This is a genomic window from Pseudomonas sp. UYIF39 (assembly GCF_029963765.1).
Taxonomy (GTDB): Bacteria; Pseudomonadota; Gammaproteobacteria; order Pseudomonadales; family Pseudomonadaceae; genus Aquipseudomonas.
This window is the reverse complement of sequence record NZ_JALBYU010000004.1, coordinates 228,813-286,483: the sequence shown is the minus strand read 5'-3', so window position 1 is coordinate 286,483 and position 57,671 is coordinate 228,813. Positions and strand designations below refer to the sequence as shown.

Genomic DNA, 57,671 nt, shown 5'->3' with positions numbered 1-57,671 from the left:
CGTCTGGACCATCGAGCATATCTTCCCCCAGGGCGAAAACATCCCCAGCTGTTGGGTACAGATGATTGCCTATGGCGATGCTAGCTTGGCCGAGCAACACCGCCAGACTTACGCCCATTGCCTGGGCAACCTTACTATTTCTGGCTACAACAGTGCACTGGGCAACAAGAGCTTTGATGAGAAGAAGAGCCGGGCTGATAGCCAAGGCCGCAAGGTGGGCTACAACAACGGCCTCTATTTGAACCAAGCGCTGGCTACTGAGAGCAGTTGGACCGTGGAGAAGCTGAAGGCGAGGACGGAGCAGCTGGTGCAAGAGGTGCTGGGGAAGTATCCGTTGGTGGTTACCGCGACATGACCCAGGCCTTTAACGAATTCCAAGGAATGCCATGAAACTGATCGATTTGCTGGCCACCGAGATCCGCGGAAGCGCAGCCTACAACACCAATGTGCAAGTCGCGCCCAGCGTGATCCTCTGGACAGACAAGCTGTGCCAGTGGGCGCCCGCACTGCCTCTATTACAGGCTGCGATGCCGGAGCTGATCGTGTTGGGTGACTATGCGCCTCAGAAAAAGACCGGGCCGGCTATTTGGATCAAGTGTGTGGTCGATGGCGTTTTACCTGAAATTGTATTGCCGTCTGATCGAACTCCGATAGTGTATTTGCCCGGCGTGGAGCGCCGCGACTTGCGCGCTATTGGTTCCTGTCCGGATGCCCTTAAGCCGCTAGCTGAGCTGCAATATCGAGGGTGTTGGTGGATTTACAGCAACTCAGGTCGAGACTGGACGGTGAATGCCTTCCTGGTTTCTATTAACGGTGGCGTAGGACTGGATGTGGCCAAAGACGAAAAAGCCCAACAGGCCATGCTGCGTGTTCTGCCTGAAATTCTTGAAAATGAGCGCGAAGAACTGAGCAACCGACGCCTAGAGGCGGCAGACTTCAATAAGCTGGTGAGCAGCGACCCGGTGCGTGATCTGCTCAGTTGGATGAATGACAGCAAGAGCTGCCGTGAGCGCTGGGATGCCTCGCGTTGGCAGGCCCTGGCCGGGATCTGTGAAACCGAGTATCACTTCAGCCCTGAACAAGACGGTGTGCTAACCGCTGCCGAGCTGCTGTGCCAGAATCAGGGTATTTGGCACAGTGTTTGGCAGCGCTACACCGAGTCTTGTCAGCATTACCCGCATTTACCGGAGTTGTTGCTGAAAGTGCAGCCGGATCTTGCTGCTGATGGCGCTAGCTATCCGGCTATCAATGCCAGTGAAGAGAAAGATCTCGAACTATCACTCCAGCAACTGTTGCGAGAAGGATGCGATAAGGCCCGGCAGAGCCTTAAGACTCTGGAGCAGCGACATGCTAAGCGGCGCAGTTGGGTATGGTCAGAGCTTGATCTGGCTCCTTTGGCCGGCGCGCTTAGGCATTTGAGCCAGGTGGCTGAAAAAACGGCCAAGGTGTTTTCAGGTTCTGATGCGGATGAAATGGCCGTGCAGTACCGGGAGCAATACTGGCAGGCAGACAATCAGGTACTCAAAGCCTTGGCTTGCCCATTACCGGCGCGCCAACAAGTGCTGGTGCAGCAAGTTCTAGCGCTGATTTACACGCCATGGCTGGATGAGGTGACACGCAATTTCCAAGGCTTGGTCCGGTCGAAGGGGTATCCGGGCAGCAACCAGGTCAATGAAGCCACAGCTGAGTATGCGGTGGCTGGCGAGGTGGTTTTCTTTGTCGACGGCCTGCGTTACGACATTGCCCAGAGACTGAATCAGGCGCTGCGGCACTTGGGTGATGTGCGGCTCTCGGCAACTTGGGCGGCCTTGCCTTCGGTAACCGCAACATCTAAAGCGGCGATTACACCGGTGCATGATCGCCTGACCGGCAGAACCACTGACCGCGACTTTGAGCCCAGCTTACTGGACAACGATACGGATTTCTCTAGCTACTACCTGAAGAAGTTTTTGCAGGAAAAAGGCTGGCAGTATTTGGAAGAGGGGGATTCGGGCGACCCGACTTCCAATGCCTGGGTACAAAGCGGCGATATCGACAAAGAAGGTCATGTAAAAGGTCTAAAGCTGGCTGCCCGGATTGATACCTTGCTGGCCGAGGTGCAGGAGCGGGTTGAGGAACTTCTGGCTGCAGGTTGGCGCAAGATCCGTATCGTCACCGACCACGGTTGGATGCTGACCCCTGCACCTATGGCCAAGGTCGAACTGGCCAAGCATTTAACTGAAACTCGCTGGGGCCGCTGTGCGGTTATCAAAGACTCTGTCGATAGTGGTTATCAGCAGGTCGGTTGGTACTGGAACAGCGCTGTCAGCATCGCCATGGCCCCAGGCGCCTGTAGCTTCAAAGCCGGACAACATTACGACCACGGTGGTCTGAGCTTGCAGGAATGTTTGACGCCGGTAATTGAAGTTCGCAGTACGCAGAGTCCCGCCACGAGCGCTACCACCTCAGCCACGCTTTCTGATCTGCGTTGGCTTGGGCTCACGTGCAAGGTCCAGGCGCAGACTGCATCCGAGTCGGTGATGGCGGTGCTCAGAACGCATGCGGCCGATGCAGGCTCTGAAATAAGTAAGCGCAAGCCCCTAAAAGATGGGAAGTGCAGCCTGATGTTGGATGACCAGTACGAGCATACGTCCGCCGTGCTGGTGCTGCTGGATGAGCAAGGCAACGTTTTAGCGAAGCTACCGACGCTAGTAGGAGGCGAATAAGTGGAATTGGATTTATTGGATAACAAAGCGGCCTCGACCTTTGAAGGCTACATCGTGCGCAAAGATCTGGTTAGGACCTTTGCCCGCCAATTCCCGGTTCCGACCTATGTTGTCGAATTTATGTTGGGCAGGTACTGCGCATCTACCGATCCTGTTGAAATTGAGGAGGGGTTGGAGATCGTCCAGCGACAGCTCTCGGATCGCACTGTGCGTGCTGGCGAGGAGGAACTGTTTAAGGCGCGCGCGTATAAAACGGGCTCGGCCAAACTGATCGATATTGTCAGCGTGCGCTTTGTTGAAAAAGAAGGTGGCTACCTTGCCTCGCTACCCAGCTTGAACCTCAGCCGAGTTCGCATCCCAGATAAAGTTGTCGACGATAACGAGCGTCTGCTGACCGGGGGCTTCTATGCTGAGGTGACGTTAACGTACGACAGCGTCATTGCGGAAGAGAAAGGCAACGCCTTCGGTATTGCCGAGTTGCGCCCCATCCAGATGTCCAATCGCAATGTGCTGGATGTAATGGCCGAGGCACGAACTCAATTCAGCAGCGAAGAGTGGCGGGATTTTCTGGTTCGCTCGATCGGTTTGGAGCCAAGTGAGCTCTCACAGCGTGCCAAGGACGCCATCCTACTCCGGATGGTTCCGTTCGTTGAACGCAACTACAACATGGTTGAGCTTGGGCCGCGTGGCACAGGTAAGAGTCACTTGTTCCAGCAAGTTTCGCCTTATTCCCACCTGATTTCCGGCGGCAAAGCCACCATCGCCAAAATGTTTGTGAACAATGCCAACGGCCAGCGCGGCTTGGTCTGTCAGTACGACGTCGTTTGCTTTGACGAGGTCAGCGGCATCTCTTTCGACACCAAGGAAGGGATAAACATTATGAAGGGCTACATGGAGTCCGGCGAGTTCAGCCGTGGCAAGGAAAGCATTCGAGCCGATGGCTCCATGGTGTTTGTCGGTAACTTCGATGTCGATGTAGAGCATCAGCAGCGCGTAGGCCATTTGTTTGGCCCGCTGCCCGCGGAAATGCGTGACGACACGGCCTGGATGGATCGCATCCATTGCTACCTGCCTGGCTGGGATGTGCCCAAAATGAATAAAAATCTGACCACCGACCATTTTGGTCTGGTCAGTGATTTTTTCTCCGAATGCATGAGCCGCTTGCGTTTTCAGAGCCGTGTGTCCGCTATGCAGAATCGCGTTCACTTAGGTGGGGCGCTGAGTGGCCGAGACACCAACGCGGTTAACAAGACCGTCTCAGGTCTGCTCAAGCTGATGTACCCGGATCAGGAAATGGCTGTCTCCGACGAAGATCTTGAGTGGGCAACCCGTCTGGGGCTGGAGGTGCGCCGACGGGTCAAAGAACAGCAAAAGCGCGTCGGTGCTGCCGAGTTCCGCAACACGCATTTTAGCTATTTCATTGGCGCCGACGGTGTGGAGAAGTTTGTTGCCACACCGGAGCTGCGCGCTAACAACGAAATTGGTGATGATCCACTGGAACCAGGCCAAATCTGGGCTATCAGCGAAGGCGGTGCCGACATTGACGATAATGCTGGTCTCTATCGCATAGAGGTGAATGAAGGCCCAGGCTCTGGTGTGCGTATTCTCAATAACCCGGCACCTGCAGCTTTCAAAGAGTCATTGCGCTATGCAGAACAGAATCTGTATTCCAGGGCAACTCAGCTCATTGGTGACCGCGACCCACGTGCCCACGAATTCTCCGTGCAACTCAGAGGCTTTGACGCCGCTAAGCGTGGTTCCAAGCTAGGCATGGCAGCGCTGATTGCCATGTGCAGCAGCCTGCTGAAAAAATCGGTAAAGGGCGGTCTGATCGTAGTCGGCGAAATCAACCTGGGTGGCTCCATCGAACCGATCAGCAGCGCTGTAAATATCGCTGAACTGGCAGTTGAAAAGGGAGCCAGTGCGCTGCTAATGCCGGTAACCGCTAGGCGCCAGCTGTACGACTTGTCTGATGACATGGCAACGAAGATCGACATCCAGTTCTACCAGGATGCACGTGATGCGTTGTTGAAGGCGATTGTTGAGTAGGTTCGGTGTCGAACAAGCCAGACATGAATCTGGGCGTATCGGCAGTCAGAGTGCATTGAATAAATGAATTGTTCCCAGGAAATTTTCCCAAGAAAAGGATTTTCACTATGAAACAAGACGAAGCCGAACAACTCCTTAAAGTCGCTATCGCCGATCAGGGCGCAAAGTTCCGGGACGGGCAATGGGAGGCCATTGACGCCTTGGTGAACCAGCGCAAGAAAATGCTGGTTGTGCAACGTACAGGATGGGGCAAAAGCTCCGTTTACTTCATCAGCACGCGCATCCTGCGCGAGCGTGGGCAGGGGCCGACGATTATCATCTCGCCCTTGCTGGCGCTGATGCGTAACCAGATAGAGGCGGCTCGCCGACTTGGCATTTGTGCGATCACCATCAACTCAACCAATCCACATGAGTGGGAGCAGGCTCGCCGAGCTGTACTCGCCAATCAGGTTGACTGCTTATTGATCTCACCGGAACGACTGGCGAACGATGGCTTTATGGAAAATATCCTGCAGCCCATCGCTGACCGTATTGGGCTGATGGTGATTGATGAGGCGCACTGTATTTCGGACTGGGGGCATGACTTCCGGCCAGACTACCGGCGCATCGTTAATATTCTGCGTTTCCTCCCAGCCAATACGCCGGTGCTGGGTACTACGGCCACAGCTAACGACCGGGTGGTTAAAGACATTCAGGCGCAGTTTGGTGATATCGCTATCGTGCGCGGTACCTTGGTGCGAGAAAGTCTAGCGCTGCAGAATCTGCGAATATCTGATAAGGCGACACGTCTGGCATGGCTGGCGGAGAATATTCCAAGGTTGCCCGGTACAGGCATTATTTATGCCCTTACTCAGCGTGATGCCGATCAGGTGGCGCGCTGGCTACGGGCCAAGGGGATTCAGGCATCGGCCTATCACAGTGATGTATCGCATCAGCAATTCGCCAACAGTGACCAGTACCGTCAGCATCTAGAGGATGCGTTGCTGGCAAACGAGATGAAGGTGTTGGTGGCTACTTCGGCGCTGGGCATGGGATATGACAAGCCGGATCTCGGTTTTGTCATCCACTACCAAGCACCAGGCTCAATCGTTGCTTACTATCAGCAGGTAGGACGTGCTGGGCGTGCTATTGATTATTCGCTGGGCCTGCTGATGTCGGGTGACGAGGATGAGAAGATTCATGATTTCTTCCGGCGTTCGGCTTTCCCTCCCTCTGGCCAAGTTCGGCACTTGCTGGCTGTACTTGCTGATTTCGATGGGCTGACGCTCCGGGAGTTGGAGGAGCACAGCAATCTCGCCAAAGGGCAGATTGAAAAAATCCTTAAAATTCTCAGCGTGGAAAACCCTGCACCGCTGATTAAGGGAGGCAGCAAATGGTACCGAACTCCAATTCATTTCGACTTGGACGAGGATCGTATTCAGCAACTCACTGAATTACGTGAGCTTGAGTGGCTGCAGGTCAAAGCCTATCTTGATGAGCCCCGTTGCCTGATGGCTTTCTTGCGCAGTGCTTTGGATGACCCTGAACACGCGGATTGCGGTAAATGTGCCAACTGTATTGGTAAAGCGTTAGTGCCCGCCGATGTGGATAGCAAACTTCTCGTGCATGAGGCTGCAAGATTTATTCGGCAAGCTGAGCTCCCCATTAAACCCAAGAAAGAAGTCGCTAAGGACGCTTTCCGTCAATATGGCTTTCCGTTCAGACTGCCGCAGGAGCTGCAGGCGAATGAGGGGCGTGTACTCTCGCAGTGGCGCGATGGTGGTTGGGGAGAGCTGGCTGCAGACGGCAAGGACAACGGACATTTCGATGAAGCATTGGTACAGGCCATGGCCGAAATGATTCGAGCTCGCTGGCGGCCGACTCCTGAGCCCGCTTGGGTGTGCTGCGTGCCCTCCCTTGGGCATCCAACCTTAGTTCCTGATTTTGCTCGCAGGCTGGCTGTTGCTCTGGGTGTCCCATTTGTCGACTGCATTAGTAAGATCAAGAAAAACGAGCCACAAAAGTGGCAGAACAATCGTTTCCATCAGTGTCGAAATCTTGATGGGGTGTTCGCAGTAAGCGAAAGCATCCCTTCCGGCCCAGTATTATTGATCGATGACATGATCGATTCGGGCTGGACTATGACGGTTATTGCTGCACTGCTTCGGCGGGTGGGCAGTGGACCGGTTTATCCGCTAGCAATCTCCTCTACGGCAAGTAAGACATGATCAATACCACGACTCAGTCCATCCTGCTGCTGACTTCCTACTTCTCGAAGTCAGTAGGCGACGCAAAGCCGCTTACCCCTACTGAGTGGGGGCGCTTTGCAGTCTGGCTCAATGAGCAGGGAAAGACCCCCGCTGATCTGGTTACGTCCGAGCCGTGCGGGGTGTTACAGGGATGGCAAGATGACAAAATCTCGCTGGAGCGAATCGAGCAGTTGCTTGGGCGTGGTCATGCGCTGGCGCTGGCGCTGGAGAAATGGAGTCGTGTGGGAATATGGGTCCTAACCCGCTCGGATGCCGACTACCCCAAACTACTTAAGCATCAGCTACGAAACAATGCGCCGCCTGTGCTGTTTGGATGCGGCAATGCGCGCTTGCTTAATCAGGGTGGCGTATCCGTAGTCGGTGCTCGTAATGCAAGCGAGGCTGATCTGGATTATGCCAAGGCATTGGGGAAACGAATTGCTGTTGCTGGGCAGTCTGTGGTCTCCGGTGGTGCTCGCGGAGTAGATGAGGCTGCGATGCTGGGCGGATTGATCCAAGAGGGCACGGTTATAGGTGTTATGGCGGATAGCTTGCTGAAAGCTGCAATGGCCAGTAAATGGAGGCAGGGGTTGATGAATAACAATCTCGTGCTGGTTTCTCCGTTCTATCCCGAGGCCGGTTTCAATGCGGGCAATGCTATGGCCCGTAACAAGTACATTTACTGTCTGAGTCGCGCTGCGGTTGTGGTTCGTTCCGATATCAAGGGCGGAACCTGGAGCGGGGCCATTGAAAATTTGAAAAAGGCTTGGGTGCCTCTTTGGGTAAAAAGAGACCAGGATACTCAGTCCGGTAATCGGATGCTCGTGACTGAAGGTGGACAATGGTTGGATGGCGAGGCTGAGCAGTTAGATGTGCAAGCTTTGTCTATGCCCCTTAATTCAACAACCCCACGGACTTTTGATAGCGAGGCTGTTTCCACGGAAGTTGAGCTATCTAGTCTGAGCCATACCAGCACAGAAACAGAGTTACAAACTTCACTAGTAACTGCCCCGTCCCGGGAAAAACCCAAAGCATCGGCTGAAAGTCCTCTTGGTCTTACCGAGTTGAGCTTTTATCAGTTTTTCCTCGAGAAGCTGAAACGCCTTGGGCGAGCAGCGACGATTGATGAGCTGGTTGCCCAATGGGAGTTGCCCAAGAAGCAGATCACAGAGTGGCTTAAGACATCAGTCGATGAGGGTGCGGTACAGAAATTAGCCAAACCGGTGCGTTACCAACATCTAAAAGTTTCGAACGCTGAGAGTCAACCTCGCGCAACTTCAGATAGTGCTTCTGCCGGTCAAATGGGGCTCGGCCTCGATTGATCGCCGAATCCCATGAGGACGTGCGTAGCGGCACTTTCCTGCAGACTAAGTTCGCTACTGATATCACCTGCATGTATACCGGCACTGCAGCAGCGGAATATAAGGACCCGAAAGGCAAAAAGAAAAGTTCAGACGCTTCAGCGTGGACAGCTTGGTAGCTGTTCACGCTGGGAGTTCACTCATTGAAGTAGTCAGCTTATATTTCTTTGCAGTCGGTTGAAGATCCAGCAAGCCAGCAGCACTGCAATCAGTAGTGGTGGAAAACGCACCATTGCTATTACTAGTAACAGCCCCACGATGCAGCCGGCCAGTATGCCGACGAACGCGAGCAGCGTTCCAAGTAGCTTTAGCATTGCCAGCATGGTGGTTTTCATAGATGCCCCCGATCAGCCATCGAAACACATCCCTCACGGCCCACCACGATGTGATCGAGCGTGCGGATGTCTATCAAGTTCAATGCGTCCTGAAGTTTGCGAGTCAGGGTCCGGTCAGCCTGGCTAGGTTCCGGATCACCTGACGGGTGGTTGTGAACCAGGATCACTGCGGCGGCGTTGAACTCCAGGCAAATCTTGACGACCTCTCTGGGGTAAACCCCTGTCGCATCCAGAGTGCCGCGAAACAGCTCCTGAAACGTCAAAATCCGGTGCTTGCTGTCCAGTAGAAGAAGAGCGAATACCTCGTGCTCATAGTCGCCCAGCAACGTCTGCAAATGGTTGAACACTGCCTTGGGAGAGGTCAGTGAGCGTCCACGGCGCAGCCGCTGACTGGCTAGTTGCTGAGCCATCAGCAGGATGTCGGCTTCGCTTACAGGTGAATCGACCAGATAGGTGCCAGTGGCTTCACCGGCTCTAAACTTGTGCAATTTCATCTTTTGCTCCATAGCCGGCTGGCCGGTTTTAGGTGTTATGGGGTTGTTGCTGGCAGTGGCTTTCAAGCTTTTCAGCCAGACTGGGTTTGCTTGATTGCTGTTGTATGGGTTTGGAAGATGGCTGCTCAGCACCGCCTTCGACTGAAAAGAACTCCTCAATCACCGCGCCGCTATCTTCTTCGCTGTCCTCGAACGCGCCTTTACTAAAACCACGGCGTGCCGCCCCATCCAGTGCGGACTGATCGAAGCCAGCGGTTTGCCGTTGTTCATCCAACTCATTAGCAACCCGCAGCGCCTCACTCATGTCGATGCCACCACGTACCGTCAGGTCAACGTAGAAGATCGGCGTGCCATGGCTCTGACGGGTGGATTTGCCACGCAGGCGCAGCTCCAACGGCAGGCAGGCCAACCGATTGCCCGAAATAGCTTGGAAGTAATGAAGCCGAGCAGCCAGGGTGCGGATGCTGTTAAAGCCGGTGGTGCGGAACACGAAGCTGCCTAGTGGATCATCATCACCAATCAGCACATTCAGCCGGCCGTAGGGCTTACAGACGCCACCCTTGGCCAATGAGCAGGCATCAGGCGATGGGCAGGGCAGTGATTGCATGCCGTCCTGAGTGACGCGCTTGCAGGTCTCGCCATTGCCCACGCACAGCTGCCTGCCAGACTGGCGATCAAACAGCGTGTAGTCGGCGCGGAAATTCAGCTCCGGTTCGTTGAACAGCAGGCGCACCGGGATGCTGCGTAGCTTGTCTTCTTGACCTTTACGCAGCTCATCGTTGAGCGGGTGCAGAAGCCAGCCGTCCTTACCTTGCACCTGTGAAGTGATGGTGAACTGGTCATCCTTCTCCGGCAGGCGTTTGCCGTTCTTTTCGATGACTTTGCCGATGGAAATACGCCCGAGTATTGGCGGGGTAATAGCCAGACCTTTGAGCATAGTGGCTCTCCTTGAAATGAAAGAAAGGCTGCCCACACAGCTACCGCCGCATGGGTGACCAAGAGGGATTTTTTGAAGTGGAATGGGTTAACTGATCAGGAAACGACGGCTGCCTTCCTTGAGCTTGGTGTAGCGAACCTGCAGATACGGCTTGTCATTGAGCAGCTGGTTAACATCGAGCACAGTGCTGTCTTTGGACTTTTTCCAGCTGATGAAACCGTGACTGAACTCGGCCCGAGTAGCCTCACCCATGGCCTGCTGCAGCATCTGCTTGAGCTGGGCTTCACGGGTTTCTTTCTCGGCAATCGACTGGCGTACCACCTTCAGTTCGGTGTAGGAAGCGGTCAATCCGGCATGATTGCTGAGGTCCAGCGTCTGACCGTTGTCCTCCGGGTACAAACAGCGCAGCGCCATTTCCGCCGAAGCAGATCCATCTGCAGGTGGTGGCGTATCCGTCTCCACGTACTGCCAGAACTTACGCTCCAGTTCGATCAGGCGAGCAATCATTTGCTCATCCCGTTCGATGCGGTGAATCTCAAGTCTCTGACCACCGAGCAGCACAGCGACATCTGCCGCCTGCTTGCCAGTGACGGCGAGCTGGTGCATCACCTGTAACTGCACATACTCCGGCACGCCCTCCTTCCAGAGACGTGCGCCGTTTATGCCGGCGGTCTTGCATTCAAGTATCTGCACATCTTCGGCACCGATCACCTCGCGGTCGATGTTGGCCAGCATCCACGACAGCTCCGGATCGGAATGCTGCAGTACAGCGTTGATACGCCGCACCTTGTTCTCCGTGCGCTTGCTGTAATGCCAGGCCACGACCGGTTCCAGCACATTGCCCCAGTACATCGGACTTTCTTCATCGTGTGGGTCGGCCTTCGGTAACGTGGTGTCGCGCCCGGTTTTCTCCATCCACAGCTCCAGCTGCGACTTGTAGGGATTTAGGCCTACCGCAGCACCGGCATCCGAGCTGCCGATACCCTGTTTACGCACCATCAGCCAATCTTCACGCGGTAATTCCTTGGTACTGATTAAACGCAGCGCCGGGCGCGGCTTGCAGGCGCGGCTTAACGAACTAGCTTTCATAGCATTCTCCTTGTGGACATAGAAACGCCCGATCAGCAACCAGGCTGATCGGGCGTTATGGGGTGGAGGAGGTAAACGGTCAGGCGACAAGTTGCAGAGCGGTGTCCAGGGCACGTTGCTTGATCTGCGCGCCTTGGCCGAACCAGGCTGAGTCCATGCGGTACTCGTCGCTGCGGGCGCGGCGCTCGTGATCGACAAACTCGGTCACGGAGTTGAGCAGGCCCCAGGCGGTGCCGCGTGCCGAGTCGAGCTGACTGCCCCGACCACGACCCTCGTACAGTTCCTGGACCTTGCGCAGGGCACGCTCGTTGGGCAGAACCTCCGGCAGAGCACCGGTCGGATTGGTTTTGCACAGCACGTTCATAAAGAAGCCCAGTGCTTCATGCCACTGCACCTTACGTTCGGCCAAGGCGCGCATGCGGTACATAAAGTCGTCCCATTGCGAGACGGCGATGCCGAGTTGTTTCTTCACCGCCTTCGGATCGAAGCGGGTGTTGTGGGGCACCTTGATCGCCCGGCTGGTACCGGCCAGGGCGATGGTCAGGGTGTTGTTGCAGACTACGCGAACAGTGGTCGGCGTTGCTGTAGTGGCCAGGGTACCGTCGCAGGAAGTTGCCAACAGCAGGTAGCCATTCACTTGGTCGTTTCCCTTGAGCGCTGCACCTTGCCCGGTACGCGCCAGCGCCCAGAACTTACGTCCACCCTTGAGCACGCCGGCTGTTTCCAACTCGTAGCCAGAGACCTCGGTCAGGTCTCGGTAGAACTCCAAAACTTCCCTTGGCTGCACGGTGTGATAGCGATTGGAGACCACCGATAGCGGTGCCTTGGTATCCGAGCGGAACAGCACCTTCTGTTCCGGGTACGAGTGAATAGAACCCAGATGACCAATCGCATCTGCCTTGAAATGCACGGGGCTTTCCTGGATTTTCCAGTCCATGCCGGCTTCGCGTTGCCAGACCTCGATGGGTTGTTTCTGAGTGAGCTGATTGCCCAGGCCATGCCATGGTGCTGCGCCAGCGTAGGCCATTGTTTCGACGAGATGAGCCATGGTTGAGATTCCTTCAGGTGCACGCCGGCATAAAGCGCTGAGCATGCGCAGTCCCGGCAATGATTGATGGGGTTAGAAGTTAGGAGGTTGTTTGGATGTAGGCAGGTTGAAGCGATGACCACAGAGCAGACAGAGGTTGTGGGCCAGGACGTGGCGGTCGAGCGATTCGCCCAGCTGCGCGCCGAGCGCACAACCACCAACCCCACCGGCCAGGCCGCCGAGGATGGCACCTGTTACTGAGCCGAGCGTGATACCGACAGGGCCGGCGAAAGATCCAATAAGCGCACCAGCCTGACCGCCAGCCAGTGCAGCACTGACGCCACGCGCAGCACCGCCCACGGTGCCGAGGGCTGCGCCGATTTTCATGGCGTGATGGAAGGAAGCGACTTTGGGGGAATGACAACGAGGGCACTGCAATGACATGGGGCGAACCTTCTTGGTGGTGATGTCATAGCAGTAATGTGTGGTTGAGATTTTTTTGAATCGAATGACTTTGACGCTAGCTAATCGCCCGAGCGTGCGGCAGGCTGCTGTCACCCATAGCGGCCTGTGACGACCGGTTGAATCCACAGCCAAAAGCAGCCTGTCAGCACATTTTCTTGACTGCCCACTTCGGCTGAAATCGGTCACCCCTACATTCAAGGAGTTGTGCAAGAATCGTCGCAAAGGGAGAGGGATCGTATGACAAAAAAACTAGTATTCAAGGGCAGTGCTGCCATCGGTAATTCCGGAATTAAAAGGCACTTCAAGAATGCGGAGCCTTGGCAACCTCTGTTCGAGCTGGTTTGGAATGGCTTCGATGCCGCTGCGAGTTTTGTATCGGTCGATGTAGCCGAGAACGAGATGCATGGCCTGGAGCGGGTTGTTGTGTTGGACGATGGTGATGGCATTGAGTTCGACGCACTGACCGACACATTCGGTAGCTTTAACGACTCGGCGAAGAGAACGAACCTCTCGCTGAAGGGCGAGCATGGCCGCGGACGCCTCGCGTTCCATATGATTTGCCGCAACGCATCATGGTTCACTAGATGCAACGGCGTCGACGCAGTTATCTACGTTGCCGAGCCGACCATCAAAGACTTCGAAGGTCGGCTTCTGGAGGGGGCTGAGCAGAACGCGGATCTGTTGAGACAGGGAAAAGGCACTCTAGTAGAGCTCACGGACTTCACGGGCGCTCTACCAGAGTTGGACGCGCTACGCGAAAAGTTCTCCGTGGAGTTCGGTTGGTACCTTGCCGTACATCCCGAGAAACAAGTAGTGCTAAACGGCGTCACTATTCAGATTCCGGAGCATGAAGCCTTCCAGAAAGAGATCGCGACCGACGACGCTATCTTCCAGGCTCAGGTGATTCGCTGGGAGCAACGGCCCACCTCGGAGAAATCGTACCTATACCTGCTCAATTCTAGCGGCGCGCCAGTCTACAAGGTGTTGAGCTCGCTTAACCAGAAGCCTAACTTCTTCACCAGCGTGTGCGTAACGTCGGCATGGGCTGATACCTTCTCGAGCGAGCAAGATCTGCTGAATCCAGGGGCACATACACTTGCATCGCCAACCTGGAAGAAGTTCAAGTCCGAGTTGGACCGCCTGAGCCAATCCATCTATGACAAATTCCTACGCATGCGAGCCGAAGAGGTGGTGCAGGGCTATGAGGATGAAGGCTACTTCCCGAGCTATGTTGGACTGGATGACGCGGAGAAGGCATGGCGACATCAGCATACTCGCGGCTTGGTGCGGAACCTCTACATTGCCGAGCCTCGTGTGTTCAGCAACGCCAACAAGAAGCAGGCAAAGCTCATTATTCGCCTGTTGGACCGGCTCGCTGTTTCAAACGAGAACGACGCGCTGTTTGAGGTGCTAGAAGGTGCGCTCGACCTCGATGCGAAGTCGATGCAAGTCCTCGCGAAGCAGCTGCATCGTACGACCTTAGAGAGCATCGTCGCGAGCATCGAGGTGCTGCAGCGACGAGCCACTGCGGTGCAGCAGCTGCGACACGTCATGAATGAGCACTACCGCGAAGTTCGTGAGACTCCTGATCTGCAGAAGGTCATCGAGAACAATACATGGTTGTTCGGAGCACGCTACGAGACTATTGGTGCGGAAGAAGACACCTTTGCAAAGGTTGCTCGTCGAATGCGCGACGAGGTCATGGCTCGAACCTCCCTGAGCATGGATGACGTAGACGATGAGGAAGACCTGCCGGGGGCAAGGCGGCAAGCAGACCTCTTTCTGGCACGTAAGTTTCCCTCTACTGATTCCCTGGGGAATAAGGTCTACAGATGTATCGTGGTGGAGATAAAGCGACCGGCGATTTCCCTGAACAAGAAGCACCTTCGACAGCTGGAAGACTATGCAGACATCATCAAGCGTCAGCCGGAGTTCAAGTCAGAAAAAATGCATTTCGAGCTAATCTTACTCGGGCGCCAAATATCGTCAGCCGACACCATCATTCCTAGTCGCTTGAACAACCTGATTGCACGTAGCGATCCCGGGTTAGTGGCAGACGACCCACGCATGAAGCTATACGTCATGAACTGGTACACGTTGCTCGATGGGTTTGAGTTGACGCACGGCTTCATGCTCGAGAACCTCAAGCTCAAACGAGATGACTACACCGCAGCGTCCAAGGATGACCTAGTTGCGGAGTTGCAAGCAGAACACTGAAAAAAGAGCGCCACACCGAACGAGCGTGACGAGATGGGAAGGTAAGCGTCTGCTTCTGGCCGGGAGTACCTGTGGCCTCTGACAGAAAACGGCCAGTAGCGATCCCTCACGACAGCCTGATATTGCTCGCAAGAAGCCATGCCCTGTTGAGGCGTATTCATCTGGACAGCCTAGTGGCACTGGGCTATCTTCCCAGCCTGAAGGACTCCACGTTTCAGCCCTTGCCGTAGGGAAACGGACATGATCGATGAGCTTCAAGCCAGCAAATCCTGCTATTTTTATCGCCAAAAAGCTCCGATCACAACGGTCGCGATCACGACTTTGTTCCGGGCGGTCAGAGGGGCCCAGATATCCCCCTCGAACAACCTTTTCTCTTTTATACGGCAGTCCCATGGGGTGTCAATCTGGTCTGCTCTGTGCTTTCAATTCGACAAGACACCAGCTTTTCTGCCTGGCACTGACGATGTCATCGACCGGGTAACCGGATATTTGCTGATAGTCGAGCACCGTGATTATGTCGCCATTTTTAAATCTCAGATCGACGTTCCTGCTGATTTCTCCAAGCGGCACCTGCAGCGCATCGGCGCGCAGGATGTCGACCGTGGACTGACCAGCAAGGACTCGATATTCGCCCGAGTTCGGCTGAGGCATATGACGCTGTCCCGCTTTGCTTTGCGCAGCAAGACACTTGAGGGTGAGAACCTACACAACAACGTGGGCATGGCATCCTCGGCTCGATTTGCCCCACTGGGTTACAGCTTCACTGAGGCGGACGAACACTTTTCAACGACGCCGCGAACTGGACGGATTTCGCTTCGTGCGGATCGTGCTGGATATCTGGAGCTGGTTGATTATGCCTGCAATATGATTGACCGCTTGCACCCTCGACCCGGAAGGCCATCGTCCTCCCCTTTTCTTGCAGCTTTCGCGCGAGCGCTAGAGCTAGCTGATCTGACGGCTAGCCCTACCCAACTTGCGGTTGATACCGCAATCCTCGGACAGGCCATCTTTGACGATAAAGTCATCCGCTTGGTCAAGCGTGACGGAGGGGGATATCGAGAGCTGCCAAAGCTAGAGGTCGACCCAATACTCGCAGAACTAACAGATGTCTTGGGGGTCGCCAAAAACGTCGCCGGTAAGCTGCTGGTGTCCCAGCCTGCGACAGGCGTTGAGGTAGGTGAGATAGCGATAAACAAAACGCGAATCGCCTTGAAGCGTCTTACGTTACCTCTGCTCGCCGATGTCTACGTCGAGGATACTGAGTTTGCTCTCGGGGAGGACAATGATCGCATCCCGCTAAAGCAGTTCATCGACAAACAGGACACGTTCATCGTCCTCTTCGACCAGCCGCGCTTTGCCTACCTGGACGGAAGTCTTTATCAGGACGATTCATTGGTCAACGGTGGCACTCAGTTCCTGGGCTACCTATTCGGCAACGCAGAGCTGGCAACCGTCACGGATGAGAAAGGTGCCTTTACCGCGGCCCATCGTACGTTCGACCCAGACTCAACGTTCGGCGCGGTACTGTCGACGATTGCCCCCGAGGACGATGTCATAGTCTGCGATGATCTCGGTGATGAATGGGCTGATTTCATTGGTTTTCGAACGGATCCAGCCTCCCCGAGAGTTACCTTCTACCATGCCAAGCACGGAGAACTGACTCTCGGCGCCAGCGCGTTTCACGTTTCTGTTAGCCAGGCTATCAAGAACCTGGGTAACCTCACATTGCCCGCTCCGGCCATGACCAAAAAGTTCGCTCGTTGGGGTCGGCTTTATACCAACAACAGGGTAAGGACTGGTATTCATCGCACATGCCGTGGCACACCCGCTGATTCCAGAACTGCGGTGGAGTTTTGCAGGAATGCCCCTCACACCTTCAAGCGGGTGGCCATCGTGACCTCATCACTGAGCAAGGCTGCAGTTGAGCAAGCCTTTCAGAACATCGAAGCGGGCCACACTGCCAGCCCCTACTTCGTCCAGCTCTATTGGTTACTGTCGTCCTTCTTTGCTGCCTGTACCGAGGTCGGAGCCTTCGGATGCGTGATATGTCAGGAATGATGGAGCAGGCTCAAAGGTACGGACTCATTGCGCCATCCTGTCCCAATCGCTGGCCTTATTCCAGTTCACCGCTTCGAATTACCTGACTTCCCCTCAGCGTGCGCAGTTGCTCAGGCGGCGCATCATTTTTCTGCCTGGTAGGATCTGATTTCACTATTTACTGGCTAACTAACGTGTCCACTAGAAGTGTCTTTGCACGACTCAGATATAGGCTTTGCCAGATTCTCAAACCATCGTCCGCTACTGGCAAAAGGTGGACTCTATGGCGTTTTAGACATGTGCTATCCATGAAGGTCGGAGCCATCGCGCTCTGCTGAACGGAATCCTGCTCAACGCACGAGCCCGCCAGCGTAGCGATGGGTGAGTGAGGCCCTTGGATCAACGTATCGAGACGACTTTTCGGTCCTGGTTTTTGGCCAAAGCTGACACAGAGAGGTTGCCGGTGGCAGCCTCCTGGATGTGCTCGCTCCACCAAGCCATCATCGGACGCCTGCGTTCGATATAGTCTGCCCGGTTATAGGCACTGCGAACTTCGTCCTTGTCGACATGGGCAAGCGCCACCTCGATCAACTCGGGCTCCCAACCGTGCTCGTTGAGGATGGTGCTGGCCATTGAGCGCATGCCATGGCTTACCAAGCGTCCTTCGAAGCCCATTCGCTTCAGTGCCATGTTGGCGGTCTGGCTGTTGCAGTGGGTGCGAGGGTTACGGTCGGCAGGAAACACGTATTCCCGATGTCCGCTATAGGGTTTGATTGCCTCCAAAAGCGCCAGTGCTTGATCGGTGAGCGGCACGATATGTATGCGTCGTTTCTTCATGCGCTCAGCAGGGATCGTCCAGATACGCTTTTCGAAGTCGATGTCGGCCCAGCGCACGGTGGCTGCTTCTGCTGGGCGGGTCATGGTGTTGAGCTGCCATTCGATCAGGCAGCGCGTGGTCCTTTTTATGCTGGCATTGGCAATTGCCACCATGAGCTCTTTCAGCTCATCGGGAGCAAGCGCCGCCATATTCTTCTTTTTCGGTTTCTTGAAGACGGAACGAATTCCGCTAAGCGGGTTTGCGTGAATCAGTCCCGAGTTGACCCCGTGAATCATGATCTCGTTGAGTCGCTGACTCAGTCGCTTGACTGTTTCCAGGCTGCCTTTGGTTTCAAGTGGTCGGAGTAATTTGATGACCTGAGGGGCGCTGATGGCTGCAATCGGTGTGCTGGCCAAGTCCGGGAAAACGTGCAACGTAAGGGAGCGCCAGATGTCCTCGGCGTAGGCTGGCGTCACTTCATCTTTTTTCAGTTCATGCCAAGCCGTCGCCACGTTTTGAAACGTGTGCTCTGTCGCGGCTTTTTTCACTTGGCGATCAGCATTTCGCTGCTCTTTCGGATCTAGTCCCTGAGCGACAAGTTCCCTGGCTTCAACAGTCCGTTTACGTGCTTGTGCCAGGCTGACTTCGGGAAAGGTACCTAATCCCATGTTGATCCGTTTTTTGGTCACGGGATGGATATAGTTGAAATTCCACAGTCTTGAGCCGTTGATCCTCACTCGCATTTGTAGGCCGTTGCCATCCGTGAGCGTGTAGTCCTTTTCCTTAGGCTTGGCGGCTTTGACTTTCATGTCTGAAAGGCGAGTGGCTTGGGCGCACATGGTGTATTCCAATACTGTTTGTGTATTCCAAAAATTACCATCTGGGGGCTTGGAATACCACTTGGAATACACGTTTGCATGGATGTCTATGGACGCTGATGGATGCTAGTGGCGCTGAAAGCCCCGTATTCACTTGATTTCAGGCACAAAAAAAGACGTCCGTGGACGTCTTTAGATGATGAAGTGGTGGAGCCGGGGGGATTTGAACCCCCGTCCGCCAGTACTCCGCTGTCGGTACTACATGCGTAGCCGTGTCTATTAAGTTAACCCTCAGCGACCCGACGGGCAGGGTGCTTTGGGCGAGTTGTGTAAGTTTTAGCCGCTTCGTCCACAACGTACTGCACGGCGATTCTGTTCTATATGACAATCACTTTGGGTTTACAGACATCCCCTGATGATTGCTGGACCCGAAGGTACCAGGAGGGAAGGGCTAAGGCTGCTTACGCAGCGAGAGCGTATTCCCCGTAGGTTTCGTCATTGGCAACTATAGAAAGTTGCAACAGTGGATTTACGAGTTCTGTTACCAACTCGGCATGCACCTAAAGTTTCGCAACCGGCGTCGAATCCTAAACGGCCCCGAGCCTGTTGCTCTGTGAATCCAAGTGAGCAACAAGCCTGCGCAGTGTACGCCAACACACGTCAGAAGGCCAACCGGAAGGTTGGCCGCGAGTGATTATGGGTTGGGTTCGTTGCTCAGTTTGTCAGCGCCAATGCCTGGATGGCCTCGGTGGCGCATTTCTTGTCGTCCCCGGCGGCTTTTGAAGTTTTGGCGCTGGCCAGCAGTCTTTTGATCTCCGGTGCGTTGGTGGAGGTCGCTGGTAGCGCATTCACTTTGGCTTCGAGCTCCTGCAGTTTGCTCGTACAAAGGTCGTTGTCCGCTGCAAATACGGGAGAGGCCAACATTGCAGCAGAAATGAACAGACCAGCGAGTGCGGTATGTTTCATGGATATCTCCTTGAACTGATGGTCTCGGTGCTGCCGTATGAGCGGGCGGCTCGGCCGAGGTCGGAAAATAAGCCACGATTGATGGGGCCTACTTAAAAGACTACGGCGCTGCGCAGGAATTCGGTTTTTGCAAAAAAGGCTATGAAATAAACTGCTTTATAGAAGCAATGGCAGTAAAAAAGGGGGCAATTGCTGGTGGCGGGTTTTGGTTTGTTTCATATCTGGCGGTGCAGGGGGAAGCAGAAGGCCAACCCGAAGGTTGGCCCTGGGCTGAGTTATTTCCCACCTTTGCTCGCGTTCTTGAGGTCCTGGATGGTTTGGTTGGTCTCGGCGATGCAATCATCAGTCCCTTCCTTGGTGCCCTTTGCCTGATCGGCTTTGGCGCTCTTGACGCTGTCCATTACCTGTTCAGTCATTTCCGGAGGAATCTGTGCCTTGGCATTTTCGATGGTTTTCAAGTTGACCGCACAGAGGTCTTCGGCGGCAAACGAGGTGGACGCCATCAGCGAGGCAGTAACGAACAGACCTAACAGTACAGAACGTTTCATGTGTATCTCCTTGAGCTGAGGGTCCAGACTTCGCTGGCCGTCAGGACGGGTTGCCGAGTTTGGGTAAAGCCCTGTAGCGACCGGGCTAATTCTGTGGACTACGGCAGCGCGTCAAGGTTCTATCTCTCTTGCGTAACCCTTGCCTGCGTTACCCGATCCACCAGATAGACTAGCCCGTGGTAGTCAATTCCGCCGTGTTGCGTCAGACCTATCTCACACGTGCGGCTGGTAGAAATCCCCTCGCTGCATTGCCGAACCGCGTCCTTGAGCGTTCTTAACGAATGAGCGTTCAATTGCGGCGTAGTGAAACCCTTGTCCCCGGCAAATCCGCAACAGTGAATGCCCTCGGGAATCACCACGTTTTTGCTGCACTTGCGCGCCAGATCGATCAACGCCTGACTTTCCCCAAGGTGCTGGGTGCTACAGGTGACGTGCACTGCGATTGGCGCTTCCTGGGGCGTGAAATCCAGACGATCCATCAGATGCGTACGAATGAAACGCACCGGGTCGTACAGGTCCAGACGCACATCGCCCAGGTCCTGAACCAGCCGCAACGTACACGGACTGGTGTCGCAATAAATCGGATCAATCCCACCGCGACTGGCGTGCAGCAAGGCGCCGATCAGTTCCTGACGTTTGTGTTCGGCCTGTTCGGCGTAGCCCTTGGAGGCAAACGGTTGCCCGCAGCAGAGGTTGTCCAAATTGTCCGGGAAGACCACTTGATAACCGGCCTTTTCCAGCAGCCCACGGGTTTTGTCGTACAGCGACATTTGCTCTTTATCACCCGCAGCCGGGCCCATTGCTCGCGACACGCAGGCCGCGAGGTACACCACTCGAGGGCGTTCGTCCGACACGGTAGGGCTGAAGCGAATGGCTTTTTCCGGTTGCGGCATGGCGTTGGTCCATTGCGGGACCTGACCTTTGGATAAACGTGTCACCGCTGCCGACAGCTTTGCCAATCGTGGCGCCCCCAACAGCATTCGCGCACCGTTGGCCACGTGCAGGGTCAAACGTGCACCTTGCAGCGCGGTGGCGAAATTGCCTTCCAGCCAATTGGCGGTTTTTGTATGAGTTGCCTTCCGGCTGCGGAGTTTTTTCACCAGCTCGCCGGTGTTTATTCCTACCGGGCAACGTTGCGCGCAGAGACCGGTGGCGGCGCAGGTGTCGATGCCTTGGTATTCGTAGGCGGCTTCGAGTTCGGTGGTGTCCACGCCAGCGCGTTTCTTTGCCTGAATGTCACGCCAGATCACGATGCGCTGGCGCGGGCTCAGGGTCAGCCCTTTCGATGGGCAGACCGGTTCGCAGAAACCGCACTCGATGCACTTATCCACAATCTCATCGGCGGCCGGCAACGGCTTCAGGTGCTTGAGGTGGATCTGCGGATCCTCGCTGAGCACCACGTCCGGGTTGAGAATGCCGTTGGGGTCGAGCAGACGTTTAAGCTGCCACATCAACTGGTAGGCATCGCTGCCCCATTCCAGTTCGACAAAGGGCGCCATGTTGCGCCCGGTGCCGTGTTCGGCTTTCAGCGAGCCGCCGAACTCCACCGCCACCAGTTGTGCCACGTCGTCCATGAACGCTTGATAGCGTGCGACTTCTTCCGGGTTGTTGAAGCCTTGGGTGAAGACGAAATGCAGATTGCCTTCCAACGCGTGTCCGAAAAGGATCGCTTCGTCGTAATGGTGTTTGTCGAACAGCTCGATCAGGCGATTTACGCCGATGGCCAGTTGTTCCACCGGGAAGGTCACGTCTTCGATGATCACCGTGGTGCCGGTTTTGCGCACCGCGCCGACGGCAGGGAAGGTGTCTTTGCGGATCGCCCAGAGCTGGGCGTTTTCCACCGGGTCTTCGGTGAAGTCGACTTGTTTTTCCACGGGGAACGAGGTCAATGACGCCATGATGTGCGCCAGTTGTTCCTGTAGTAATGCGGACGACGCGGCGCGGGATTCGATCAGCAGCGCGCAGGCATTGTTCGACAGCTGCTGTACGAAAGCGGGCATGCCGGGTTTGTCCTGCACCGAACGCAGACTGCGCCGGTCCAGCAGTTCCACGGCCGACACCGGTTGGCTTTTCAGCACGGTGACGGCGTTGCAGCAGGTTTCCACATCCGGGAACACGATCAGCGCCGAGGCCTTGTTCGGATGGTCGATCACCGTGTCGTAAGTCACCGCGCTGATGAAACCTAGCGTGCCTTCAGAGCCCACCAGCAAGTGGCTCAAGATATCCACAGGCTCGTCGAAATCCACCAGCGCATTGAGTGACAGCCCGGTGGTATTTTTCAGACGGTATTTGTGGCGTATTCTCGCCGCCAGTTCGGCATGGGCGCGGGTTTCGCGGCCCAACGTTGCCAGGCGTTCAAGCAACGAAGCGTGGCTCTCACGAAACGCCGCAACACTCGCCGCATCTTCGGTATCGAGACGGCTGCCGTCGGCCAGCACCAGACGAATGCCAGCCAATGTGTGATAGGTGTTTTGCGCTGTGCCGCAGCACATGCCACTGGCATTGTTGGCGACGATGCCGCCGATTTTGCAGGCATTGATCGACGCCGGGTCCGGGCCGATCTTGCGCCCGAACGGTGCCAGCCATGCGTTGGCCTGTGCGCCGATCACGCCCGGTTGCAGACGGATTTGCGTGCCTTGGCCACGGATCTCGCGACCGTTCCAGTTATCCCCCAGGACGATCAACACTGAGTCACTGATGGCCTGGCCGGACAGGCTGGTGCCGGCGGCGCGGAAGGTCACCGGGACTAGATCCCGTTGCGCGAGTTTGAGCAGCGCCACGACCTCATCTTCCGACTCGACACGAATCACCAGTTTCGGAATCAGCCGGTAGAAACTGGCGTCAGTGCCAAAGGCCAGCGTCGACAGAGGGTCGTCGAAACGTCGCTCCTGGGGAATCAGTTGCTGCGCATCTCGCAGGAAAGCCGCGGGTAGATTCATTGGTCCTCCAGGATCATGACCACGAGGTCTTTCGGGCCGTGAGCGCCGTAGGCCAGGACCTGCTCGATATCGGCGGTTTTTGACGGGCCGGACACCAGCAGGGCGTTGGTCGGCATGCCTTGGGCCCACTCGAATTCCTGCTGCACTTGATAAAAGTTGTCTCGGATTTCACTGGCCTTGAGCAGGGCGAAATGCACCGGCGGCACCAGACTCATCAGGCGCGGTTCTTCCCGCGTCGGCCAGAGAATCAGACTACCTGTGGCGGCGATTGCACCGAGGGTGCCGGTCAGGCTGGCTGGCGTGTCGTTGAACAATTCGGTCTTCCATTCTTCAACCGGACGGTCGTAGGATTTGAGCGTTGGCAAATCAGGATTTTTCGCCCAGTGCTGAGTGACACGTTGCCCGTGAGGTGTAGTCGGTGCGATCAACAAACTAGGCAGCTGACGGTCCCGCAACAACTGAGCAAGCAACGAAGGCCAACCTTCGTCGGACGTCAGATGGATTTCGGTGTGCACCGCTTCCATCAGTTTGCGCAGCTGCGGGATGCGTTGTTGGGCGGTGTATGTGTAGGGTGCTGTCACCAGTTCGACGTCAAATTCGTCAGGCACCGGCGTGGTGCCCGTCAGACTTTTACGCAGTTTGGCGAGGATATTTTGCTTGGCGCTCATCAGCGATCTCCCTGGTTGGCCAGATGTTCGCGGGCCATGTCATGCAGTGAGCGGGCAGCGGGTTTCGGTGCGCTGTGGTTTTGCGTCCACGGACCGACGTTGCTGGGTGCCAGTGCTCGCAAGCGAGTAGCGAAGAAGCCGAACAGTCGATAAAGCGTGGGTGAACTGTTGAGCTTCGCCCAGGCATTCCAGATAAACCGTTCTTTACGCGAGTACTTGCTGCCCTGGCCGCGCATCACTTGATGAGGGCTGTCCGGGGCTTTGACGTTCTCTTCCCGTAGGCGACGCAGCAGTGCCGGAATCGGAATTTTTACCGGACAGACTTCACCGCAGGCGCCACACAGCGACGAGGCACTCGGGTGGTCCGGGACTTTCGCCAGACCGACCATGTGCGGGGTGATGATTTTTCCGATAGGCCCAGGGTAAACCTCCCCATAGGCGTGGCCGCCGATTCGGGTGTAGACCGGGCAATGATTCATACAGGCGCCGCAGCGGATGCAGTTCAGGGTCTGGCGCAATTCGCTGTCGGCGAAGGCTTGGCTGCGACCGTTGTCGAGCAATACCAGGTGCACTTCCTGAGGGCCGTCGAGTTCATGTTCCTTGCGCGGGCCGGAGATCATGTTGACGTAGGTGGTGATCGGCTGGCCGAGGGCTGAACGGGTCAGCAGTGATAGCAGCGGCACCACATCGCGCAGGTTTTCCACAACTTTTTCGATGCCGGTGACGGCGATGTGCACCGGCGGCACGGTAGTGGTCATGCGCCCGTTGCCTTCGTTTTCCACCAACAGCAAGGTGCCGGTTTCGGCCACGGCGAAGTTGACGCCGGAGACGCCGATGTCCGCTTCGAAGAATTTCTGCCGCAAGACCTTGCGACCAATCTGAATGAGTTGGTCAACGTCCTTGGTGTATTCCACGCCAAGTTTGTCGTGGAACAAGGACGCGACCTGACCGGCATTCTTGTGGATCGCCGGCATAATAATGTGTGAAGGCTTTTCGTGGTCGAGCTGGACGATGTACTCGCCCATGTCCGATTCCAGGCATTCAATGCCCTGTTCAGCGAGGAAGTGATTCATTTCCATCTCTTCGCTGACCATCGATTTGCCCTTGATCACTTGCCGCCCCTCGTGAGCGCGGATGATCGAGAGGACGATGCCATTGGCTTCGTCCACCGTTTCCGCCCAGTGCACTGTCACACCGTTGCGGATCAGGTTCTGTTCAAGCTGCTCGAGCAGGTCGGGCAACTTGGATAAAGCACGGGCACGGACAGCATTGCCCAGCGCTCGCAAATGTTCTCTTTCGTGGGCATCGCTGAAGGACGCTGCCCGTTTTGTCATCAGCGAATCCATCGCAGTGCGAAAGTTGTTTCGCAGTTGCTTGTCACCCAACGCGTTGTGCGCACGGGTGCGGAAATCTTCTTCTACGGCAACCGTAGGAATAATCGCGGAAGCGTTCATTGAACACCTCCGGTTCGCTGCCAAAGGAAACTGGCCAGGTGTTGGCCGCGCAACGCTTCCTTCTGTTTTTCCAGCGAGCCGTTGATGTTCATCAGGCAACCGCAGTCGGCACTGAGTACCTTATGCGCACCGGATTCCTTCAACGCCCGGGTCTTGTCAGCCACCATCGCGCCAGAAATGTCTGGCATACGGACGCTGAAAGTCCCACCGAAGCCACAGCATTCACTTTCATGGTTGTGGTCGACTCGCTCCACGTTACGGAGCTGCGCCAACAACTCGCGGCCATGCAAGTGGGTGTTCATCTCACGGCGTGCCGAGCACGACGTGTGCAACGCTACTTTGACTGGCTCGCCACTGTCCTTGAGCTGCACCTTGCAGACAAACAACAGAAACTCGGCCAGTTCATAAGTCCGGGCAGCCAGCGCCTGAACCTGTTTCAGCGTGTCCGGCTCGTCCTTGAACAAGTCGGCGTAGTGTTCGCGCAACATCCCGGCGCACGATCCCGATGGCACCACCACCGGATAGTCCCCGGAAAACAGCGCCAGTTGCGAGCGTGCCACGATCCTCGCCTGCTCGGTGTAACCTGAGGTGTAGGCCGGTTGCCCGCAGCAGCTTTGCCCCTGCGGATACTCGACACGAATGCCTTCGCGTTCCAGCAAGTGAATCGCGTCCATCCCGGCTTCAGGGTAGAACAAATCCACCACGCAAGTTCCGAACAGGTAGACCCGTGACGGTTTCTCGCTGGGGTATTGCCGAGGCTCGGGCAGTGGCGGGGCGACGCGGGTCGCATTCGGCACAGCGTTGTAAAAAAGCTCGCTCATCAGGCGTGTCTCCGGGTGGTCCCGGTTATCCGTCTGTTGATGCTGCTGAATATAGAGAGGCAAGCTTTCAGCAGCCTTACAGACCGGGTGGTGAATAGCTGACGCCGGAATCGTGGTCCGACGTCGGTTTTATCGGTGTTGCTTGTAGTCTTAGTGCACCAGCATGCCGGTGAGCCAATAGGCCTGGATGTAGGTGATCAGGCCAACGATTGTTGCGAAGAACAGGCTGTGCTTGAGGGTGAAGCGGAACAGATCCGATTCCTTGCCCACGAGTCCGGTCGCGGCGCAGGCCACGGCGATCGATTGCGGCGAGATCATCTTGCCGGTCACGCCGCCGCTGGTGTTCGCCGCCACCAGCAACACATCGCTGACACCGATCTGGTGCGCGGTAGTCGCTTGCAACGAACTGAACAGCGCGTTGGACGAGGTGTCGGAGCCCGTCAGGAATACACCCAGCCAACCGAGGAACGGCGAGAAGAACGGGAACGCTGCACCGGTTGCCGCCAGCACCAGGGCCATGGTCGAAGACATGCCCGAGTAGTTGGTGACGAAGGCAAACGCCAGCACCATGCCGATGGACAGAATCGGCCAGCGCAGTTCGTAGAGGGTTTCTTTAAAAGTGGTAAGACCAGTTTTGAAGTTGATCTTCAGCACCAGCATCGAGATCAGCGCGGAGAAGAAAATCGCCGTGCCGGTAGCAGATATTGGATCAAGTTTGAACACTGCCGGCAGGGCGGTCGGCGCGGTCACGATCGGCGCGACCTTGATCACCAGTTGATCCAGGTGCGGGATGGCAAAGTTGAAAACCCAGCTGTACATCGAGCCGCCCGCAGCGAACATCGCCTTGAACGGTTTCAGGGTCCAGATGGTGACCAGTACGGTGAGGATCAGGAACGGCGACCAGGCTTTGAAAATTTCCAGCAGGCTGTAAGGCGAAGCCACGGTGGTGCGCTTCTGGCCGAAACCACCGACGCTGGCGCTCACCACGGAAGCCGAGACGGCGCCAGCGATGTGTTGGCCGGCGGCGCGTTTTGGCTGCCAGACTTTCAGGAACAGGGTCAGGGAAATCAGGCTGACCAGCGCCGAGGTGATATCCGGCAGTTCCGGGCCAATGAAGTTCGAAGTGAAGTACTGAGTGATAGCAAAGCTCAACCCCGCCACCAATGCGGCCGGCCAGGTTTCCCGCACGCCGCGCAGGCCATCCATCATGAACACCAGCCAGAACGGCACGAACAGCGACAGCAGCGGCAGTTGGCGGCCCGTCATGGCGCCGATCTTGAACGCGTCGATACCGGTGACTTGCCCGGCAACGATGATCGGAATCCCCAAGGCACCGAAAGCGACCGGTGCGGTGTTGGCGATCAGGCACAAGCCGGCGGCGTACAGCGGATTGAAACCCAGTCCTACCAACAGTGCGGCGGTAATCGCAACCGGCGCACCGAAACCGGCGGCACCTTCCAGGAAGGCGCCGAAGCAGAAGCCGATCAGCAGCACTTGCAGGCGCTGGTCGTCGGTGATCGACAGCACCGAGCTGCGGATCACTTCGAACTGACCACTCTTGACCGTCAGTTTGTAGAGGAACACCGCCGCGACGATGATCCAGGCAATCGGCCACAGGCCATAGGCGAAACCATATCCGGCGGCGGCGAAGGCCATGTCTACAGGCATCTGGAAGGCGAAGATCGCCACGGCAATGGACAAGGCCAGCGTGATGCTGCCGGCCACGTGTCCTTTGAGTCGGAACACGGCCAATGCCAGGAAGAAAAACACGATGGGGATAACGGCCGCGAGCGCGGACACGCCGAGACTGCCGAGCGGAGAATAGAGTTGTTGCCAGGTTTGCATATGGGGTGGCCCCTAATTGTTGTTGGTCAGGCACTGGTCAGCGTTCTTGGATAATTGGTAATACCAATTTACAATCGCTGTTGGCTAGGGTAAAAGCCTTGTAGGCGGCGTGTCAATTTGCCTTCCTAAAACTTTTGTCGAATACGCGCTACAGAAGTCATCTGCTCCGCTCGACCGAATGCCGTCTGGCAGGTGCTGACACAGCCCTGATAGGCCAGAATAGAGACCCCGGCGAGCCGTCGGGATCGTGGAGAAATGAGTTATGGGGTTTGATCAGATTCGTCAGCGCCGTTTGTCTGACGATATTGTCGAGCAGCTCGAGGGGATGATTCTCGAGGGCACGCTGAAGGCGGGTGAGCGCTTGCCGGCCGAACGTGCGTTGGCCGAGCAGTTCGGCGTGTCACGCCCTTCGTTGCGCGAAGCGATTCAGAAGCTGGCGGCCAAGGGCTTGCTGGTCAGTCGCCAGGGTGGCGGCAATTATGTGGTGGAGTCGCTGGGGTCAACCTTCAGCGATCCGCTGCTGCATCTGCTGGAAAGCAACCCTGAAGCGCAGCGCGATCTGCTGGAATTTCGCCACACCCTGGAAGCCTCCTGCGCCTATTACGCAGCCATGCGTGCTACGGACGTTGATCGCGAGCGATTGACCGCGGCTTTCAATGAATTGCAGGACTGCTATACGCGTCACGACGAGGTAAGTCGGGCGGAAGAGGGGGCGGCGGATGCGAAATTCCACCTCGCAATTGCTGAAGCCAGTCACAACGCGGTGTTGCTGCACACCATTCGCGGGTTGTTCGATCTGCTCAAGCGTAACGTGGTGACCAACATCGGCGGGATGTATAAACAGCGTACCGAGACCCGCGACATGCTTATCACGCAGCATCGGGAGTTGTACCTGGCGATTATTGAAGGAAGGGCCGAGCAGGCGCGGGAAGTCTCCAGCCGACATATCTTGTATGTGCAGGAAGTGCTGGAAGAAGTGCGTCAGGAGGTCCAGCGCATGGCTCGGGCGGAGCGGCGCAAGGGAATGTGATTATATAAAGCAAAAGATCGCAGCCTGCGGTGCTCCTACATGGATACGCGATCCATGTAGGAGCTGCCGCAGGCTGCAATCTTTTCGCTAGCGCCACACAGCTCAGGCCGGAAGATTAATCTTCCTTGCCCTTGTTGCGCACCGCACGCTGCAGCTCGCGACCGGCGTCGCGTTCGCGTTCGGTATCACGCTTGTCGTATTCCTTCTTGCCCTTGCCCAGAGCGATTTCGCACTTGACCATGTGCTTGCTCCAGTACCAGGACAGGCACACGCAGGCGTAACCTTTTTGCTGCACGGCCGTGGCCAGCTTTTCCAGCTCGCGACGGTTGAGCAGCAATTTTCGGGTGCGAGTCGGATCAGCGATGACGTGGGTGCTGGCGGTCATCAGCGGCGTAATGTGGCTGCCGAGCAGCCAAGCTTCGCCATCCTTGAGCAGCACGTAACTGTCAACCAGTTGCAGCTTGCTTGCCCGCAGACTTTTTACTTCCCAGCCGGCCAGGACCAGACCAGCCTCGAACTTGTGCTCGATGAAGTAATCGTGTCGCGCCTTTTTGTTTTGCGCGATGGTCCCTGTTGGGTGTTTCTTCTGTTTAGCCATAGGGGCGGCATTATAGGGAGTTGCACGCGAGTCGGCTACGGTATCGCTACGTGCTTGAGCAGGTTGATTGAATCCCGGACAATGCGGCCTCTTTTTTGAACGCTTGGGCGTGATAACGATGTCGACAGACAAGGTTTCTGTCCACGGCAGTTGGGCTAGCCGCTGGGTCTTCATACTCGCCGCGACCGGTTCGGCCGTGGGCCTGGGTAGTATCTGGAAATTCCCGTACATGGTCGGCGTCTACGGCGGCGGCGCCTTCGTGCTGATGTTCCTGGCCTGTATCGCGCTGATCGGTGTGCCGGTCATGCTGGCCGAGACCCTGATCGGCCGCCGTGCACGGCAGAGCCCGGCCAACGCCCTGAAGGTATTGGCGCTGGAAGCCGGGCATTCGGGTAAATGGTCCTGGGGCGCATTCGCCGGGATGATCACAGCGTTGCTGATCTTGTCTTTCTATAGTGTGGTCGGCGGTTGGTCGCTGGATTACATCATCGACATGGGCCGTGGCGACTTCCAGGGTGCAACGCCCGACCAGGTCGGCGCGTACTTTGGCAATGTGATCGCCGATCCGTGGCGCCTGACACTTTGGCACACGATTTTCATGCTGCTGTCTGCCGTCGTGATCGCCAAAGGCGTGGTCGCTGGGCTTGAGCGCAGCCTGCGAATCATGATGCCCCTTCTCTTTGTGATGATTCTGGTGCTGCTGGGTTACAGCATGACCACCGGGCATTTCATGGAAGGCGTGCATTTCATGTTCGACTTCCACCCGGAAAAAGTACTCGACGGTTTGCTGCCCGCCATGGGGCACGCGTTTTTTTCCCTGAGCGTGGGCGTCGGTTCGATCATGATCTACGGCGCCTACATGCCGAAGCATTCGTCGATCTCCGGCACCGTGGTCGGCGTGGCGCTGCTCGACACCTTCGTTTCGCTGGTGGCCGGTCTGGCGTTGTTTCCGATTGTGTTCGCTGGCGGCCTGAACCCAAGCGAAGGTCCTGGCCTGATGTTTGTCAGCCTGCCATTTGCTTTTGGTAACGTAGCGTTCGGCCAGTTGATGGGCGTAGTGTTCTTCGTACTGGTCGCGGTGGCAGCCTGGAGCTCGGCAATTTCCTTGCTTGAGCCGATGGTGGCTTACCTGGTTGAACGCACGAAAGTCAGCCGCGCCTGGGTCACCTTTTGGCTGGCATTTATCTGCTGGTTTGTCGGTCTGGGCACGGTGTTTTCCTTCAATATCTGGAAGGAAGCCAAGTTTTTCGTGAACGAAGGCGGTTTGTTTCACCTCTATCAATGGGGTGCGGCCGGTGGCCTGGACTTATTTGGTGTGATTGATTTCTTCACCTCGCGGATCATGTTGCCACTCGGTGGTTTGTGTTTCGTGGTGTTTGCAGGCTGGGTGATGGGGCGTGAAGCGGTACGAGACGAGTTGTCGATCCGCAGCCCTGCGTTGTTCGCCCTGTCCCTGTTCTTGATGCGCTATGTGGCGCCCATCGGCATTCTCGTAGTGTTTGCCGCCCAGCTGTGGAAGTGACGCTGACATGACGACACACATTCAACGTTCGGCCCTGCTGCCGTATCCGGCACAAGCGCTGTATGACCTGGTCAACGACGTGGCCCGTTATCCGGAATTCCTGCCGTGGTGCTCATCGGCCGAAGTCCTGGAGAGTTCTCCTGAGCATATGCGCGCTAGCGTCGGCGTGGCCAAGGGCGGTCTCAGCCAGCATTTCGTAACGCGCAACACGCTGGTGCCTGGGCATTCGATCGAGATGAATCTCGAGGAAGGCCCGTTCAATCAATTGCATGGCGTCTGGGTGTTCAAGCCGTTGGGCGAGAAAGCCTGCAAGATCAGCCTGGACCTGTCGTTCGATTACGCCGGGCCAATTGTCCGCGCGACCCTGGGGCCGTTGTTCAATCAGGCGGCCAATACGTTGGTGGATGCCTTCTGCCAGCGCGTCAAGCAGATGCATGGTTGAGGCCGTGATTGACGTTGAGGTGGTGTATGCCGCCATTGATCGTCAGGTGCTTCTCTCGGTGACGGTTCCGGCAGGAACAACCGTGCGGGCGGCTTTGCTGGCGTCAGGCATCGGCGAGGCGTTTTCGGAGCTGGATCTGGCCAGTTGTCCGGCGGGGATCTTCGGTAAGGTGATCGCTGATCCGGACAAGCATCCTGTCCAGGCTGGAGATCGCATCGAGATATACCGGCCATTACTGGCTGATCCGAAAGAAGTTCGTCGGTTGCGCGCAGCCAAGGCTGCTGAGGCCAAAAACCGGAATCAGTGATTCGCTCAAACGCTGGACAATAAAAAACCCGGACATGCCGGGTTTTTTATTGCGTCGCAAATTATTGCGGCGAGGTTTCCAGAGGTTCTGGAGTCGGGACTGGAACGGTTTCTACACCGTCGACGTCCTTCTGGATCTGGTCCAGCAACGAACCTGGCTTGACCGGTTTTTCTGGTTTCGGCTTCTCGACGTTTTCTGCTGGTGCAGCGACTGTAGAGCCGCTGTCCTTGCCGAGAATGGCTTCGTCGCGGCTCACGCCTGGCATGAAATCACCGGAGAGGCTGACAAGCTGGTCATTTGGGTTGAAGATAACGCTAATGCGTTCCTGTTGGCGTTCACCGCCACCCGGTTGCAGGCTGTACAGATAATCCCAGCGATCGGCATGGAACGTGTCGGTCAACAGAGGGTTGCCCATGATAAACCGTACTTGCTTGCGGGTCATTCCCGGGCGTAACTGGTCTATCATGTCCTGCGTGACGACATTGCCCTGCTGGATGTCGATTTTGTAAACCCCGGGGAATGAACAACCGGCGAGTGCGAGCAGTCCCACAAGGGTGAAACTGGTTAGCAAGAGCTTGGTGTTTTGCATCGGTGGGCGACTTCCACTATCTTGGCTGGGACAACGTAAACGCCGATCATACCCGCATTAAGAGAAGCTGCGAAGCAGCATCGCGAGAAAGCTAACCATGGTTGAAAATAGCGAACTACGCAAAGCCGGCCTCAAAGTGACCCTTCCACGGGTCAAAATTCTGCAAATGCTCGATTCCGCCGAGCAACGCCACATGAGTGCCGAGGACGTCTACAAGGCGCTGATGGAGGCTGGTGAGGACGTCGGTCTGGCCACGGTTTATCGTGTCCTGACCCAGTTCGAGGCAGCGGGCCTTGTGGTGCGGCACAACTTTGACGGGGGCCATGCGGTCTTTGAGCTGGACGACGGCAAGCATCACGACCATATGGTCAACGTCGAGACCAGTGAAGTGATCGAATTCTTCGACGAAGAAATCGAGCGACTGCAGAAGGCAATCGTCGACAAGTATGGCTTCGAGATGGTTGATCACAACCTTGTGCTGTACGTACGCAAGAAAAAGTAAGCATGTCGCGCGAACTTAAGGTTCGCGAAACGAGCGAAGGCGACCCCAGGGGTCGCCTTCGTGCTTTCTGCTGGTCTTAAATTTTCGCGGTGACGACCATTTTCCTGGCATGAGCCAGAGATTCCTTTGTAAGGTCGATGCCTCCCAGCATCCGCGCCACTTCTTCGACACGATCGTTCTTGCTCAGCTTGGAGACGGCTGTGTGAGTGGCATCTTCGCCGCGCACCTTGTGTACGAATAGATGTTGATGTCCCTGCGCTGCTACTTGCGGCAAGTGAGTTACCGTCAATACCTGCCCGCGCTCCCCAAGTCGACGCAGCAATTGGCCCACGATTTCGGCGGTCGGACCACCGATGCCCACGTCCACTTCGTCGAACACCAGGGTCGGTACGCGGGAGGTCTGCGCGGTGATCACCTGAATCGCCAGGCTGATCCGTGACAGCTCACCGCCCGAGGCTACTTTGGCCAGAGCTTTTAATGGCTGGCCGGGGTTGGCGCTCACCAGCAGTTCTACCTGCTCAAGGCCATTGGGTAGCAGTTCATCGCTACTGTTGGGGCGTAGCTCGATGGTGAAACGACCGCCGGGCATGCCCAGTCGCTGGATTTCCTGCTCCACGGCACTGGCCAGGCTGTTCGAGGCCTGATGGCGCAAATCGCTCAGCTCGCGAGCCTTTTCCTGATAATGACGGGCATAGGAGGCCAGTTCATCGCTCAGTCGCTCGATGGATTCGTCGTTGGCATTCAGGGTTTCGATTTCATCCAGCAAGCGCTGCTGCATCTCGGCCACTTCGGTCGGCTGGATGCGGTGTTTGCGCGCCATGGTATAGATCGCATCAAGGCGTTCCTCCAGGTATTGAAGACGCGCTGGATCGGCATCGAAGTTATCAAGGAAGCGGTTCAGTTCTCCCACGGCTTCTTCGACCTGGATCTGTGCACTGGTCAGCAGGCTGCTGGCTTCACCCAGGGCTCCGATCGAATTGTTGACGCTCGAAAGGCGATTGAGGCTGGCGGTGAGGGCGTTTAGCACATTCCCGGAATCACTTTCGCTGCATTGTTCGACCACTTGCCGGCAAATGCCCAGCAGGGTTTCGGCGTTGGTCAGGTTCTTGTGTTCCTGTTCCAGCTGCTCCAGCTCGTTTTCGCCGAGGCCGAGGTTTTCCAGCTCTTCGAGTTGATAGCTGAGCAATTGATGGCGAGCGCGCTGCTCGTCGCCGGAATTGGAAAGGCGTTCCAGCTCCTGGCGGGTCTGGCGCCAGCGTTGGGCGGCCAGGTGTACCTGACGGGCAAGGTCCGTTGCACCCGCGTACTCGTCGAGCAGACGGCGGTGCGTGTCGGTCTTGAGCAGGGATTGGTGTTCGTGCTGGCTGTGGATATCGATCAGCAATTCACCCAGAGCCTTGAGATCACCGAGGGGGCAGGGCGTGCCATTGATATAGCCACGCGAGCGACCTTCGGCGGTAATCACCCGGCGCAGGATGCACGGGCCATCGCTCTCCAGGTCACGCTCGGCCAGCCAGGCACTGGCTTCTGGAATATCGACCAGATCGAAGGTTGCCAGGATATCGGCCTTGTCGGCGCCGGGACGGACCACGCCGCTGTCGGCGCGATCGCCCAGGGTCAGGCCGAGGGCGTCGAGCATGATCGACTTGCCGGCGCCGGTTTCCCCAGTGATCACGCTCATCCCGCGATCAAGTTCGAGATCGAGATGTTCAACGATGGCGTAGTTATGTACGGACAGGTGCACCAGCATAAAGGCCGCTCCCAGGCTTTAGGTCTGGTTATTTATACAGTGTTTTGTTTCTGGCTGACAATGCCCTCCCTTAGCTCGATTTGCTTGATCCGACGAAATCCTTAGTGCGCCCGGGAATGGCAATGCAGCTGTTTTTTGTAGGGTTAATCAATAAGCGCCCCTTGAAGCTGAATTTTACGGCCCCATATAGCTGGGCAGAAGCGCGAGTTGAGCTCGCGGACGATATTGAAAGGAGAAATCTATGGCTGACGAACAGACAGTGGATACGCAAAATCTAGACGCCGATCAGGCTGCCCAAGACTCGGGTGATGAGCTGGCGGCTCGTGTTCAAGTGCTCGAGGAGCAATTGGCTGGCGCTCATGATCAGGCTTTGCGTGTAGCGGCTGATCTGCAGAACGTCCGCCGTCGCGCCGAGCAGGATGTAGAAAAGGCTCACAAATTCGCACTGGAGAAATTCGCCGGTGACTTGTTGCCGATCATCGACAGCCTGGAGCGTGGTCTGGAGTTGTCCAGTCCGGACGACGAAAGCATTCGTCCAATGCGCGAAGGCATCGAGCTGACCCTGAAAATGTTCCAGGACACCCTGAAGCGTTATCAGCTGGAAGCGATCGATCCGCATGGCGAACCGTTCAACGCCGTTCAGCATCAGGCAATGGCCATGCAGGAAAGCGCCGATGTCGAGCCGAACAGCGTGCTCAAGGTGTTCCAGAAGGGCTATCAGCTCAACGGTCGCCTGCTGCGCCCGGCCATGGTCGTGGTCAGCAAGGCCCCGGCCCCGGTTTCGCCTTCGATAGACGAGCAGGCTTGAAATTAGCCGCAAGGCCCCCATTTAGAAGTCAAGCGTTTAAGTGCTACCGCAGTTAGCGACCACTGCTGCGGCAACCAATTCCAAAGTTTCGGGAGAGTGAACATGGGCAAAATTATCGGTATCGACCTGGGGACTACCAACTCCTGCGTCTCCGTGCTTGAAAACGGCGTAGCCAAAGTTATTGAAAACGCTGAAGGCACGCGTACCACGCCGTCGATCATCGCTTACGCCAATGACGGTGAAATCCTCGTTGGCCAATCGGCCAAGCGTCAGGCTGTGACCAATCCGCACAACACCCTGTATGCGGTGAAGCGTCTGATCGGTCGTAAGTTCGACGAAGAAGTCGTACAGAAAGACATCAAGATGGTCCCGTACAAAATCGCCAAGGCTGATAACGGCGATGCGTGGGTTGAAGTGAACGGCCAGAAAATGTCGCCGCCACAAATCTCGGCTGAAATTCTGAAGAAAATGAAGAAGACCGCCGAAGACTACCTCGGCGAGCCAGTGACCGAAGCGGTGATCACTGTTCCGGCCTACTTCAACGACAGCCAGCGTCAAGCCACCAAAGACGCCGGCCGCATCGCGGGCCTGGACGTAAAACGTATCATCAACGAACCAACCGCAGCCGCTCTGGCTTACGGTATGGACAAGGCGAAGGGCGATCACACCGTGATCGTTTACGACTTGGGCGGCGGTACTTTCGACGTTTCCGTGATCGAAATCGCTGAAGTCGATGGCGAGCACCAGTTCGAAGTATTGGCCACCAACGGCGACACGTTCCTGGGCGGTGAAGACTTTGACATTCGTCTGATCGACTACCTCGTCGACGAATTCAAGAAAGAAAGCGGCATGAACCTTAAGGGTGACCCGCTGGCCATGCAGCGCCTGAAAGAAGCCGCTGAAAAAGCCAAGATCGAACTGTCTTCGAGCAATTCGACCGACGTGAACCTGCCGTACATCACTGCAGACGCCACCGGTCCTAAGCACTTGAACGTGAAAATCTCCCGCGCCAAGCTCGAAGCGCTGGTAGAAGACCTGGTTCAACGCACCATCGAACCTTGCCGCATCGCTCTGAAAGACTCTGGCATCGAGATTGGCGCCATCAACGACGTGATCCTGGTCGGCGGTCAGACCCGTATGCCACTGGTTCAGAAGCTGGTGACCGAGTTCTTCGGTAAAGAAGCGCGTAAAGACGTGAACCCGGACGAAGCGGTTGCCATGGGTGCTGCTATCCAGGGCGCAGTATTGGCCGGTGACGTGAAAGACGTTCTGCTGCTGGACGTTAGCCCGCTGACTCTGGGTATTGAAACCATGGGCGGCGTGATGACCGCGCTGATCGAGAAAAACACCACGATTCCTACCAAGAAATCGCAAGTGTTCTCGACTGCCGACGACAACCAGGGCGCTGTGACCATTCACGTGCTGCAAGGTGAGCGTAAGCAAGCCGCTCAGAACAAGTCGTTGGGCAAGTTCGACCTGGCCGAGATTCCACCAGCACCACGTGGTGTGCCACAAATTGAAGTGACCTTCGACATCGACGCCAACGGCATTCTGCACGTAGGCGCCAAAGACAAGGCTACCGGCAAGACTCAGTCGATCGTGATCAAGGCCAACTCCGGTCTGTCCGAGGAAGAGATTCAGCAGATGATTCGCGATGCTGAAGCCAACGTCGACGCAGATCGCCAGTTCGAAGAGCTGGCAGCCGCTCGCAACCAGGGTGATGCGCTGGTTCACTCGACTCGCAAAATGGTCGCAGACGCTGGCGATAAAGTGACTGCTGAAGAGAAGACTGCAATCGAAGCTGCTGTTGTTGCTTTGGAAGCCGCTGTCAAAGGCGACGACAAGGCTGCGATCGAAGCCAAGGTTGAAGAGCTGTCGAAAGTCTCCGCTCCAGTGGCGCAGAAGATGTACGCCGAACAGGCTCAGCCTGCTGAAGGTGCGGCGCCGCACGACGAAAAGGCTGAGAAGGCTGACGACGTTGTCGATGCCGAGTTCGAAGAAGTCAAAGACCACAAGTAAGTTGTTGGTCGCCCGGTTGACTGCCTTCAGGCGGTGACTGGTAGGATGTCGCCGCGCGGGAGCTTGCTCCCGCGTTGGCGTGTCTGGAGTTAGCGAATTTTTACAGCATGCGACAAAGGCGGAGTGAGTGGCTTGTTCGTTAGAGCAAGTTCGGATTCCTGAACGCCATAGCCAAGGCGCTGCGACGACTCATAGCTCGCTATGGGGAGGTGCGGCAACGCAGGATATGGTGTTCAGGCGCCGGAATTGCCTAACGAACAAGCCATTCAGTCCGCTCCAGTGTTGGCGGTATGGCCGGGAATGCTCCTGCTTTTCGAGCCGAAAGTACCGTATCGAATCAAAGACCAGGATCGTTGAATTGACGTGAGTTGGGTCCGGGCCTGTATTGGGGCTCAACGAGTTTGGCAAGGCTCAGGAGAGGTTTGCCGGACGTCCTTAAGAGTGCAAAGACTTATGGCAAAGCGTGACTATTACGAAGTATTGGGTGTTGAGCGTGGCTCAAGCGAAGCAGACCTGAAAAAGGCCTACCGTCGCCTGGCGATGAAGCACCACCCGGACCGTAATCCCGATGACAAAGCGTCGGAAGATATGTTCAAGGAGGCCAACGAGGCCTACGAAGTCCTGTCCGATTCCAGCAAGCGAGCGGCCTACGACCAGTACGGTCATGCCGGTGTCGATCCAAGCATGGGCGGCGGCGGTGCAGGGTTTGGCGGTCAGAACTTCTCCGACATCTTTGGTGATGTCTTCAGTGACTTCTTCGGCGGCGGTCGCGGCGGTTCTCGTGGCGGCGCTCAGCGCGGCAGCGACCTGCGTTACACCCTGGAACTGAATCTGGAAGAAGCGGTGCGCGGTACGACCGTTAATATCCGTGTTCCGACATTGGTCAACTGCAAGCCGTGCGACGGTTCGGGTGCCAAGAAAGGTTCCTCGCCGATAACCTGCCCGACATGCGGCGGTATCGGTCAAGTCCGTATGCAGCAGGGCTTTTTCTCGGTGCAGCAGACATGTCCGCGCTGTCATGGCCAGGGCAAGATCATTTCCGATCCGTGCGACTCGTGCGACGGTCAAGGTCGTGTCGAAGAGTACAAAACCCTCTCGGTGAAAGTGCCGGCCGGCGTCGATACCGGTGATCGAATTCGTCTGTCCGGCGAAGGCGAGGCGGGTGCTCAGGGTGGTCCGACGGGCGACCTGTACGTGGTGATCAACGTGCGTGAGCACGCGATCTTCCAGCGAGACGGCAAGCACCTGTTCTGCGAAGTGCCGATCAGTTTTGTCGATGCTGCGCTGGGTGGCGAGCTGGAGATTCCGACCCTTGATGGTCGAGTCAAACTGAAGATTCCTGAGGGGACTCAGACCGGCAAGCAGTTCCGTGTTCGCGGCAAGGGCGTTGCGCCAGTGCGCGGCGGCGGTGCTGGTGACTTGATGTGCCGTGTAGCGGTCGAAACCCCGGTCAATCTGGGGCGTCGTCAGCGCGAACTGCTGGAAGAGTTCCGTAGCTCGCTGGCAGATGACAACAGCCATTCGCCTAAAACCACTGGTTGGTTCGAAGGCGTGAAGCGCTTCTTCGGCGATTTGTAAGGAGTCGGCATGCGACGTATAGCTGTGATGGGCGCTGCCGGGCGCATGGGCAAGATTCTGGTCGAGGCAGTGCAGCAACGCGCGCCGCTGACCGGGCTGACGGCGGCCATCGTACGCCCCGGCAGTACGCTGATTGGCGTGGATGCTGGTGAGCTGGCCTCGCTGGGGCGTATCGGCGTTCCACTGTCCGGCAATCTGGACGCGGTGGCTGATGAGTTCGACGTGCTGATCGACTTCACGCTCCCGGAAGTCATGCTGAAAAACCTGGCGTTCTGCCGTAAGGCGGGCAAGGCCATGGTGATCGGCACGACAGGGCTGGACGCCGCGCAGAAGCAGCTGCTGGCCGAGGCTGGCAAGGATATTCCGATCGTGTTCGCAGCCAATTTCAGTGTCGGTGTGAACCTGTCGCTGAAGCTGCTCGACATGGCTGCTCGTGTGCTGGGTGATGACGCGGATATCGAGATCATCGAGGCTCATCATCGGCACAAGATCGATGCGCCTTCAGGTACGGCTCTGCGCATGGGTGAAGTCATCGCAAGCGCTCTGGATCGTGATCTGCAGAAAGTTGCGGTGTATGGTCGTGAAGGCCATACCGGTGCTCGCGAGCGTGAAACTATCGGCTTTGCCACTGTTCGCGGTGGTGATGTAGTCGGCGATCATACTGTTCTGTTCGCCTGTGAGGGTGAGCGACTGGAAATTACGCATAAAGCTTCCAGTCGTATGACCTTCGCCAAGGGCGCAGTACGTGCTGCGTTGTGGCTGGACGGTCGTCACCCGGGTCTATACGACATGCAAGACGTACTCGATCTGCGTTAAGATGCGCCCGAAATCGGGCTCAAATAGTGTGTTTGAGCCCGGTTTTACTCCGCCAAGCGACGTCCTGTCGCATTCCTCGGCCTTTAAGGCTCATTGGCGGTAGACCAAAAATGCCTTTTTCTGTAAGCTACAGCTTTAGTGTGTCCACTAAAAGCGCGCAGAATTATTCGGTGAAGAAGCGGGGTGACGTGTCCATACGTCACTCCGCTTTTTTACAACCTGCGATCGCCCTTTCAGGCTTTATTTACGGGAGGTCTTCTTGACTAAGCCAGCCATACTCGCCCTTGCTGATGGCAGCATTTTTCGCGGCGAAGCCATTGGAGCCGACGGTCAAACCGTTGGTGAGGTGGTGTTCAACACCGCAATGACCGGCTATCAGGAAATCCTTACCGATCCTTCCTACGCCCAACAGATTGTTACCCTGACTTACCCGCACATCGGCAACACCGGCACCACGCCGGAAGACGCCGAGTCCGACCGCGTCTGGTCCGCTGGCCTGGTTATCCGTGACCTGCCGCTGGTTGCGAGCAACTGGCGTAACACGATGTCTCTGTCCGACTACCTGAAAGCCAACAACGTTGTGGCAATCGCCGGTATCGACACTCGCCGCCTGACGCGCATCCTGCGTGAAAAAGGCGCGCAGAACGGCTGCATCATGGCCGGTGACAACATTTCCGAAGAAGCAGCCATCGCCGCCGCTCAGGGTTTCCCTGGCCTCAAGGGCATGGACCTGGCGAAAGTCGTCAGCACCAAAGAGAAATACGAGTGGCGCTCGACTGTCTGGGATTTGAAAACCGACAGCCACGCGACTATCGAAGCCTCCGAGCTGCCATACCATGTGGTTGCCTACGACTACGGCGTCAAACTGAATATCCTGCGCATGCTGGTCGAGCGCGGTTGCCGCGTGACCGTGGTGCCGGCTCAAACCCCAGCCGCTGACGTTCTGGCGATGAAGCCGGACGGCGTGTTCCTGTCCAATGGCCCTGGTGACCCGGAGCCTTGCGACTACGCGATCCAGGCGATCAAAGATGTGCTGGAAACCGAAATTCCGGTCTTCGGTATCTGCCTTGGTCACCAACTGCTGGCCCTGGCCTCCGGTGCCAAGACCCTGAAAATGGGTCACGGCCACCACGGTGCCAACCACCCGGTCCAGGATCTGGACACCGGTGTGGTGATGATCACCAGCCAGAACCACGGTTTTGCGGTAGACGAAACGACCCTGCCAGCCAACGTCCGCGCGATCCACAAATCGCTGTTCGACGGCACCCTGCAAGGCATCGAGCGTACCGACAAGAGCGCCTTCAGCTTCCAGGGTCACCCGGAAGCCAGCCCTGGCCCGAACGACGTAGCACCACTGTTTGATCGCTTCATCAATGAAATGGCCAAGCGACGCTAATCGCTCGCCTTGATGTAGCAAAGCTTGAGGGCGGTCCCGACACCGGTGGCCCCCTCAAGGCTTCAAAGATTGAACAAGACGGCTTGCCGACTGACCTGCGGATTTGAGTGACAAACCCATGCCAAAACGTACAGATATTAAAAGCATCCTGATTCTCGGCGCTGGCCCGATCGTGATCGGCCAGGCCTGCGAATTCGACTACTCCGGCGCCCAGGCCTGTAAAGCCCTGCGCGAGGAGGGTTACCGCGTCATCCTGGTGAATTCCAACCCAGCGACCATCATGACCGACCCGGACATGGCCGACGCCACCTACATCGAGCCGATCAAGTGGCAGACCGTTGCCAAAATCATCGAGAAAGAGCGTCCGGACGCGCTGCTGCCGACCATGGGTGGCCAGACCGCTCTGAACTGCGCACTGGATCTGGAGCGCGAAGGCGTTCTGGAGAAGTTCGGCGTAGAGATGATCGGCGCCAACGCTGACACCATCGACAAGGCTGAAGACCGTTCGCGCTTCGACAAGGCGATGAAATCCATCGGCCTGGACTGCCCGCGTTCGGGTATCGCCCACAGCATGGAAGAGGCCAATGTGGTCCTCGAGAAGCTCGGCTTCCCGTGCATCATCCGTCCGTCCTTCACCATGGGCGGCACCGGTGGCGGTATCGCTTACAACCGTGAAGAGTTCGAAGAAATCTGCGCCCGCGGTCTCGACCTGTCGCCGACCAAAGAGCTGCTGATCGACGAATCCCTGATCGGCTGGAAAGAGTATGAGATGGAGGTTGTCCGCGATAAGAAGGACAACTGCATCATCGTCTGCTCCATCGAAAACTTTGACCCGATGGGCGTGCACACCGGTGACTCGATCACCGTTGCTCCGGCACAGACCCTGACGGACAAGGAATACCAGATCATGCGTAACGCCTCGTTGGCGGTACTGCGTGAGATCGGCGTGGAAACCGGCGGCTCCAACGTTCAGTTTGGCATCTGCCCCGACACTGGCCGTATGGTCGTGATCGAGATGAACCCGCGTGTATCTCGCTCTTCGGCACTGGCCTCGAAAGCCACTGGTTTCCCGATTGCGCGTATCGCTGCCAAGCTGGCGATCGGCTACACCCTGGACGAGCTGCAGAACGAAATCACCGGCGGCGCTACTCCTGCATCCTTCGAGCCGTCGATCGACTACGTCGTCACCAAGCTGCCACGGTTCGCCTTCGAAAAATTTCCGAAAGCCGACGCACGCCTGACCACTCAAATGAAGTCGGTCGGTGAAGTGATGGCCATCGGCCGGACTTTCCAGGAATCCCTGCAGAAAGCCCTGCGCGGTCTGGAAGTGGGCGTTTGCGGTCTGGACGAGAAGCTCGACCTGAGCAACCCGGAAAGCATGAGCGTGCTCAAGCGCGAACTGACCGTGCCGGGTGCCGAGCGTATCTGGTACGTGGCTGACGCCTTCCGCGCCGGCCTGTCGGTCGAAGACATCTTCGGCATGAACATGATCGACCCGTGGTTCCTGGTGCAGATCGAAGATCTGATCAAGGAAGAAGAGAAGGTCAAGACCCTGGGTCTGGCCAGCATCGACCGCGACTTGATGTTCCGCCTCAAGCGCAAAGGCTTCTCCGACATGCGTCTGGCCAAGCTGCTGGGCGTGACCGAGAAGGCTCTGCGTCGCCACCGTCACAAGCTTGAGATCTTCCCGGTCTACAAGCGCGTTGACACCTGCGCGGCCGAGTTCGCCACCGACACCGCTTACCTCTACTCGACGTACGAGGAAGAGTGCGAAGCCGCACCGACGGGCCGCGACAAGATCATGATCCTCGGCGGCGGTCCTAACCGCATCGGCCAAGGCATCGAGTTCGACTACTGCTGCGTACACGCGGCACTGGCCCTGCGCGCCGACGGTTACGAGACCATCATGGTCAACTGCAACCCGGAAACCGTTTCGACCGATTACGACACCTCCGATCGTCTGTACTTCGAGCCGGTGACCCTGGAAGACGTGCTGGAAATCTGCCGCGTCGAGAAGCCAAAAGGCGTGATCGTCCAGTACGGCGGCCAAACCCCGCTTAAACTGGCTCGTGCCCTGGAAGAAGCTGGCGTGCCGATCATCGGCACCAGCCCTGACGCTATTGACCGTGCCGAAGACCGTGAGCGCTTCCAGCAAATGGTTGAGCGCCTGAACCTGCGTCAGCCGCCAAACGCCACCGTGCGCAGCGAAGACGAAGCGATTCGTGCGGCCAGCAAGATTGGTTACCCGCTGGTGGTTCGTCCGTCCTACGTACTGGGCGGCCGCGCGATGGAAATCGTTTACGAAGAAGAAGAGCTCAAGCGCTACCTGCGCGATGCGGTGAAAGTGTCCAACGACAGCCCGGTGCTGCTCGACCACTTCCTCAACTGCGCAATCGAAATGGACGTGGATGCGGTCTGCGACGGCACCGACGTGGTGATCGGCGCGATCATGCAGCACATCGAGCAGGCCGGCGTTCACTCCGGTGACTCCGCGTGCTCCTTGCCGCCGTACTCGCTGCCTGCTCACATCCAGGACGAGATGCGCGAACAGGTCAAGAAAATGGCCCTGGAACTGGGCGTTGTCGGCCTGATGAACGTTCAGCTGGCGCTGCAAGGCGAAGACATCTACGTCATCGAAGTCAACCCGCGCGCTTCCCGTACCGTACCGTTCGTGTCGAAGTGCATCGGTGTTTCCCTGGCAATGATCGCGGCTCGCGTGATGGCCGGTAAAACCCTGAAGGAAATCGGTTTCACCAAAGAAATCATTCCGAACTTCTACAGTGTGAAAGAGGCGGTGTTCCCATTCGCCAAATTCCCTGGCGTGGACCCGATCCTGGGCCCAGAGATGAAGTCCACTGGTGAAGTGATGGGCGTGGGCGACACCTTCGGTGAAGCGTTTGCCAAGGCCCAAATGGGCGCCAGCGAAGTGTTGCCGACCGGCGGTACCGCGTTCATCAGTGTGCGTGATGACGACAAGCCACTGGTTGCAGGCGTGGCCCGTGATCTGATCAACTTGGGCTTCGAAGTGGTCGCCACTGCCGGTACTGCCAAGCTTATCGAAGCCGCAGGCCTGAAAGTGCGTCGTGTGAACAAGGTGACCGAAGGTCGTCCGCACGTGGTCGACATGATCAAGAATGACGAAGTCACCCTGATCATCAACACCACCGAAGGTCGTCAATCGATCGCTGATTCGTACTCCATTCGTCGTAATGCCTTGCAGCACAAAATCTACTGCACCACTACCATTGCTGCTGGCGAAGCTATCTGCGAAGCGCTGAAGTTCGGTCCCGAGAAGACCGTGCGCCGCTTGCAGGATCTACACGCAGGATTGAAGGCATGATCAAGTACCCAATGACCGTCAAGGGCGCGAAAGCCCTTGAAGAAGAACACACTCACCTGACCAAGGTCGTCCGCCCGAAGCTCAGCCAGGACATCGGCACGGCCCGCGAGTTGGGTGACCTGAAGGAAAACGCCGAATACCACGCTGCTCGTGAGCAGCAAGGTATGGTTGAGGCGCGGATTCGTGACATTGAAGGCCGGATTCAGAATCAGGTCATCATTGATGTCACGACCATTCCTCACACCGGTAAAGTGATTTTCGGCACCACCGTTGAAATCGCCAATGTCGAGACTGACGAGCGCGTCACTTACCACATCGTGGGTGAGGATGAGGCTGACTTCAAACTTGGCAAGATTTCGGTCGGCTCGCCACTGGCCCGCGCCTTGATAGCCAAGGAAGAGGGTGATGTGGTTGCCGTGAAAACGCCTGGCGGCGTTATCGAGTACGAGATTGTCGAAGTACGCCACATCTAAACGCAGGCGCCCGCTACGTGCGGGCGCCATGCTTTGGCAGCTGACTCAGATGTTGTGGGTCGGCGGCCTGTGGCTGTTGCACATTGGTCTGCTGCCGGTGCTGGGCAGGATTGGCCTGGCACCGCTGCTGATCGACGAAATCGCAGGCATGCTTGATGCGCTGATGGTGGGATTCGCCGCAGCGTGTGTGATTTTTCAGGCTTTGGTGCTGGTTCAGGCCGAGGGCCTTGCCAGTCTATGGCGCGATATTCGCGGGCAACTGCTGATGATGGCGCTGTTCGCGTGTGCGATGTATGCCGCGGTGCGTATCGGTTGGCCGGATGCCGTGCGTTGGCAGGTGTTCAGCTATCTTGTTCTGGGCTTTTCCGGGCTGATGCTGGTGTTGCAGCCGGTGCCTGGATGGAGTGGCAGGGTGCGCGAAGCACACCCTTGACCCTTGTCATCACTTGAAGCGATGGACGTTCGACAGCTGCTTGTTGACGCTGAAGTTCTTGCGGTAAATCAGTGCCATCTTGCCGATGACCTGAACCAGGTCCGCTTTGCCGACCTTGCACAGTTCTGCAATGTTCGCCAGGCGCGACTCGCGATCGAGGATGTTGAGCTTGATTTTAATCAGCTCGTGATCCGCCAAAGCGCGTTCAAGTTCGGCTAACACACCTTCAGTCAAACCGTTGTCAGCCACAGTCAAAACTGGTTTCAGATGGTGGCCAATGGATTTGTACTGTTTCTTCTGCTCTTGAGTGAGCGGCATAATCTGACCCCTGCGTCTGATCTTGTAAAAAGCGGCGGCCAGTTTACCCGAGCGAGTCCGGGACCGCCCAGTTAATCACGACCCGTTTTATTTTCGAGGTGGCCCGTGGCCCGTTCCAAGACAAGCCTTAAATGGCTGCAAAGACATGTCAATGATCCCTATGTGAAGCAGGCGCAGAAGGATGGTTACCGCTCGCGTGCGAGTTACAAGCTTCTGGAGGTCCAGGAGAAATACAAACTGATCCGTCCAGGTATGAGTGTTGTCGACCTGGGAGCGGCGCCCGGCGGCTGGTCGCAGGTCACTAGTCGGCTGATCGGTGGTCAGGGGCGCCTGATCGCCTCGGACATCCTGGAAATGGACAGCATTCCGGACGTGACTTTCATCCAGGGTGACTTCACCCAGGACGAAGTGCTCGCTCAGATCCTTGAAGCCGTGGGTAATTCGCAGGTGGACCTTGTGATTTCCGATATGGCCCCCAATATGAGTGGTACGCCTGAGGTGGACATGCCAAAAGCCATGTTTCTATGTGAGCTGGCTCTTGATCTGGCGGCTCGGATACTCAAGCCGGGTGGTAATTTCGTGATCAAGGTGTTTCAGGGTGAAGGGTTTGATGCTTACGTGAAGGACGTTCGTCAGAAATTCGACAAGGTCCAGATGATCAAGCCGGACTCTTCCCGTGGCAGTTCCCGCGAGCAATACATGCTGGCTTGGGGCTACCGCGGCCGTAGTGAGTAAATCGAGGTTTTTTTGCGGGTCGATAGGATTTTCGTATTTCGCCCCGTGAGCATTAGCGAATATTGTGTAGAAAGTGTTTCACAAAGGGTTACAGACGGCGCCTGCCAGAGCCGTAGGTAATGTAGTAAGTTAGGCCGGTGAATATCATGCGAAGCGCGCGCCATTAGCGGAGCTTGCTTCAGAGGGTAGTTAATTGAACGATATGGCAAAGAATCTGATCCTGTGGTTGATCATCGCGGCTGTCCTTGTGACAGTTATGAACAACTTCTCCAGCCCTAACGAGCCGCAGACCCTCAACTATTCCGACTTCATCCAGCAGGTCAAGGATGGAAAGGTCGAGCGCGTAGCGGTTGACGGCTACGTGATTACCGGCAAACGCAACGATGGCGACAGCTTCAAGACCATTCGTCCTGCAATCCAGGACAACGGTCTGATCGGCGACCTCGTGGATAACCACGTTGTGGTCGAAGGCAAGCAGCCTGAGCAGCAAAGCATCTGGACTCAACTCCTGGTTGCAAGCTTCCCGATCCTGGTGATCATCGCCGTATTCATGTTCTTCATGCGGCAGATGCAGGGTGGTGCCGGAGGCAAGGGCGGGCCGATGAGCTTCGGCAAGAGCAAGGCGCGCCTGCTCTCCGAAGATCAGGTGAAAACCACCTTGGGTGACGTTGCCGGTTGCGACGAAGCCAAGGAAGAAGTCGGTGAGCTGGTCGAGTTCCTGCGTGATCCGGGCAAGTTTCAGCGTCTGGGCGGTCGCATTCCTCGCGGTGTGCTGATGGTGGGTCCTCCAGGGACCGGTAAAACGTTGCTCGCCAAAGCGATTGCAGGCGAAGCAAAAGTACCGTTCTTCACTATTTCTGGTTCCGATTTTGTCGAAATGTTTGTGGGTGTCGGTGCCAGTCGTGTTCGTGACATGTTCGAGCAGGCCAAGAAGCACGCACCATGCATCATCTTCATCGATGAGATCGACGCCGTCGGTCGTCACCGTGGCGCCGGGATGGGTGGCGGTCACGATGAGCGCGAGCAGACTCTCAACCAGTTGCTGGTAGAGATGGACGGCTTCGAAATGAACGACGGCATTATCGTCATCGCGGCAACCAACCGTCCGGACGTACTGGACCCTGCGTTGCTGCGTCCGGGCCGTTTCGACCGTCAGGTTGTCGTCGGTCTGCCGGATATCCGTGGTCGCGAGCAGATTCTCAAGGTTCACATGCGAAAAGTGCCAATGGGTGACGATGTCGCTCCGGCCGTGATCGCTCGTGGTACCCCTGGTTTCTCCGGTGCTGACCTGGCTAACCTGGTGAACGAAGCGTCCTTGTTCGCGGCCCGTGCCGGCAAGCGCATCGTCGAAATGAAAGAGTTCGAATTGGCAAAAGACAAGATCATGATGGGCGCTGAGCGCAAATCCATGGTCATGTCCGAAAAAGAGAAGCAGAACACCGCTTACCACGAGGCAGGTCACGCTATTGTTGGGCGCGTCGTGCCTGAACATGACCCAGTCTACAAGGTGTCGATCATCCCGCGCGGTCGTGCGCTGGGTGTGACCATGTTTCTGCCGGAAGAAGATCGCTACAGCCTGTCCAAGCGTGCATTGATCAGTCAGATCTGCTCGTTGTACGGCGGTCGTATTGCTGAAGAAATGACCTTGGGCTTCGACGGCGTCACCACCGGTGCGTCAAACGACATCATGCGTGCCAGCCAGATTGCGCGGAACATGGTAACCAAGTGGGGCTTGTCGGAAAAACTCGGCCCGCTGATGTACGCAGAAGAAGAGGGTGAAGTGTTCCTCGGTCGCGGCGGTGGCGGTCAGGGTGCAAGCTTCTCCGGTGAAACAGCCAAGTTGATCGACTCCGAAGTGCGCAGCATCATTGATCAGTGCTACGGCACGGCCAAGCAGATCCTCACCGATAACCGTGACAAGCTCGACGCCATGGCTGATGCCTTGATGAAGTACGAAACGATCGACGCTGATCAGATCGACGACATCATGGCGGGTCGTACGCCTCGTGAACCTCGCGACTGGTCAGGTGGCACCGGTACCTCCGGAACTCCTCCGGTGGCGCAGGATCCGCGTCCGGAAACACCGATCGGCGGTCCGGCTGCTGACGTTTAAGGTTTGAAATGACTTCTGTTCAGTCCTCGACCCGGTTGCCTTGCGGCAATCGGGTTCTTGATTTGGCCCTGACACACGTCATGGGTATTCTCAATGTCACTCCCGATTCCTTCTCTGATGGCGGCCAATATAGCCAGCTCGATGCGGCCTTGCGCCACGCTGAGGCCATGGTGGCGGCCGGCGCGACGTTGATTGATGTCGGTGGTGAATCGACCCGGCCAGGTGCCAGGGTGGTTTCACCGTTGGAAGAGCTTGAGCGCGTAGCTCCAGTCGTCGAGCGAATACACCGCGAGCTGGATGTAATTATCTCGGTCGACACGTCCACGCCAGCTGTCATGCGCGAAGCCGCACGAATTGGCGCGGGGTTGATCAATGACGTGCGCTCGCTGCGGCGCGATGGCGCTCTGGATGCGGCCGCGGCCACTGGCCTGCCGGTTTGTCTGATGCATATGCTCGGTGAGCCGGGCGACATGCAGGACAATCCGCAGTATCAGGACGTCACGAAAGAGGTGGGCGAGTTTCTCGCCGAGCGCATGGCTCAGTGTGCGTCGGTAGGAATTACAGCGGACCGGATCATCCTTGATCCGGGCTTTGGCTTCGCAAAAACCTTGCAGCACAATCTAAGCTTGTTCAAGCATATGGAGGCCCTGCATGCCTTGGGGCGGCCCCTGTTGGTCGGGGTTTCGCGAAAGAGCATGATAGGTCAGGCATTGAATCGTCCGGTTGGAGAGCGTCTGTATGGTGGTCTAGCGCTCGCAGCGCTGGCTTCGGTCAAGGGGGCGCGTATATTGCGCGTCCATGATGTGGCCGAAACCGTCGATGTGGTGCGAATGATCGCCGCAGTGGAATCAGCCGAATAAGAATGATGGAGCACTTATGACTAAGAAATACTTTGGCACCGACGGCATTCGTGGTCGGGTCGGCGAATATCCGATTACTCCTGACTTCATGCTCAAGCTCGGCTGGGCTGCTGGTATGGCGTTCCGCAAAATGGGCGCCTGCAAGGTGTTGGTGGGCAAGGACACTCGGATCTCCGGCTATATGTTCGAATCTGCGCTCGAGGCCGGACTTACTTCGGCAGGTGCCGATGTCATGCTCCTGGGCCCGATGCCGACACCTGCCATCGCCTACCTGACTCGTACCTTCCAAGCCGAAGCGGGCATCGTGATCAGTGCCTCGCACAACCCTCACGATGACAATGGCATCAAGTTTTTCTCCGGGAAGGGCACCAAGCTTCCTGATGAAGTCGAGCATATGATCGAAGAGTTGCTCGACACCCCGATGACCGTGGTTGAGTCGAGCAAGATCGGCAAGGTATCGCGCATCAACGATGCTTCAGGCCGCTATATCGAATTCTGCAAAAGCAGCGTCCCGACTGGTACCAGCTTCGCAGGCCTCAAGATCGTGATCGACTGCGCCCACGGCGCGACCTATAAGGTGGCGCCTAGTGTATTCCGTGAGCTGGGGGCCGATGTCGTTGTACTTTCTGCTCATCCTAACGGCCTGAACATCAATGAAAATTGCGGTTCGACCCATATGGGGCCGCTGCAAGCTGCTGTATTGGCCGAGCATGCTGATTTGGGTATCGCCTTTGATGGTGATGGTGATCGCGTTCAGATGGTTGATCATACCGGTACTGTTGTCGACGGTGATGAGTTGCTGTTTATCATTGCTCGCGACCTGCATGAGCACGGCAAGTTGCAGGGCGGTGTGGTCGGTACGCTGATGAGTAACCTGGGGTTGGAATTGGCCCTGGCGGATCTGGCAATTCCTTTTGTGCGGGCCAATGTTGGCGACCGTTACGTAATCTCCGAGTTGCTGGAGCGCGATTGGCTGGTGGGTGGTGAAAATTCGGGCCACATTGTCTGCTTCAACCACACCACCACCGGTGACGCGATCATTGCCGCATTGCAGGTATTGATGGCGTTGAAGACCCGCTCCGAGGGGCTGGCGCAATCGCGTCAGGCGCTGCGCAAGTGCCCTCAGGTGCTGATCAATGTACGATTCGGCGGTGGTGCGAGCCCTCTTGATCATCCGTCCGTCAAGGAGGCAAGTGAGCGCGTTACCAAGGCTATGGCTGGTCGTGGGCGCGTGCTGTTGCGCAAGTCCGGGACGGAGCCGCTGGTGCGGGTCATGGTCGAAGGCGAGGACGAAACACAGGTTCGCGGCTACGCCGAAGAGCTGGCAAAACTGGTTACTGAAGTTTCTGCCTGATTTCGGCTTGCCAGTCATGATTGTGTTGGGTAACATCTGCGCCCACTTTGACCGACGAGGTACAGCATGCGTCGCCCTATGGTAGCTGGTAACTGGAAGATGCACGGTACCCGCGCCAGCGTCGCTGAGCTGATCAATGGCCTTCGTCATCTGGCCTTGCCGAGCGGTGTTGATGTCGCGGTATTCCCGCCTTGCTTGTATATCAATCAAGTGATTGATGGCTTGGAAGGAAAGTCGATTTCGGTCGGCGCGCAGAATTCTGCGGTGGAATCCATGCAAGGTGCATTGACCGGTGAGATTGCGCCGAGTCAGTTGGTGGATGCAGGTTGTTCCCTGGTGCTTGTCGGGCACTCCGAGCGCCGCCAGATAATGGGCGAGCAGGACGGAATGCTGATTCGCAAGTTCGCAGCGGCACAGGCATGTGGCTTGATTCCGGTGCTGTGCATAGGGGAGACCCTTGAAGAGCGCGAAGCTGGAAAAACTCTAGAAGTTGTCGGGCGTCAGCTAGGCAGTATCATAGAGGAGTTGGGTGTCGGTGCTTTTGCAAAAGCAGTAATTGCTTACGAGCCGGTCTGGGCCATTGGTACCGGACTGACTGCTTCGCCGCAACAGGCGCAGGATGTGCATGCAGCCATTCGCGCTCAGTTGGCGGCAGAGAATTCTGAGGTTGCACAAGGTGTGCGGCTTCTATACGGCGGCAGCGTGAAGGCGGCCAATGCGGTCGAACTGTTCGGCATGCCGGATATCGATGGGGGGCTCATTGGTGGGGCTTCCCTGAATGCAGATGAGTTCGGTGCGATTTGTCGCGCCGCGGGAAACTGAAAAAATGCTGGAAACAGTCGTAGTCGTTTTTCATCTGCTGGGTGCATTGGGCGTAGTTGCTCTGGTATTGCTGCAGCAGGGTAAAGGTGCGGATGCTGGCGCGTCTTTCGGAGCAGGTGCTTCAAATACTGTGTTCGGAAGCCAAGGTTCCTCTACCTTTCTTAGTAAGTTTACTGCTATACTTGCCGCCGGTTTCTTCATAACCAGCTTAGGGTTAGGTTACTTTGCTAAAGAGAAAGCTCACCAGCTGACTCAAGCAGGTTTGCCAAGCCCGGCAGTGTTGGAAGTTCCAAAGCAACAACCGGCTTCTGATGATGTCCCGGTGCTTCAAGAGCAAAAGTCGGCTACTCCAGCGACTGACGTACCTCCAGCTCAAGAGCAAAAGTAAGAAGGGTTTCAAGCGTAGTATTGCCGAGGTGGTGGAATTGGTAGACACGCAACCTTGAGGTGGTTGTGCCCATAGGGTGTAGGGGTTCGAGTCCCCTTCTCGGTACCAATTATCAGGAGAGCCCGCTGTTGCGGGCTTTCTTGTAGGTGGAAGGTTACATTGACCCTGTCAGGGATCGGTCGTATACTTCCGCCCCAGCTTTGTCGCGGGGTGGAGCAGTCTGGTAGCTCGTCGGGCTCATAACCCGAAGGTCGTCGGTTCAAATCCGGCCCCCGCAACCAGTTTAAGGAGCCCCTTTTAAGGGGCTTTTTGTTAGCTGGACACTTTCAACGCCGCTGTTCGACGGCGTTTCAAGGATGGGCGTTTCGCCCATTTTTTTATTTTGCACAGCATGCACATACATGCACGAGGGGGTTCAGGTGTCGAGCAAGCTAGAAGAGTTGCAGGCCTTGCTGGCCCCGGTGGTCGTGGCCCTAGGCTATGAATGCTGGGGTATTGAGTTTTCGGCTCAAGGTCGCCACTCAATGTTGCGCGTTTATATCGATAAAGAGGGCGGCGTGCTGGTGGACGATTGTGCCATTGTCAGCCGTCAGATCAGCGGTGTTCTGGATGTTGAAGATCCAATCGCCGTTGAATACACCCTTGAAGTTTCCTCGCCTGGCATGGAACGCCCGCTGTTCACTATTGAGCAGTTTGCAAAATTTGCCGGTGAACAAGTGAAGATCAAGCTGCGCTCGCCTTTTGAAGGCCGACGCAACTTTCAGGGCCTTCTGCGCGGTGTAGAAGAGCAGGACGTCGTGGTGCAGGTAGAAGACCATGAGTTCCTGTTGCCGATCGATATGATCGACAAGGCCAACATTATTCCCAGTTTTGACTGAGACGCGGATCCCGCGGATCCAATGGCTTGCGAAAGGCGAGGCGTACGATGAGCAAAGAAGTACTGCTGGTTGTTGAGTCGGTATCCAATGAAAAGGGCGTACCGGCAAACGTAATTTTTGAAGCGCTGGAGCTGGCTCTGGCCACTGCTACCAAAAAACGTTTCGAGGACGAAGTCGATCTGCGTGTGGAAATCAATCGCCACACCGGTGCATACGAGACATTCCGTCGCTGGACTGTCGTCGAAGAAGCAGACCTGGATGATCCGGCCATCGAAACCTGGCCGAGCAAGGTTGCAGAAACGCATCCTGGTGCGCAGGTTGGCGATGTAGTCGAAGAAAAGATCGAATCCATCGAGTTCGGCCGCATCGCTGCACAGACTGCCAAGCAAGTCATCGTGCAGAAAGTTCGCGAAGCCGAGCGTGCTCAAGTTGTTGATGCCTATCGCGAGCGCCTGGGGGAAATCATCTCCGGCACCGTGAAGAAAGTGACCCGCGACAACGTGATCGTCGACCTGGGCAACAACGCTGAAGCGTTGCTGGCTCGCGAAGACATCATTTCTCGCGAAACCTTCCGGGTTGGCGTGCGTCTGCGTGCGCTGCTCAAGGAAATCCGCACCGAGAATCGCGGCCCGCAGCTGATCCTGTCGCGTACTGCGCCGGAAATGCTGATCGAGTTGTTCCGCATCGAAGTGCCGGAAATCGCTGAAGGCCTGATCGAAGTAATGGCAGCATCCCGTGACCCGGGTTCGCGCGCCAAGATCGCGGTCCGCTCCAAGGACAAACGCATCGACCCGCAAGGCGCTTGCATCGGTATGCGCGGTTCGCGCGTCCAGGCAGTGTCGGGCGAATTGGGCGGTGAGCGCGTGGACATCGTCCTGTGGGACGACAACCCTGCTCAGTTTGTGATCAATGCAATGTCGCCGGCTGAAGTGGCGGCAATTATCGTTGACGAAGATGCCCATGCAATGGACATCGCCGTTGGCGCAGACAATCTGGCTCAGGCCATTGGTCGGGGTGGTCAGAACGTGCGTCTGGCTAGCCAGTTGACTGGCTGGACCCTGAACGTGATGACCGAATCGGACATCCAGGCTAAGCAGCAAGCAGAAACCGGCGACATCCTGCGCAACTTCATCGACGAGCTGGAAGTCGACGAAGACCTGGCACAGGTGCTGGTAGATGAAGGCTTTACCAGCCTGGAAGAGATTGCCTACGTACCGTTGGAAGAAATGCTCAACATCGACGGCTTTGACGAAGAAACCGTCAACGAGCTTCGCGCTCGCGCCAAGGATCGTTTGTTGACCAAAGCCATCGCTACTGAGGAAAAGCTGGCAGACGCCCATCCGGCCGAAGACCTGCTCTCGCTTGAGGGTATGGACAAGGATTTGGCGATGGAACTGGCGGTGCGCGGCGTAATTACCCGCGAAGACCTGGCCGAGCAGTCTATTGACGACCTGCTCGACATCGACGGCATTGACGATGATCGTGCCGGCAAGTTGATCATGGCCGCCCGAGCCCACTGGTTCGAGTAATTAGGCGCGGCCTGAGGAGAGAAGTGCATGACGCAAGTCACGGTGAAACAACTGGCCGATGAGGTCAAAACACCGGTAGAGCGCCTGTTGCAGCAGATGCGTGAGGCAGGTCTGCCGCACACCGCCGCCGAAGAACATGTGACTGACAGTGAGAAGCAATCTTTGCTGACTCACTTGAAAAGCAGCCACAAGGCGAAAGTGGAAGAACCACGCAAGATCACACTGCAGCGTAAAACCACCAGCACCCTGCGTGTTGCTGGCAGCAAAAGCATCAGTGTTGAAGTGCGTAAAAAGAAAGTTTTCGTACAGCGCAGCCCGGAAGAAATCGAAGCCGAGCGCAAACGCGAACTGGAAGAACGTCGCGCAGTAGAAAATGCTGCACGTCAGAAGGCTGAAGAAGAAGCCAAGCGTCGCACCGAAGAAGAGGCGCGTCGCCAGCCTGCTGCTGCGCAATCCGCTACTAACGACGCCGTTGCAGCACCTGCTGCAGTTGCCGAGCCAGTACGTGAAAGCGCGCCGGTTGTGGCTGCTGCCCCAGCGCCGTCTGCCGATGTTCGCAACAAGCAGAACGAACAGCGCCGTCCGGACAAACCACGTGCCGACGATAACAGTCGTCGTGGCAGTGGCGATGGTGAGCGCAAAAACGCTCCGCATCGTGCTTCGGTCAAAGAGAAAGCGCCTGCTCCACGCGTTGCTCCACGTACTACCGACGAAGAAAGCGATGGCTTCCGTCGTGGTGGTCGCGGCAAGGCCAAGCTGAAAAAACGCAACGCCCACGGTTTCCAGAGCCCAACCGGCCCTGTCGTGCGTGATGTGCAGATCGGCGAGACCATCACTGTTGGCGATCTCGCCAATCAGATGTCGGTCAAGGCTGCTGAAATCATCAAGTTCATGTTCAAACTGGGTACTCCAGCGACCATCAACCAGGTGCTTGATCAGGAAACTGCTCAACTGGTAGCCGAAGAACTGGGCCACAAAGTGACCCTGGTCAGCGACACCGCCCTGGAAGACTCCCTGGCAGAGTCCCTGAAGTTTGAAGGTGAGACGTTCTCCCGTGCGCCAGTCGTGACCGTAATGGGCCACGTTGACCACGGTAAGACCTCGCTGCTCGACTATATCCGTCGTGCCAAGGTAGCTGCTGGCGAAGCCGGCGGTATCACCCAGCACATCGGTGCGTACCACGTTGAAACTGATCGCGGCATGGTCACTTTCCTCGATACCCCGGGTCACGCCGCGTTTACCGCAATGCGTGCCCGTGGTGCCAAGGCCACTGACATCGTGATCCTGGTCGTTGCAGCGGACGACGGCGTAATGCCGCAGACCATTGAAGCGGTCCAGCACGCCAAGGCTGCCGGTGTTCCACTGGTTGTTGCAGTGAACAAAATCGACAAGCCGGGCGCTGATCTCGATCGCATCCGTAGCGAACTGTCGGTTCACGGCGTGACTTCGGAAGAGTGGGGCGGCGACACCCCGTTCGTATCGGTTTCGGCGAAAGTCGGTACTGGCGTGGACGAGCTGCTTGAAGCTGTTCTGCTGCAAGCTGAAGTTCTGGAACTGAAAGCGACTCCTTCGGCTCCTGGCCGTGGCGTCGTGGTTGAATCGCGTCTCGACAAAGGTCGTGGCCCGGTTGCAACCGTTCTGGTTCAAGACGGTACCCTGCGCCAAGGCGACATGGTGCTGGTCGGTTCGAACTATGGCCGTGTACGTGCCATGCTCGACGAGAACGGCAAGCCAATCAAGGAAGCCGGTCCTTCCATCCCTGTCGAGATCCTCGGCCTGGACGGTACCCCGGACGCTGGCGACGAGATGAGCGTGCTGTCGGACGAGAAGAAAGCCCGTGAAGTGGCTCTGTTCCGTCAAGGCAAGTTCCGCGAAGTCAAACTGGCCCGTGCTCACGCTGGCAAGCTTGAAAACATCTTCGAGAACATGGGTCAGGCAGAGAAGAAGACGCTCAACATCGTCCTCAAATCCGACGTCCGTGGTTCGCTGGAAGCGTTGAACGGTGCCTTGAACGGCCTGGGTAACGACGAAGTGCAAGTGCGTGTTGTCGGTGGCGGTGTCGGTGGTATCACCGAATCCGACGCCAACCTGGCACTGGCCTCCAACGCTGTACTGTTTGGCTTCAACGTGCGTGCCGATGCTGGCGCTCGCAAGATCGTCGAGCAGGAAGGTCTGGATATGCGTTACTACAACGTGATCTACGACATCATCGAAGACGTCAAGAAAGCCCTCACCGGTATGCTGGGCAGCGATGTTCGCGAGAACATCCTGGGTACCGCTGAAGTGCGTGACGTGTTCCGTTCGCCGAAGTTTGGCGCGATCGCCGGTTGCATGGTTATCGAAGGTGTTGTTCACCGTAACCGTCCGATCCGTGTACTGCGTGAAGATATCGTTATCTTCGAAGGCGAGCTGGAATCCCTGCGCCGCTTCAAGGATGACGCTTCCGAAGTACGTGCCGGCATGGAATGCGGTATTGGCGTCAAGAGCTATAACGACGTCAAAGCTGGCGACAAGATCGAAGTCTACGAGAAGGTTCAGGTTGCTCGCAGCCTCTAACTCGCGCACTTCAAGGGCCGCGATGAGCCGCCGCATGCAGATGCGCGGCGCAGCGTCAGGACTCTAAACGCAACGCCCGGTCTGGCTTTTGTCAGGCCGGGCGTTTGCCGCTTTCAGACCCTTCGGGTTTCACCGTGGGGCAGTAACAGGTAACAAGACATGGCAAAAGAATACAGCCGTACCCAACGTATCGGCGATCAGATGCAGCGTGAGCTGGCACAGCTGATCCGTCGTGAAGTCAAAGACCCGCGCGTCGGCCTGGTCACCATTACCGCTGTTGAAGTCAGCCGTGACGTCGGTCACGCCAAGATCTTCATCACCGTGATGGGTCAGGACAACGCCGAAGACATCGCGCAAAGCATCAAGGTGCTCAACTCCGCCGCCGGTTTCCTGCGCATGCAGTTGGCTCGCGAAATGAAGTTGCGCAGCGTTCCGCAGTTGCACTTCCACTATGACGAAAGCGTCGTGCGTGGTGCTCATCTGTCGGCATTGATCGAACGAGCGGTAGCTGAAGACAATCAGCATCCGGTTGCGGCAGAAGCCGAAGACACCAAGGAGTAATCGGTGGCTCAGGTCAAACGTATCCGTCGTAACGTCAGCGGCATCATCCTGCTCGACAAGCCACTGGGGTTCACCTCCAATGCGGCGTTGCAGAAGGTTCGCTGGTTGCTGAACGCCGAGAAGGCCGGGCACAC

49 protein-coding genes, 2 tRNA genes and 1 other RNA gene (2 of these 52 cut by a window edge) are annotated in these 57,671 nt (G+C 56.8%); 33 read left to right on the top strand and 19 right to left on the bottom strand.

Translation table 11 applies throughout. The features are described from left to right. From MO767_RS07890 to MO767_RS07870, 5 genes are all read left to right on the top strand, one after another. Positions 1–355, top strand: the end of a protein-coding gene (locus MO767_RS07890) for a DUF262 domain-containing protein (RefSeq protein WP_282480059.1). The gene continues 1,382 nt to the left of window position 1, outside the view; 355 of the gene's 1,737 nt are visible here — the last part of the coding sequence; its start codon lies beyond the left edge, outside the window; its stop codon occupies positions 353–355. 31 nt (positions 356–386) lie between these two features. Then, positions 387–2,705 carry a BREX-1 system phosphatase PglZ type B gene (pglZ, locus tag MO767_RS07885; RefSeq protein WP_282480058.1) on the top strand — a complete coding sequence of 773 codons (2,319 nt, stop codon included), beginning with the start codon at positions 387–389 and terminating at the stop codon, positions 2,703–2,705. Next, complete coding sequence (gene brxL, locus MO767_RS07880; RefSeq protein WP_282480057.1) at positions 2,706–4,754, top strand: protease Lon-related BREX system protein BrxL; 2,049 nt, start codon at positions 2,706–2,708, stop codon at positions 4,752–4,754. 107 nt (positions 4,755–4,861) lie between these two features. Continuing rightward, positions 4,862–6,961, top strand: a complete 2,100-nt coding sequence (locus tag MO767_RS07875; RefSeq protein ID WP_282480056.1) for a RecQ family ATP-dependent DNA helicase — start codon at positions 4,862–4,864, stop codon at positions 6,959–6,961. Then, a complete protein-coding gene (locus MO767_RS07870) occupies positions 6,958–8,304 on the top strand; it encodes a DNA-processing protein DprA (protein ID WP_282480055.1) in 1,347 nt (448 codons plus the stop codon). Before MO767_RS07875 ends, MO767_RS07870 begins: the two co-directional genes overlap by 4 nt. A gap of 191 nt (positions 8,305–8,495) precedes the next feature. Here MO767_RS07870 and MO767_RS07865 read toward each other — a convergent pair whose 3' ends face one another. The 6 genes from MO767_RS07865 to MO767_RS07840 all read right to left on the bottom strand — a co-directional run bounded on the left by MO767_RS07865 (position 8,496) and on the right by MO767_RS07840 (position 12,669). Then, positions 8,496–8,678 (bottom strand): hypothetical protein, encoded by a 183-nt coding sequence (locus MO767_RS07865; protein WP_282480101.1) that lies wholly within the window; start codon positions 8,676–8,678, stop codon positions 8,496–8,498. After that, positions 8,675–9,172 carry a DNA repair protein RadC gene (gene radC / locus MO767_RS07860; protein ID WP_282480054.1) on the bottom strand — a complete coding sequence of 166 codons (498 nt, stop codon included), beginning with the start codon at positions 9,170–9,172 and terminating at the stop codon, positions 8,675–8,677. Before radC ends, MO767_RS07865 begins: the two co-directional genes overlap by 4 nt. A gap of 28 nt (positions 9,173–9,200) precedes the next feature. Next, positions 9,201–10,109, bottom strand: coding sequence for a hydrolase or metal-binding protein (locus MO767_RS07855; protein WP_282480053.1), 909 nt, complete (start codon positions 10,107–10,109; stop codon positions 9,201–9,203). An 87-nt stretch (positions 10,110–10,196) separates the two neighbouring features. Continuing rightward, the gene (locus tag MO767_RS07850) at positions 10,197–11,198 is read right to left on the bottom strand and encodes a lambda-exonuclease family protein (protein ID WP_282480052.1); all 1,002 of its coding nucleotides are present in this window, start codon (positions 11,196–11,198) and stop codon (positions 10,197–10,199) included. 79 nt (positions 11,199–11,277) lie between these two features. Continuing rightward, the gene (locus tag MO767_RS07845; RefSeq protein WP_282480051.1) at positions 11,278–12,246 is read right to left on the bottom strand and encodes a DUF932 domain-containing protein; all 969 of its coding nucleotides are present in this window, start codon (positions 12,244–12,246) and stop codon (positions 11,278–11,280) included. 72 nt (positions 12,247–12,318) lie between these two features. Beyond that, positions 12,319–12,669 (bottom strand): hypothetical protein, encoded by a 351-nt coding sequence (locus tag MO767_RS07840; protein ID WP_282480050.1) that lies wholly within the window; start codon positions 12,667–12,669, stop codon positions 12,319–12,321. 258 nt (positions 12,670–12,927) lie between these two features. Between MO767_RS07840 and MO767_RS07835 the strand changes: the two genes are divergently transcribed. Next, entirely contained in the window at positions 12,928–14,907 is a 1,980-nt protein-coding gene (locus MO767_RS07835) for an ATP-binding protein (RefSeq protein ID WP_282480049.1), read from the top strand. Positions 14,908–15,147: 240 nt separating this feature from the next. Then, complete coding sequence (locus MO767_RS07830; protein ID WP_282480048.1) at positions 15,148–16,965, top strand: hypothetical protein; 1,818 nt, start codon at positions 15,148–15,150, stop codon at positions 16,963–16,965. Between the two features lie 378 nt (positions 16,966–17,343). On the opposite strand, the gene MO767_RS07825 is transcribed toward MO767_RS07830, so the two are convergent. From MO767_RS07825 to MO767_RS07785, 9 genes are all read right to left on the bottom strand, one after another. Continuing rightward, positions 17,344–18,600 carry an integrase domain-containing protein gene (locus MO767_RS07825; protein WP_282480047.1) on the bottom strand — a complete coding sequence of 419 codons (1,257 nt, stop codon included), beginning with the start codon at positions 18,598–18,600 and terminating at the stop codon, positions 17,344–17,346. 184 nt (positions 18,601–18,784) lie between these two features. Further along, positions 18,785–19,178: a transfer-messenger RNA gene (ssrA, locus tag MO767_RS07820) on the bottom strand. Positions 19,179–19,293: 115 nt separating this feature from the next. After that, positions 19,294–19,545 carry a hypothetical protein gene (locus tag MO767_RS07815; RefSeq protein ID WP_282480046.1) on the bottom strand — a complete coding sequence of 84 codons (252 nt, stop codon included), beginning with the start codon at positions 19,543–19,545 and terminating at the stop codon, positions 19,294–19,296. Between the two features lie 275 nt (positions 19,546–19,820). Continuing rightward, a complete protein-coding gene (locus MO767_RS07810; RefSeq protein WP_282480045.1) occupies positions 19,821–20,093 on the bottom strand; it encodes a hypothetical protein in 273 nt (90 codons plus the stop codon). A gap of 119 nt (positions 20,094–20,212) precedes the next feature. After that, the gene (locus tag MO767_RS07805; RefSeq protein WP_282480044.1) at positions 20,213–23,032 is read right to left on the bottom strand and encodes an FAD-binding and (Fe-S)-binding domain-containing protein; all 2,820 of its coding nucleotides are present in this window, start codon (positions 23,030–23,032) and stop codon (positions 20,213–20,215) included. After that, positions 23,029–23,700 (bottom strand): lactate utilization protein C, encoded by a 672-nt coding sequence (locus tag MO767_RS07800; RefSeq protein WP_282480043.1) that lies wholly within the window; start codon positions 23,698–23,700, stop codon positions 23,029–23,031. Before MO767_RS07800 ends, MO767_RS07805 begins: the two co-directional genes overlap by 4 nt. Continuing rightward, positions 23,700–25,154: a LutB/LldF family L-lactate oxidation iron-sulfur protein gene (locus tag MO767_RS07795; protein WP_282480042.1), complete on the bottom strand. Its 1,455-nt coding sequence runs from the start codon at positions 25,152–25,154 to the stop codon at positions 23,700–23,702. The genes MO767_RS07800 and MO767_RS07795 overlap by 1 nt, the downstream gene beginning before the upstream one ends. Continuing rightward, on the bottom strand, positions 25,151–25,975 hold the full coding sequence (locus MO767_RS07790; RefSeq protein ID WP_282480041.1) for a (Fe-S)-binding protein: 825 nt from the start codon (positions 25,973–25,975) through the stop codon (positions 25,151–25,153). The genes MO767_RS07795 and MO767_RS07790 overlap by 4 nt, the downstream gene beginning before the upstream one ends. 150 nt (positions 25,976–26,125) lie before the next feature. Beyond that, positions 26,126–27,820, bottom strand: a complete 1,695-nt coding sequence (locus tag MO767_RS07785) for a lactate permease LctP family transporter (protein WP_282480040.1) — start codon at positions 27,818–27,820, stop codon at positions 26,126–26,128. A gap of 262 nt (positions 27,821–28,082) precedes the next feature. Here MO767_RS07785 and MO767_RS07780 point away from each other — a divergent pair, with 262 nt between their 5' ends. Further along, complete coding sequence (locus MO767_RS07780) at positions 28,083–28,850, top strand: GntR family transcriptional regulator (RefSeq protein ID WP_008149047.1); 768 nt, start codon at positions 28,083–28,085, stop codon at positions 28,848–28,850. A gap of 115 nt (positions 28,851–28,965) precedes the next feature. On the opposite strand, the gene smpB is transcribed toward MO767_RS07780, so the two are convergent. Continuing rightward, entirely contained in the window at positions 28,966–29,448 is a 483-nt protein-coding gene (gene smpB, locus MO767_RS07775) for an SsrA-binding protein SmpB (protein WP_008149046.1), read from the bottom strand. 118 nt (positions 29,449–29,566) lie between these two features. Between smpB and MO767_RS07770 the strand changes: the two genes are divergently transcribed. Genes MO767_RS07770 through MO767_RS07760 form a run of 3 tightly spaced genes read left to right on the top strand, consistent with a single transcriptional unit; the run spans position 29,567 to position 31,719 of the window. Next, a complete protein-coding gene (locus MO767_RS07770) occupies positions 29,567–30,970 on the top strand; it encodes a sodium-dependent transporter (protein ID WP_282480039.1) in 1,404 nt (467 codons plus the stop codon). A 7-nt stretch (positions 30,971–30,977) separates the two neighbouring features. Continuing rightward, on the top strand, positions 30,978–31,412 hold the full coding sequence (locus MO767_RS07765; RefSeq protein WP_282480038.1) for a type II toxin-antitoxin system RatA family toxin: 435 nt from the start codon (positions 30,978–30,980) through the stop codon (positions 31,410–31,412). After that, positions 31,405–31,719 carry an RnfH family protein gene (locus MO767_RS07760; protein WP_282480037.1) on the top strand — a complete coding sequence of 105 codons (315 nt, stop codon included), beginning with the start codon at positions 31,405–31,407 and terminating at the stop codon, positions 31,717–31,719. Before MO767_RS07765 ends, MO767_RS07760 begins: the two co-directional genes overlap by 8 nt. A gap of 61 nt (positions 31,720–31,780) precedes the next feature. Here MO767_RS07760 and MO767_RS07755 read toward each other — a convergent pair whose 3' ends face one another. Further along, on the bottom strand, positions 31,781–32,308 hold the full coding sequence (locus tag MO767_RS07755; RefSeq protein ID WP_282480036.1) for an outer membrane protein assembly factor BamE: 528 nt from the start codon (positions 32,306–32,308) through the stop codon (positions 31,781–31,783). 97 nt (positions 32,309–32,405) lie between these two features. Here MO767_RS07755 and fur point away from each other — a divergent pair, with 97 nt between their 5' ends. Then, complete coding sequence (gene fur / locus MO767_RS07750; RefSeq protein WP_003197684.1) at positions 32,406–32,810, top strand: ferric iron uptake transcriptional regulator; 405 nt, start codon at positions 32,406–32,408, stop codon at positions 32,808–32,810. Between the two features lie 76 nt (positions 32,811–32,886). Here fur and recN read toward each other — a convergent pair whose 3' ends face one another. Beyond that, entirely contained in the window at positions 32,887–34,560 is a 1,674-nt protein-coding gene (gene recN / locus MO767_RS07745) for a DNA repair protein RecN (RefSeq protein ID WP_033058136.1), read from the bottom strand. 241 nt (positions 34,561–34,801) lie between these two features. Here recN and grpE point away from each other — a divergent pair, with 241 nt between their 5' ends. The 8 genes from grpE to MO767_RS07705 all read left to right on the top strand — a co-directional run bounded on the left by grpE (position 34,802) and on the right by MO767_RS07705 (position 45,423). After that, entirely contained in the window at positions 34,802–35,368 is a 567-nt protein-coding gene (gene grpE, locus MO767_RS07740) for a nucleotide exchange factor GrpE (protein WP_033058135.1), read from the top strand. Between the two features lie 102 nt (positions 35,369–35,470). Further along, the gene (dnaK, locus tag MO767_RS07735; RefSeq protein ID WP_282480035.1) at positions 35,471–37,387 is read left to right on the top strand and encodes a molecular chaperone DnaK; all 1,917 of its coding nucleotides are present in this window, start codon (positions 35,471–35,473) and stop codon (positions 37,385–37,387) included. Positions 37,388–37,840: 453 nt separating this feature from the next. Beyond that, positions 37,841–38,965 carry a molecular chaperone DnaJ gene (gene dnaJ, locus MO767_RS07730; RefSeq protein ID WP_008149037.1) on the top strand — a complete coding sequence of 375 codons (1,125 nt, stop codon included), beginning with the start codon at positions 37,841–37,843 and terminating at the stop codon, positions 38,963–38,965. Positions 38,966–38,974: 9 nt separating this feature from the next. After that, positions 38,975–39,781 (top strand): 4-hydroxy-tetrahydrodipicolinate reductase, encoded by an 807-nt coding sequence (gene dapB, locus MO767_RS07725; protein WP_282480034.1) that lies wholly within the window; start codon positions 38,975–38,977, stop codon positions 39,779–39,781. Positions 39,782–40,040: 259 nt separating this feature from the next. Next, positions 40,041–41,177, top strand: a complete 1,137-nt coding sequence (carA, locus tag MO767_RS07720; protein ID WP_090175660.1) for a glutamine-hydrolyzing carbamoyl-phosphate synthase small subunit — start codon at positions 40,041–40,043, stop codon at positions 41,175–41,177. A 118-nt stretch (positions 41,178–41,295) separates the two neighbouring features. Then, positions 41,296–44,517 (top strand): carbamoyl-phosphate synthase large subunit, encoded by a 3,222-nt coding sequence (carB, locus tag MO767_RS07715; RefSeq protein ID WP_282480033.1) that lies wholly within the window; start codon positions 41,296–41,298, stop codon positions 44,515–44,517. Then, on the top strand, positions 44,514–44,990 hold the full coding sequence (gene greA / locus MO767_RS07710; protein WP_007933522.1) for a transcription elongation factor GreA: 477 nt from the start codon (positions 44,514–44,516) through the stop codon (positions 44,988–44,990). Before carB ends, greA begins: the two co-directional genes overlap by 4 nt. Positions 44,991–45,018: 28 nt before the next feature. Beyond that, positions 45,019–45,423 (top strand): MFS transporter, encoded by a 405-nt coding sequence (locus MO767_RS07705; protein ID WP_282480032.1) that lies wholly within the window; start codon positions 45,019–45,021, stop codon positions 45,421–45,423. Positions 45,424–45,432: 9 nt separating this feature from the next. Here the strand turns inward: MO767_RS07705 and MO767_RS07700 are convergent, their stop codons facing one another. After that, positions 45,433–45,741: a YhbY family RNA-binding protein gene (locus MO767_RS07700; protein WP_008005472.1), complete on the bottom strand. Its 309-nt coding sequence runs from the start codon at positions 45,739–45,741 to the stop codon at positions 45,433–45,435. Between the two features lie 105 nt (positions 45,742–45,846). Between MO767_RS07700 and rlmE the strand changes: the two genes are divergently transcribed. From rlmE to truB, 13 genes are all read left to right on the top strand, one after another. Beyond that, complete coding sequence (gene rlmE, locus MO767_RS07695) at positions 45,847–46,476, top strand: 23S rRNA (uridine(2552)-2'-O)-methyltransferase RlmE (protein ID WP_129438608.1); 630 nt, start codon at positions 45,847–45,849, stop codon at positions 46,474–46,476. Between the two features lie 202 nt (positions 46,477–46,678). Beyond that, positions 46,679–48,589 (top strand): ATP-dependent zinc metalloprotease FtsH, encoded by a 1,911-nt coding sequence (gene ftsH, locus MO767_RS07690; protein ID WP_033053619.1) that lies wholly within the window; start codon positions 46,679–46,681, stop codon positions 48,587–48,589. Between the two features lie 8 nt (positions 48,590–48,597). Beyond that, complete coding sequence (gene folP / locus MO767_RS07685; protein ID WP_282480031.1) at positions 48,598–49,449, top strand: dihydropteroate synthase; 852 nt, start codon at positions 48,598–48,600, stop codon at positions 49,447–49,449. A 16-nt stretch (positions 49,450–49,465) separates the two neighbouring features. Continuing rightward, entirely contained in the window at positions 49,466–50,803 is a 1,338-nt protein-coding gene (gene glmM / locus MO767_RS07680; RefSeq protein ID WP_033058120.1) for a phosphoglucosamine mutase, read from the top strand. 66 nt (positions 50,804–50,869) lie between these two features. After that, positions 50,870–51,625 (top strand): triose-phosphate isomerase, encoded by a 756-nt coding sequence (gene tpiA / locus MO767_RS07675; RefSeq protein ID WP_282480030.1) that lies wholly within the window; start codon positions 50,870–50,872, stop codon positions 51,623–51,625. Positions 51,626–51,629: 4 nt separating this feature from the next. After that, complete coding sequence (gene secG, locus MO767_RS07670) at positions 51,630–52,013, top strand: preprotein translocase subunit SecG (protein WP_282480029.1); 384 nt, start codon at positions 51,630–51,632, stop codon at positions 52,011–52,013. Between the two features lie 22 nt (positions 52,014–52,035). Next, positions 52,036–52,121 (top strand) — tRNA-Leu (locus MO767_RS07665). Between the two features lie 96 nt (positions 52,122–52,217). Then, positions 52,218–52,294, top strand: a tRNA-Met gene (locus MO767_RS07660). Between the two features lie 138 nt (positions 52,295–52,432). After that, positions 52,433–52,891, top strand: coding sequence for a ribosome maturation factor RimP (gene rimP / locus MO767_RS07655; protein WP_010463487.1), 459 nt, complete (start codon positions 52,433–52,435; stop codon positions 52,889–52,891). A 47-nt stretch (positions 52,892–52,938) separates the two neighbouring features. After that, on the top strand, positions 52,939–54,420 hold the full coding sequence (gene nusA / locus MO767_RS07650) for a transcription termination factor NusA (RefSeq protein WP_008024459.1): 1,482 nt from the start codon (positions 52,939–52,941) through the stop codon (positions 54,418–54,420). 27 nt (positions 54,421–54,447) lie between these two features. Beyond that, the gene (gene infB, locus MO767_RS07645; protein WP_282480028.1) at positions 54,448–56,976 is read left to right on the top strand and encodes a translation initiation factor IF-2; all 2,529 of its coding nucleotides are present in this window, start codon (positions 54,448–54,450) and stop codon (positions 56,974–56,976) included. 159 nt (positions 56,977–57,135) lie between these two features. After that, positions 57,136–57,537, top strand: a complete 402-nt coding sequence (gene rbfA, locus MO767_RS07640; protein ID WP_008149016.1) for a 30S ribosome-binding factor RbfA — start codon at positions 57,136–57,138, stop codon at positions 57,535–57,537. A 3-nt stretch (positions 57,538–57,540) separates the two neighbouring features. Beyond that, positions 57,541–57,671, top strand: partial view of a tRNA pseudouridine(55) synthase TruB gene (gene truB / locus MO767_RS07635; RefSeq protein WP_008149014.1) — the beginning only. The gene runs 787 nt beyond the window's last position; only the first 131 of its 918 coding nucleotides appear in the window; its start codon is at positions 57,541–57,543; its stop codon lies beyond the right edge, outside the window.

What these genes read in the sequence shown, in the direction of transcription:
- MO767_RS07875 (WP_282480056.1), top strand. Translation starts at nt 4,862, where the DNA reads ATGAAACAAGACGAAGCCGAACAACTCCTTAAAGTCGCTATCGCCGAT.
- MO767_RS07705 (WP_282480032.1), top strand. Translation starts at nt 45,019, where the DNA reads ATGCTTTGGCAGCTGACTCAGATGTTGTGGGTCGGCGGCCTGTGGCTG.
- MO767_RS07840 (WP_282480050.1), bottom strand. Translation starts at nt 12,669, where the DNA reads ATGTCATTGCAGTGCCCTCGTTGTCATTCCCCCAAAGTCGCTTCCTTC.
- MO767_RS07815 (WP_282480046.1), bottom strand. Translation starts at nt 19,545, where the DNA reads ATGAAACATACCGCACTCGCTGGTCTGTTCATTTCTGCTGCAATGTTG.
- MO767_RS07785 (WP_282480040.1), bottom strand. Translation starts at nt 27,820, where the DNA reads ATGCAAACCTGGCAACAACTCTATTCTCCGCTCGGCAGTCTCGGCGTG.
- fur (WP_003197684.1), top strand. Translation starts at nt 32,406, where the DNA reads ATGGTTGAAAATAGCGAACTACGCAAAGCCGGCCTCAAAGTGACCCTT.
- MO767_RS07830 (WP_282480048.1), top strand. Translation starts at nt 15,148, where the DNA reads ATGATCGATGAGCTTCAAGCCAGCAAATCCTGCTATTTTTATCGCCAA.
- glmM (WP_033058120.1), top strand. Translation starts at nt 49,466, where the DNA reads ATGACTAAGAAATACTTTGGCACCGACGGCATTCGTGGTCGGGTCGGC.
- MO767_RS07780 (WP_008149047.1), top strand. Translation starts at nt 28,083, where the DNA reads ATGGGGTTTGATCAGATTCGTCAGCGCCGTTTGTCTGACGATATTGTC.
- MO767_RS07825 (WP_282480047.1), bottom strand. Translation starts at nt 18,600, where the DNA reads ATGTGCGCCCAAGCCACTCGCCTTTCAGACATGAAAGTCAAAGCCGCC.
- MO767_RS07805 (WP_282480044.1), bottom strand. Translation starts at nt 23,032, where the DNA reads ATGAATCTACCCGCGGCTTTCCTGCGAGATGCGCAGCAACTGATTCCC.
- MO767_RS07850 (WP_282480052.1), bottom strand. Translation starts at nt 11,198, where the DNA reads ATGAAAGCTAGTTCGTTAAGCCGCGCCTGCAAGCCGCGCCCGGCGCTG.
- MO767_RS07770 (WP_282480039.1), top strand. Translation starts at nt 29,567, where the DNA reads ATGTCGACAGACAAGGTTTCTGTCCACGGCAGTTGGGCTAGCCGCTGG.
- MO767_RS07835 (WP_282480049.1), top strand. Translation starts at nt 12,928, where the DNA reads ATGACAAAAAAACTAGTATTCAAGGGCAGTGCTGCCATCGGTAATTCC.
- MO767_RS07760 (WP_282480037.1), top strand. Translation starts at nt 31,405, where the DNA reads ATGGTTGAGGCCGTGATTGACGTTGAGGTGGTGTATGCCGCCATTGAT.
- tpiA (WP_282480030.1), top strand. Translation starts at nt 50,870, where the DNA reads ATGCGTCGCCCTATGGTAGCTGGTAACTGGAAGATGCACGGTACCCGC.
- MO767_RS07845 (WP_282480051.1), bottom strand. Translation starts at nt 12,246, where the DNA reads ATGGCTCATCTCGTCGAAACAATGGCCTACGCTGGCGCAGCACCATGG.
- radC (WP_282480054.1), bottom strand. Translation starts at nt 9,172, where the DNA reads ATGAAATTGCACAAGTTTAGAGCCGGTGAAGCCACTGGCACCTATCTG.
- recN (WP_033058136.1), bottom strand. Translation starts at nt 34,560, where the DNA reads ATGCTGGTGCACCTGTCCGTACATAACTACGCCATCGTTGAACATCTC.
- grpE (WP_033058135.1), top strand. Translation starts at nt 34,802, where the DNA reads ATGGCTGACGAACAGACAGTGGATACGCAAAATCTAGACGCCGATCAG.
- rbfA (WP_008149016.1), top strand. Translation starts at nt 57,136, where the DNA reads ATGGCAAAAGAATACAGCCGTACCCAACGTATCGGCGATCAGATGCAG.
- MO767_RS07795 (WP_282480042.1), bottom strand. Translation starts at nt 25,154, where the DNA reads ATGAACGCTTCCGCGATTATTCCTACGGTTGCCGTAGAAGAAGATTTC.
- MO767_RS07755 (WP_282480036.1), bottom strand. Translation starts at nt 32,308, where the DNA reads ATGCAAAACACCAAGCTCTTGCTAACCAGTTTCACCCTTGTGGGACTG.
- secG (WP_282480029.1), top strand. Translation starts at nt 51,630, where the DNA reads ATGCTGGAAACAGTCGTAGTCGTTTTTCATCTGCTGGGTGCATTGGGC.
- carB (WP_282480033.1), top strand. Translation starts at nt 41,296, where the DNA reads ATGCCAAAACGTACAGATATTAAAAGCATCCTGATTCTCGGCGCTGGC.
- dnaK (WP_282480035.1), top strand. Translation starts at nt 35,471, where the DNA reads ATGGGCAAAATTATCGGTATCGACCTGGGGACTACCAACTCCTGCGTC.
- nusA (WP_008024459.1), top strand. Translation starts at nt 52,939, where the DNA reads ATGAGCAAAGAAGTACTGCTGGTTGTTGAGTCGGTATCCAATGAAAAG.
- ftsH (WP_033053619.1), top strand. Translation starts at nt 46,679, where the DNA reads ATGGCAAAGAATCTGATCCTGTGGTTGATCATCGCGGCTGTCCTTGTG.
- folP (WP_282480031.1), top strand. Translation starts at nt 48,598, where the DNA reads ATGACTTCTGTTCAGTCCTCGACCCGGTTGCCTTGCGGCAATCGGGTT.
- smpB (WP_008149046.1), bottom strand. Translation starts at nt 29,448, where the DNA reads ATGGCTAAACAGAAGAAACACCCAACAGGGACCATCGCGCAAAACAAA.
- pglZ (WP_282480058.1), top strand. Translation starts at nt 387, where the DNA reads ATGAAACTGATCGATTTGCTGGCCACCGAGATCCGCGGAAGCGCAGCC.
- MO767_RS07855 (WP_282480053.1), bottom strand. Translation starts at nt 10,109, where the DNA reads ATGCTCAAAGGTCTGGCTATTACCCCGCCAATACTCGGGCGTATTTCC.
- MO767_RS07865 (WP_282480101.1), bottom strand. Translation starts at nt 8,678, where the DNA reads ATGAAAACCACCATGCTGGCAATGCTAAAGCTACTTGGAACGCTGCTC.
- MO767_RS07700 (WP_008005472.1), bottom strand. Translation starts at nt 45,741, where the DNA reads ATGCCGCTCACTCAAGAGCAGAAGAAACAGTACAAATCCATTGGCCAC.
- dnaJ (WP_008149037.1), top strand. Translation starts at nt 37,841, where the DNA reads ATGGCAAAGCGTGACTATTACGAAGTATTGGGTGTTGAGCGTGGCTCA.
- MO767_RS07790 (WP_282480041.1), bottom strand. Translation starts at nt 25,975, where the DNA reads ATGAGCGAGCTTTTTTACAACGCTGTGCCGAATGCGACCCGCGTCGCC.
- dapB (WP_282480034.1), top strand. Translation starts at nt 38,975, where the DNA reads ATGCGACGTATAGCTGTGATGGGCGCTGCCGGGCGCATGGGCAAGATT.
- MO767_RS07810 (WP_282480045.1), bottom strand. Translation starts at nt 20,093, where the DNA reads ATGAAACGTTCTGTACTGTTAGGTCTGTTCGTTACTGCCTCGCTGATG.
- MO767_RS07765 (WP_282480038.1), top strand. Translation starts at nt 30,978, where the DNA reads ATGACGACACACATTCAACGTTCGGCCCTGCTGCCGTATCCGGCACAA.
- infB (WP_282480028.1), top strand. Translation starts at nt 54,448, where the DNA reads ATGACGCAAGTCACGGTGAAACAACTGGCCGATGAGGTCAAAACACCG.
- MO767_RS07870 (WP_282480055.1), top strand. Translation starts at nt 6,958, where the DNA reads ATGATCAATACCACGACTCAGTCCATCCTGCTGCTGACTTCCTACTTC.
- greA (WP_007933522.1), top strand. Translation starts at nt 44,514, where the DNA reads ATGATCAAGTACCCAATGACCGTCAAGGGCGCGAAAGCCCTTGAAGAA.
- MO767_RS07800 (WP_282480043.1), bottom strand. Translation starts at nt 23,700, where the DNA reads ATGAGCGCCAAGCAAAATATCCTCGCCAAACTGCGTAAAAGTCTGACG.